Origin of the sequence: Streptomyces sp. NPDC057474 (assembly GCF_042802555.1) — a bacterium.
GTDB lineage: Bacteria > Actinomycetota > Actinomycetes > Streptomycetales > Streptomycetaceae > Streptomyces.
This window is the reverse complement of sequence record NZ_JBHVDX010000049.1, coordinates 1-47,929: the sequence shown is the minus strand read 5'-3', so window position 1 is coordinate 47,929 and position 47,929 is coordinate 1. Positions and strand designations below refer to the sequence as shown.

General features: G+C 70.1%; 43 protein-coding genes and 1 pseudogene. 24 read left to right on the top strand and 20 right to left on the bottom strand.

Going from position 1 to position 47,929, the window contains the following annotated elements; genetic code table 11:
• Positions 1–89: 89 nt before the first annotated feature.
• Together ACFU53_RS16945 and ACFU53_RS16940 are read right to left on the bottom strand one after the other, a co-directional pair.
• On the bottom strand, positions 90–491 hold the full coding sequence (locus ACFU53_RS16945; RefSeq protein ID WP_383992146.1) for a hypothetical protein: 402 nt from the start codon (positions 489–491) through the stop codon (positions 90–92).
• A gap of 138 nt (positions 492–629) precedes the next feature.
• Complete coding sequence (locus ACFU53_RS16940; RefSeq protein ID WP_383992143.1) at positions 630–1,841, bottom strand: pyridoxal phosphate-dependent aminotransferase; 1,212 nt, start codon at positions 1,839–1,841, stop codon at positions 630–632.
• 232 nt (positions 1,842–2,073) lie between these two features.
• Here ACFU53_RS16940 and ACFU53_RS16935 point away from each other — a divergent pair, with 232 nt between their 5' ends.
• Positions 2,074–2,982, top strand: coding sequence for a serine protease (locus ACFU53_RS16935; protein WP_383992140.1), 909 nt, complete (start codon positions 2,074–2,076; stop codon positions 2,980–2,982).
• 94 nt (positions 2,983–3,076) lie between these two features.
• On the opposite strand, the gene ACFU53_RS16930 is transcribed toward ACFU53_RS16935, so the two are convergent.
• Positions 3,077–4,702 carry an amidohydrolase family protein gene (locus ACFU53_RS16930; RefSeq protein ID WP_383992137.1) on the bottom strand — a complete coding sequence of 542 codons (1,626 nt, stop codon included), beginning with the start codon at positions 4,700–4,702 and terminating at the stop codon, positions 3,077–3,079.
• A gap of 77 nt (positions 4,703–4,779) precedes the next feature.
• Positions 4,780–6,069, bottom strand: a complete 1,290-nt coding sequence (locus ACFU53_RS16925) for an amino acid deaminase (protein ID WP_383992135.1) — start codon at positions 6,067–6,069, stop codon at positions 4,780–4,782.
• Positions 6,070–6,209: 140 nt separating this feature from the next.
• Here ACFU53_RS16925 and ACFU53_RS16920 point away from each other — a divergent pair, with 140 nt between their 5' ends.
• From ACFU53_RS16920 to ACFU53_RS16905, 4 genes are all read left to right on the top strand, one after another.
• Positions 6,210–7,310, top strand: coding sequence for a sugar kinase (locus ACFU53_RS16920; RefSeq protein ID WP_383992132.1), 1,101 nt, complete (start codon positions 6,210–6,212; stop codon positions 7,308–7,310).
• A complete protein-coding gene (locus ACFU53_RS16915; protein WP_383992129.1) occupies positions 7,307–8,068 on the top strand; it encodes an IclR family transcriptional regulator in 762 nt (253 codons plus the stop codon). Before ACFU53_RS16920 ends, ACFU53_RS16915 begins: the two co-directional genes overlap by 4 nt.
• Positions 8,065–8,484, top strand: a complete 420-nt coding sequence (locus ACFU53_RS16910) for a RidA family protein (protein WP_383992126.1) — start codon at positions 8,065–8,067, stop codon at positions 8,482–8,484. Before ACFU53_RS16915 ends, ACFU53_RS16910 begins: the two co-directional genes overlap by 4 nt.
• Positions 8,485–8,860: 376 nt before the next feature.
• Positions 8,861–9,556, top strand: a complete 696-nt coding sequence (locus tag ACFU53_RS16905) for a hypothetical protein (RefSeq protein WP_383992123.1) — start codon at positions 8,861–8,863, stop codon at positions 9,554–9,556.
• A gap of 69 nt (positions 9,557–9,625) precedes the next feature.
• Here ACFU53_RS16905 and ACFU53_RS16900 read toward each other — a convergent pair whose 3' ends face one another.
• A complete protein-coding gene (locus ACFU53_RS16900; RefSeq protein ID WP_383992120.1) occupies positions 9,626–10,999 on the bottom strand; it encodes a M14 family metallopeptidase in 1,374 nt (457 codons plus the stop codon).
• A 465-nt stretch (positions 11,000–11,464) separates the two neighbouring features.
• On the opposite strand from ACFU53_RS16900, the gene ACFU53_RS16895 reads away from it, so the two are divergent.
• Both ACFU53_RS16895 and ACFU53_RS16890 read left to right on the top strand, forming a co-directional pair.
• Positions 11,465–11,866 carry an ATP-binding protein gene (locus tag ACFU53_RS16895; RefSeq protein WP_383992161.1) on the top strand — a complete coding sequence of 134 codons (402 nt, stop codon included), beginning with the start codon at positions 11,465–11,467 and terminating at the stop codon, positions 11,864–11,866.
• Between the two features lie 182 nt (positions 11,867–12,048).
• Positions 12,049–13,371, top strand: a complete 1,323-nt coding sequence (locus ACFU53_RS16890; RefSeq protein WP_383992117.1) for an Nramp family divalent metal transporter — start codon at positions 12,049–12,051, stop codon at positions 13,369–13,371.
• Positions 13,372–13,396: 25 nt separating this feature from the next.
• On the opposite strand, the gene ACFU53_RS16885 is transcribed toward ACFU53_RS16890, so the two are convergent.
• Together ACFU53_RS16885 and ACFU53_RS16880 are read right to left on the bottom strand one after the other, a co-directional pair.
• A complete protein-coding gene (locus tag ACFU53_RS16885; RefSeq protein WP_383992158.1) occupies positions 13,397–14,734 on the bottom strand; it encodes a hypothetical protein in 1,338 nt (445 codons plus the stop codon).
• A 68-nt stretch (positions 14,735–14,802) separates the two neighbouring features.
• Complete coding sequence (locus tag ACFU53_RS16880; protein WP_383992114.1) at positions 14,803–15,312, bottom strand: SigE family RNA polymerase sigma factor; 510 nt, start codon at positions 15,310–15,312, stop codon at positions 14,803–14,805.
• Positions 15,313–15,472: 160 nt separating this feature from the next.
• Between ACFU53_RS16880 and ACFU53_RS16875 the strand changes: the two genes are divergently transcribed.
• Positions 15,473–15,985, top strand: coding sequence for a hypothetical protein (locus ACFU53_RS16875; protein WP_383992111.1), 513 nt, complete (start codon positions 15,473–15,475; stop codon positions 15,983–15,985).
• 116 nt (positions 15,986–16,101) lie between these two features.
• Here the strand turns inward: ACFU53_RS16875 and ACFU53_RS16870 are convergent, their stop codons facing one another.
• From ACFU53_RS16870 to ACFU53_RS16860, 3 genes are all read right to left on the bottom strand, one after another.
• A complete protein-coding gene (locus ACFU53_RS16870; protein ID WP_383992109.1) occupies positions 16,102–17,106 on the bottom strand; it encodes a CU044_5270 family protein in 1,005 nt (334 codons plus the stop codon).
• On the bottom strand, positions 17,103–17,819 hold the full coding sequence (locus tag ACFU53_RS16865; RefSeq protein WP_383992106.1) for an RNA polymerase sigma factor: 717 nt from the start codon (positions 17,817–17,819) through the stop codon (positions 17,103–17,105). Before ACFU53_RS16865 ends, ACFU53_RS16870 begins: the two co-directional genes overlap by 4 nt.
• A gap of 117 nt (positions 17,820–17,936) precedes the next feature.
• Positions 17,937–19,685, bottom strand: a complete 1,749-nt coding sequence (locus ACFU53_RS16860; protein ID WP_383992103.1) for a chitinase — start codon at positions 19,683–19,685, stop codon at positions 17,937–17,939.
• A gap of 264 nt (positions 19,686–19,949) precedes the next feature.
• Here ACFU53_RS16860 and ACFU53_RS16855 point away from each other — a divergent pair, with 264 nt between their 5' ends.
• From ACFU53_RS16855 to ACFU53_RS16795, 13 genes are all read left to right on the top strand, one after another.
• The gene (locus tag ACFU53_RS16855; RefSeq protein WP_383992100.1) at positions 19,950–20,861 is read left to right on the top strand and encodes a hypothetical protein; all 912 of its coding nucleotides are present in this window, start codon (positions 19,950–19,952) and stop codon (positions 20,859–20,861) included.
• 88 nt (positions 20,862–20,949) lie between these two features.
• Complete coding sequence (cpaB, locus tag ACFU53_RS16850; RefSeq protein WP_383992097.1) at positions 20,950–21,666, top strand: Flp pilus assembly protein CpaB; 717 nt, start codon at positions 20,950–20,952, stop codon at positions 21,664–21,666.
• Positions 21,667–21,889: 223 nt separating this feature from the next.
• On the top strand, positions 21,890–23,509 hold the full coding sequence (locus ACFU53_RS16845; RefSeq protein WP_383992094.1) for a CpaE family protein: 1,620 nt from the start codon (positions 21,890–21,892) through the stop codon (positions 23,507–23,509).
• Complete coding sequence (locus ACFU53_RS16840) at positions 23,506–24,069, top strand: TadE family protein (protein WP_383992091.1); 564 nt, start codon at positions 23,506–23,508, stop codon at positions 24,067–24,069. The genes ACFU53_RS16845 and ACFU53_RS16840 overlap by 4 nt, the downstream gene beginning before the upstream one ends.
• A 55-nt stretch (positions 24,070–24,124) precedes the next feature.
• On the top strand, positions 24,125–25,465 hold the full coding sequence (locus tag ACFU53_RS16835) for a CpaF family protein (RefSeq protein ID WP_383992088.1): 1,341 nt from the start codon (positions 24,125–24,127) through the stop codon (positions 25,463–25,465).
• 30 nt (positions 25,466–25,495) lie between these two features.
• On the top strand, positions 25,496–26,485 hold the full coding sequence (locus ACFU53_RS16830; protein ID WP_383992086.1) for a type II secretion system F family protein: 990 nt from the start codon (positions 25,496–25,498) through the stop codon (positions 26,483–26,485).
• 19 nt (positions 26,486–26,504) lie between these two features.
• Positions 26,505–27,407: a DUF5936 domain-containing protein gene (locus ACFU53_RS16825; protein WP_383992083.1), complete on the top strand. Its 903-nt coding sequence runs from the start codon at positions 26,505–26,507 to the stop codon at positions 27,405–27,407.
• Complete coding sequence (locus ACFU53_RS16820; protein WP_383992080.1) at positions 27,404–28,945, top strand: sensor histidine kinase; 1,542 nt, start codon at positions 27,404–27,406, stop codon at positions 28,943–28,945. The genes ACFU53_RS16825 and ACFU53_RS16820 overlap by 4 nt, the downstream gene beginning before the upstream one ends.
• Positions 28,938–29,720 carry a response regulator gene (locus ACFU53_RS16815; protein ID WP_383992078.1) on the top strand — a complete coding sequence of 261 codons (783 nt, stop codon included), beginning with the start codon at positions 28,938–28,940 and terminating at the stop codon, positions 29,718–29,720. Before ACFU53_RS16820 ends, ACFU53_RS16815 begins: the two co-directional genes overlap by 8 nt.
• A gap of 105 nt (positions 29,721–29,825) precedes the next feature.
• Positions 29,826–30,032, top strand: a complete 207-nt coding sequence (locus ACFU53_RS16810) for a hypothetical protein (protein WP_383992155.1) — start codon at positions 29,826–29,828, stop codon at positions 30,030–30,032.
• The gene (locus ACFU53_RS16805; protein ID WP_383992152.1) at positions 30,029–30,646 is read left to right on the top strand and encodes a pilus assembly protein TadG-related protein; all 618 of its coding nucleotides are present in this window, start codon (positions 30,029–30,031) and stop codon (positions 30,644–30,646) included. The genes ACFU53_RS16810 and ACFU53_RS16805 overlap by 4 nt, the downstream gene beginning before the upstream one ends.
• Before the next feature lie 15 nt (positions 30,647–30,661).
• Positions 30,662–31,261, top strand: a complete 600-nt coding sequence (locus ACFU53_RS16800; RefSeq protein ID WP_383992075.1) for a hypothetical protein — start codon at positions 30,662–30,664, stop codon at positions 31,259–31,261.
• 1 nt (position 31,262) lies between these two features.
• The gene (locus tag ACFU53_RS16795; protein ID WP_383992072.1) at positions 31,263–31,931 is read left to right on the top strand and encodes an OmpA family protein; all 669 of its coding nucleotides are present in this window, start codon (positions 31,263–31,265) and stop codon (positions 31,929–31,931) included.
• 37 nt (positions 31,932–31,968) lie between these two features.
• Here ACFU53_RS16795 and ACFU53_RS16790 read toward each other — a convergent pair whose 3' ends face one another.
• Complete coding sequence (locus ACFU53_RS16790) at positions 31,969–33,054, bottom strand: ankyrin repeat domain-containing protein (protein ID WP_383992070.1); 1,086 nt, start codon at positions 33,052–33,054, stop codon at positions 31,969–31,971.
• 174 nt (positions 33,055–33,228) lie between these two features.
• On the opposite strand from ACFU53_RS16790, the gene ACFU53_RS16785 reads away from it, so the two are divergent.
• Entirely contained in the window at positions 33,229–33,801 is a 573-nt protein-coding gene (locus tag ACFU53_RS16785) for a dihydrofolate reductase family protein (protein ID WP_383992067.1), read from the top strand.
• Here ACFU53_RS16785 and ACFU53_RS16780 read toward each other — a convergent pair.
• The 4 genes from ACFU53_RS16780 to ACFU53_RS16765 all read right to left on the bottom strand — a co-directional run bounded on the left by ACFU53_RS16780 (position 33,798) and on the right by ACFU53_RS16765 (position 38,946).
• On the bottom strand, positions 33,798–35,213 hold the full coding sequence (locus ACFU53_RS16780) for an AI-2E family transporter (protein WP_383992064.1): 1,416 nt from the start codon (positions 35,211–35,213) through the stop codon (positions 33,798–33,800). The genes ACFU53_RS16785 and ACFU53_RS16780 overlap by 4 nt on opposite strands.
• 166 nt (positions 35,214–35,379) lie before the next feature.
• Positions 35,380–36,105 carry a transglycosylase SLT domain-containing protein gene (locus ACFU53_RS16775; protein WP_383992061.1) on the bottom strand — a complete coding sequence of 242 codons (726 nt, stop codon included), beginning with the start codon at positions 36,103–36,105 and terminating at the stop codon, positions 35,380–35,382.
• Between the two features lie 426 nt (positions 36,106–36,531).
• On the bottom strand, positions 36,532–37,857 hold the full coding sequence (locus ACFU53_RS16770; protein ID WP_383992059.1) for a PhoH family protein: 1,326 nt from the start codon (positions 37,855–37,857) through the stop codon (positions 36,532–36,534).
• A gap of 315 nt (positions 37,858–38,172) precedes the next feature.
• Positions 38,173–38,946, bottom strand: a complete 774-nt coding sequence (locus tag ACFU53_RS16765; RefSeq protein ID WP_383992057.1) for an isoprenyl transferase — start codon at positions 38,944–38,946, stop codon at positions 38,173–38,175.
• An 832-nt stretch (positions 38,947–39,778) separates the two neighbouring features.
• Here ACFU53_RS16765 and ACFU53_RS16760 point away from each other — a divergent pair.
• A pseudogene (locus ACFU53_RS16760) lies at positions 39,779–39,930 on the top strand (winged helix DNA-binding domain-containing protein); the annotation flags it as partial.
• A gap of 9 nt (positions 39,931–39,939) precedes the next feature.
• On the opposite strand, the gene ACFU53_RS16755 reads toward ACFU53_RS16760, so the two are convergent.
• From ACFU53_RS16755 to ACFU53_RS16735, 5 genes are all read right to left on the bottom strand, one after another.
• Entirely contained in the window at positions 39,940–40,719 is a 780-nt protein-coding gene (locus tag ACFU53_RS16755) for a class I SAM-dependent methyltransferase (protein ID WP_383992054.1), read from the bottom strand.
• Positions 40,720–40,906: 187 nt separating this feature from the next.
• A complete protein-coding gene (locus ACFU53_RS16750) occupies positions 40,907–41,440 on the bottom strand; it encodes a carboxymuconolactone decarboxylase family protein (protein ID WP_383992051.1) in 534 nt (177 codons plus the stop codon).
• 103 nt (positions 41,441–41,543) lie between these two features.
• Positions 41,544–43,901, bottom strand: coding sequence for an FtsX-like permease family protein (locus ACFU53_RS16745; RefSeq protein ID WP_383992048.1), 2,358 nt, complete (start codon positions 43,899–43,901; stop codon positions 41,544–41,546).
• Complete coding sequence (locus ACFU53_RS16740) at positions 43,898–44,584, bottom strand: ABC transporter ATP-binding protein (RefSeq protein ID WP_383992045.1); 687 nt, start codon at positions 44,582–44,584, stop codon at positions 43,898–43,900. Before ACFU53_RS16740 ends, ACFU53_RS16745 begins: the two co-directional genes overlap by 4 nt.
• On the bottom strand, positions 44,584–45,108 hold the full coding sequence (locus ACFU53_RS16735; protein ID WP_383992042.1) for a PadR family transcriptional regulator: 525 nt from the start codon (positions 45,106–45,108) through the stop codon (positions 44,584–44,586). Before ACFU53_RS16735 ends, ACFU53_RS16740 begins: the two co-directional genes overlap by 1 nt.
• Positions 45,109–45,453: 345 nt before the next feature.
• Between ACFU53_RS16735 and ACFU53_RS16730 the strand changes: the two genes are divergently transcribed.
• On the top strand, positions 45,454–47,838 hold the full coding sequence (locus ACFU53_RS16730) for a transglycosylase domain-containing protein (RefSeq protein ID WP_383992149.1): 2,385 nt from the start codon (positions 45,454–45,456) through the stop codon (positions 47,836–47,838).
• Positions 47,839–47,929: the final 91 nt, after the last annotated feature.

Below are 47,929 nucleotides of genomic sequence, written 5' to 3'. Positions count from 1 at the left end.
CAACGGCCCCTGCTTTTCAGGGGCGCGGGGAACTGCGCGAGCAACCGCCAACCACCCGCAGTCGCCCGATCGCAGTCGCCCCCGAGCTATCAGGCGCTCAGCGGCACGCCGGCGTGCGCATCCATCCGCTCCGCCGCCAGGATCGCGGACGCCGTGTCCGCCCGGGACGCCGCGACGACGAGCGCCCGCCCCGCGAGCGCGTGGGCGCGAAGATGGAGCGCGGTGACGTCCCCCACGCCCCCGCCGGAGGCGGAGCGCACCGGCGGACGTCCACCCCGCAGCCGGGTGACCTGCGCGGCCAGCGCCTCCGCGGCCACGTCGAGGTCGTCGGAGGGGGCCAGTGCGCGGAGCTCGTCGGTCGCTGCCAGCAGTGCCGCCAGATGACCCGCGAGCTGGATGTCCAGCTCTTCCTCACGCGAACGGTGAGGGAAGTCGGAGGAGGTCGTGCCGGCCATCGTGTGGACCGACTTGGTGCGGATCGGCTCGTACATGGGATGGCCTCCAAGCTCTCGGACGACCACTCTACCTTAGATTTCGTCTAAAGTTGAGCGAGGTCCGAAAGTCCCGGTTCGCCACACTCGGCTCGCGCCGCCACGCCTGCCTGGCGCCGCCACCCCTGCCTGGCGCTGTTATGCCTGCCCGTACCCGTCCAGGAAGTTCCCGATCCGGGTGATCGCGGACCGCAGGTCACCCACCGTCGGCAGGGTGACCACCCGGAAGTGGTCGGGCTCGGCCCAGTTGAACCCGGTGCCCTGGACGACCATGATCTTCTCCTGCCGGAGCAGGTCGAGGACCATCCGGCGGTCGTCCTTGATCTTGAAGACGTTCGGGTCGAGGCGGGGGAAGAGATACAGCGCGCCCTTCGGCTTCACGCACGAGACGCCCGGGATCTGGGTGAGCAGCTCGTACGCGAGGTCCCGCTGCTCCTTGAGCCGCCCGCCCGGCAGCACCAGGTCGTTGATCGTCTGGCGCCCGCTGAGCGCGGCGACCACCCCGTGCTGCCCCGGCATGTTCGCGCACAGCCGCATGTTCGCGAGGATCGTCAGGCCCTCGATGTAGGAGTCGGCGTGCGCGCGCGGCCCGGAGATCGCCACCCAGCCCACCCGGTAGCCGGCCACCCGGTACGCCTTCGACATGCCGTTGAAGGTGAGGGTGAGCAGGTCCGGGGCGACCTTGGCGGTCGGCGTGTGCGTGGCGCCGTCGTAGAGGATCTTGTCGTAGATCTCGTCCGAGCAGACGAGGAGGTTGTGGCGGCGCGCGATGTCCGTCAGGCCGCGCAGCATCGCCTCGTCGTACACCGCGCCCGTCGGGTTGTTCGGGTTGATGATGACGATCGCCTTGGTGCGGTCGGTGACCTTCCGCTCGACGTCCGCGAGGTCCGGCATCCAGTCGGACTGCTCGTCGCAGCGGTAGTGCACGGCCGTGCCGCCGGACAGCGAGACGGCCGCCGTCCACAGCGGGTAGTCCGGGGACGGTACGAGGACCTCGTCGCCGTCGTCGAGCAGGCCCTGCATGGCCATCACGATCAGCTCGGAGACGCCGTTGCCGATGAAGACGTGCTCGACGTCCGTCTCGATGCCGAGGGTCTGGTTGTGCATGACTACCGCGCGGCGCGCCGCGAGCAGGCCCTTCGCGTCGCCGTAGCCATGGGCCGACGACACGTTGCGGAGGATGTCCTCCAGGATCTCGGGCGGGCACTCGAAGCCGAACGCCGCCGGATTGCCCGTGTTCAGCTTCAGGATGCGATGCCCGGCCGCCTCGAGCCGCATCGCCTCCTCGAGCACCGGGCCCCGGATCTCGTAACAGACGTTGGCGAGCTTCGTCGACTGGATCACCTGCATGTCCGTGAGCTTACGGCCCGGTAACGCGTTCCGGGTCGTGTTTTCCGCCACGTGGGGCGACCCCTATAACCCGAATTGCCCCTCCGTCCCCCGATCTCTAGCCCCCTGGCCGAAGATCGCGCGGCCGGAACCAACTCCTTGCTCGTCCTGCACATCGCCTTCACAATGCGCATGACAAACTGCGGTGGCCGGAAGATCTTCTGTCACCCACGTAGCAAGAGGGGACCCCCACATGAGAAAGCCTCTCGTTGCCTCGCTGTTCGCCCTGGTGATCACCGGGGCGGGCGCGGCACCGGCGGTCGCGGCGCCTGAGCCCGCGGCGGCGCCCGTGAAGACGGCGGTCGGGACGCTCGTCGAGACGGCGAACAAGACCGTGGCCGACCTCGCGGCCCCGGCCCCGGCGGTACAGGCCGTCAACTTCGCCGGCACCGTCTCGCTCAGCAACTGTTCCGGCTCCGTCGTCCGGATGCCCGACTCCGAGGACAACGACCCGGCGCTGGTGATGACCAACGGCCACTGTCTGGAGAGCGGCTTCCCGGACGCCGGTGAGGTCATCGTCGACCAGGCCTCCACCCGCACCTTCGGCCTGCTCAACTCCGCCGGCACCCGCGTCGGCACCCTGCGCGCCAACAAGATCGCGTACGGCACGATGACCGACACGGACATGGCGGTGTACCAGCTCACCACCACGTACGCGCAGATCAAGAGCACGTACGGCATCGACGCCCTCGTCTACGACACCGCCCGCCCGACCGTCGGCACCGCCATCACCGTCGTCTCCGGGTACTGGAAGCGGACCTACAGCTGCGCCGTCGACGGGTACGCGTACCGCCTGAAGGAGGGGAACTGGACCTGGAAGGACTCCATCCGTTACACCTCCGCCTGCCAGACCATCGGCGGCACCTCGGGCTCCCCGGTCCTCAACAACGCCACCGGCAAGGTCGTCGGCGTCAACAACACGGGCAACGAGGACGGCGGTCGCTGCACCGACAACAACCCCTGCGAGGTCGACGCGAACGGCACCGTGACCGTCCGCCAGGGCATCAACTACGCCCAGCAGACCTGGCATGTCCCCGCCTGCTTCGGCGTGGACAACAAGCTCGACCTCTCCGCAGGCGGCTGCATACTTCCCAAGCCGTAGCGCTCCGCTCGGGGGCGCCGAAACTGCCGGGGTGCCGATGGTGGTTCTTCGCCTGCGGGCCCGGTGGGGCTTCTCGCGCGGTTCCCCGCGCCCCTTACCGGGCCGCAGTCCTCCGGATCGCCCGGCCCGCCAGTACGTCCGTCCGCCGGCCGTCCTCGATGACGAAACGGCCGTCGACGAGGACGTACGGGATGCCGGTGGGCAGGGTGCGCGGTGCCTCGTACGTCGATCCGGCGGCCACGGTCGCCGGGTCGAAGAGGACGAGGTCGGCGCGGTACCCCTCGCGGACGAGTCCCCGGTCCGCGAGGCGGAGCCGCGCGGCGGGGCGTGAGGTGAGGTGGGCGACGCACTCCTCCAGGGAGAGCACGCCCAACTCCCTCACGTACCGGCCGAGATAGTGGGGGAACGTCCCGTACGCGCGCGGGTGCGGCTTGTCGCCGCGCAGGATGCCGTCGGAGCCGCCGGTGTGCACGCGGTGGCGCATGATCGTCCGCACGTTCTCCTCGTGGCCGACGTGCTGGAGGATCGTCGAACCGAGCCGGTCCTCGACGAGCAGCCGGCGGGCGGTCACCCAGGGCTCCTCGCCGAGCGCCTCGGCCGACCGCGCGATGGTCCGGCCCACGTACGACGACAGCGCCGGGCCGGTGACGCCCGAGATCTCGATGGTGTCCCACTCGATGGGCACGCCGTGACAGCCGTCGGCGCCGACGACCTCCATGTGATGCCGGACGCGTTCGGCAGTGTCGTCGTCCTCCAGCCGCGCGAGGATCGCCTCCGGACCGCCCTCGCTCGCCCAGCTCGGCAGCATCGCCACGAGGGTCGTGCAGCCGGGGGTGTACGGGTACGTGTCGAGCGTGATGTCCGCACCGGACGCGAGCGCGTCGTCCAGGAGGGTGAGCAGCTCCGGAGCCCGGCCCTTGTTCACCCCGAAGTTCATGGTGGCGTGGGCCAGATGGAGGGCGCAGCCGGCTTCCCGCGTCAGGGCGACCATCTCCGCGTACGCCTGGAGCGCGCCCGCCCCGTACGAGCGGTGGTGCGGGCAGTAGTAGCCGCCGTACTCCGCCACCACCCGGCACAGCTCGGTGAGTTCGGCGTCCTTGGCGTACATACCGGGGGTGTAGGTGAGCCCCGACGACATGCCGACCGCGCCCGCCCGCAGCCCGGCCGCCACCGACTCCCGCATACGGTCCAGCTCTTCGGGTGTCGCCTCCCGGTCCTCCCAGCCCACGGCGAGCATCCGCACCGTCCCCTGCGGGACGAGGTACGCCGCGTTCAGAGCGATGCCCTCGCCGTCGAAGCCGTGGTCGAGGCGGTCCAGGTACTCGCCGACCGAGCGCCAGGTGAAGTCGATGTCCTCGCCGTAGCCGTTCCAGCCGGTGATCGCGCGGCGGACCCCTTCGAGGGTGCGGTCGTCGACCGGCGCGTACGACAGCCCGTCCTGGCCGATGACCTCCAGGGTCACCCCCTGCGCCGCCTTCGCGATGTGCTCGGGGTCCCGCAGGAGCGCGAGGTCGCTGTGGGCGTGCATGTCGATGAAACCGGGGGCCAGGACCAGGCCCTCGGCGTCCAGCTCCCGCTGGGCCCTCGGTCGCTGGCAGCCCGCCGCGGCCGCCTCCTTGACGATCGACGTGATCCTGCCGTCCGCCACGACCACGTCGGCGCGGTAGGAGGGGCCGCCGGAACCGTCCACGACGTCGGCGTCACGGAAGACCAGGTCCATGTGCGTCACCTTTCGGGGCTGTACCGGGATCGGACGGTTTTCAGGACTGTGCCGGGACCGGACGGTCGCCGGCGTGCTCAGAAGAACGTCCGGACGTAGTCCGTCACCGTGCCGTCCGCCTCCACCACCGGAATCAGCTTCCACTTGTCGAACGACGTGCACGGATGCGACAGCCCCAGTCCCACCCAGTCGCCGACCTCCAGCGCGGCCTCCGCCTCCGTACGCAGCCACGCGTGCTGGTCGGACAGCCCTGTCACCGTGACCCCGGCGGCGTCGCGGACCGCACCCGTGCCTGCGTCCCGCACCACCTCCACCGACGGCAGATCCAGGTCGTACGCGGCGTCGCGCTTGCCCGCGTTGGCGAAGGCCTGGCCGGGGGAGGGGCGGGAGACGATCTGGGCCCAGAGCCGGAAGGCGGGCTCCAGGGTGCCCTCCTCGGGTACGCGGTTGAAGGGGGTCACCCGGCGGTAGTGGCCGACATCGTGCGAGACGTACGCGCCCGACCGCAGCAACTTCAGTACGGGCACGGACAGTTCGGGGAGCTCGGCGAACACCTCGGCCACCGCGTCGAACCACGCGCTGCCGCCCGCGCTGACCACGATCTCGTCCAGCCCGGCGAACCGCCCCGCCTTGTCGAAGTCGACGGCCAGCGCGGTGAGCCGGCGCAGCCACGCCCCCACCCGCTCCGGGTCGGCCCGCGGCACCTCGCCCTCGTACCCGGCGACCCCCACCAGCCGCAGCGTCCCGGTCCCGGCCACCGCGTCCGCGACCGCCGCGCACTCCGCCTCCGTACGGACCCCGGTACGCGCGCCCTCGCCCGCGCCCAGCTCCACGACGACGTCCACGCGGCGGGCAGGGCGCCCGGAATCCCGTAGCGCCGCGTCCATCAGTTCGACACCGCGCACGGAGTCGACGTAACAGACGAACCGGAAGGACGGGTCGGCCGCCAGCTCGGCGGCGATCCAGCGCAGGGCCGCCGGGTCGACGACCTCGTTGGCGAGGAAGATCCGCTCGATACCGAACTCCCTAGCCACCCGCACCTGATGGGGCACGGCGAGGGTGATGCCCCACGCGCCGCGCTCGATCTGCCGCCAGAACAGCTGCGGCGCCATGGACGTCTTGCCGTGCGGGGCGAAGACGAGGCCGTGGCGGGCGGAGTAGGTCTCCATCAGTGCCAGGTTGTGTTCCAGGCGCTCGGCGGACAGGGCGAGCACGGGGGTGGTGAAACCGCCGGTGAACAGGTTCAGGCGCCGGTCGGCCAGCTCGGCCACGGTGAGGCCGTCGGCGTCCGGAGGGAGGCCCTTGAAGCGGTGGTCGACGCGTTCCGCGGCCAGCCGGGCCAGCGCTTCGACACTCTCGACACCCATGGGATCCTCCCTGCGAGGTGCGTTGCAATCTGTGCAACGTTCATTGCGTATGTCGTTTACCGCTGTCTAACATCCCAGCCAGCGCCGGGTCAACGGTGCCGACCCCGCCCCAGCCGACGCGACGAGGAGCCTCCACCATCGTGACCGCCGACGGACTCCGTTCCCCCGACGCCGCTCCCGACATCGACGTCGTCGACGTAGTCGCGCTCGGAGAGTCCATGGTCACCTTCCTGCCCACCCGCCCCGGACGCCTCGCCGACGTCCCCTCCTTCGACCGGGCCATCGGCGGCGCGGAGTCCAACGTCGCGTGCGCGCTGGCGGCGGACGGGCACGCGGTCCGGTGGGTGAGCCGGGTGGGAGCCGACGGGTTCGGGGACCACCTGGTCGAGACGATCGGCGGACACGGCGTCGACGTGACGTCCGTCGGGCGGGATCCGGCGCGTCCGACGGGCGTCTACTTCCGTACGGCGGGGGACCGGGCCACGGACGCGCACGAGGTCGCCTACTACCGGGCCGGTTCGGCCGCCTCGGCGATGTCGGCGGAGACCGTGGACCTGGCGGCGGTGCGCGCCGGACGCGTACTGCACCTCTCCGGGATCACGGCGGCCCTGTCCGACGACTGCCTGGGGCTGCTCCGCGAGCTGACGGCCCCCCGCTCGGGCGGCCCCCTGGTCTCCTTCGACGTGAACCACCGGCCGGGCCTGTGGCGGGACACCGACGGCCCGCGTGTACTGCTCGAACTGGCGCGCGGTGCCGACATCGTGTTCGTCGGCGAGGACGAGGCGGAGGAGGCCTGGGGTGTCACGGGCGGACCGACGGCGATCAGCGAACTGCTGTCGGAGCCGGACGTGCTGGTGGTGAAGCAGGGGGCGCGCGGAGCGACGCTGTTCCGTCGGGCCGAGGACGGCTCCGTCGACCAGGAGGCCTTCGTCCCCGCCCTGGATGCCGAGGTCGTCGCGACCATAGGTGCCGGTGACGCCTTCGCCGCCGGCTTCCTCTCCGCCACCCTGCGCGGCCTGCCCGACCGTGCCGGGCTCCGGCACGGTCACCTCATGGCCGCCGCCGCCCTCACCGTCCCCGGCGACCTCGCCGCGCCGCCGCCGCGCGACCTCGCGGATCGTCTGGCGGCCTTGGACGACGACGCGTGGGGGAGACTGCGACTCGGCCCCGGCTGGACGACCCAGACCGCGCGGACGACGCAGACCGCGTCCCGGGCCGAGGAGGAGGTACGCACCCCATGAGCCAGACCGTCGACCGCGCGCTGAGCATCCTGCCGCTGCTCGCCGAGGGCCCCGCCGACCTCGGCCGGGTCGCCGACCGCCTGGGCGTCCACAAGTCCACGGCCCTGCGTCTGCTGCGGACCCTCCACGAACACGGCCTCGTCTACCGCCAGTCCGACCAGCGCTACCGCCTCGGCGCCCGCCTCTTCGCCCTCGCCCAGGAGGCCGTGGAGAACCTCGACATCCGCGAGATCGCCCACCCCCACCTCGTACGCCTCAACGAACACTGCGGCCACACCGTCCACCTCGCCGTCTACGAGGAGAACGAGGTCCTCTACATCGACAAGGTGGAGAGCCGCTACCCGGTCCGCATGTACTCCCGGATCGGCAAACCGGTCGCCATCACGGTCGCCGCCGTCGCCAAGCTGTGCCTCGCCGACCTTCCCGAAGCCGAGCGCCGCGTCCTCGCGGAGAAGCTCGACTACCCCCTGTACACGCCCCGTTCGACGCCCAACGCCCCCGCCTTCCTCAAGGAGTTGGCGCGGGTCCGCGAACAGGGCTGGGCCACCGACCTCGGCGGCCACGAGGAGTCCATCAACTGCGTCGCCGCGCCCATCCGCGGCACCGACGGCCGGGTCGTCGCCGCGATGTCGGTCTCCGCGCCCAACGTCGTCGTCACCGCCGACGAACTCCTCACCCTGCTCCCGCTGGTCCGCCGCACCGCGGACGCGATCAGCGGCGAATACTCCGGCAGAACCCCAGCGAAGGACACCGTATGACCGACAAGACCGACAAGATCGCCCTCACCCCCCCGACCCACACCGCCCCGCCCGCCAAGTTCTCCCACGGCGTCAGGAAGGGCAACATCCTCCAGGTCGCCGGCCAGGTCGGCTTCCTCCCCGCCGTCGAGGGCCGGCCCCCCACCCCCGCCGGCCCCACCCTCCGCGAACAGACCCTCCAGACCCTCGCCAACGTCAAGGCGATCCTGGAAGAGGGCGGCGCCACCTGGGACGACGCGATGATGATCCGCGTCTACCTGACCGACGTGGACCACTTCGCCGAGATGAACGCGATCTACAACGAGTACTTCGAACAGCACCTCACCGCAGCCCCGGCCGCCCGCACGACGGTCTACGTCGGCCTCCCGGCAGGCCTGCTGATCGAGATCGACGCGCTGGCGGTCCTGGACGCCTGACAACGCGACCCGCGCCGCCCCTGGTCCTTCAGGGGCGCGGGGAACTCCGCGCGCAACCACACGCGACCGGCGCTCGGCAGTCATCAACCCCCCCACAATCCCCGCACCCAGCACGGCGATCCCCCTGCCCGAAATCCCCGCACCCCCACCCAGAGGACCCTCATGTCCCAACAGCGAACATGACACTTTCAAGACCTGGACCTCCTGGAGACCGTCCTGTCCCTCGCGGGCTTCGCGATGGCGACCGTACTGAACCTGTTCGTATAGACGTGTCCGTATGGAGCAGGGCGCCAGGGGCACGGTCGTGAAACTCAGATACGGACATATGCCTGGCCCGACTGTCCCCGGCACAGGGTCGTCGACCATACTGCCCGCTGTGGAGCAGCGCATCGGTTCGAACAACCAGCCCCTGGCCGCCGCCGCGGTCGACCCGTCGCACATCCCCGGACTCACGGCACCGGTGTCCGTGAAGAAGGAGAAGCAGGAGGAGCCGGAGGACATCAAGCCGACGGAGCCCGTCGAGCCGGACGAGGCTGCCCCGGAGCGGGACGAGCCGGCTGCCGCCGAGAAGGCGTCGAAGCCGTCCCTCGACAAGGCGCCCGCCGAGGAGATCTCGGCCGACGACGAGACGGACTCCGAGGACGACGCCGAAGACGACGAAGACGACGACGCGGAAGCGGCCTCGGACTCGGCCTCGGACGCGGACCCGGGCACGGCCAAAGACGCAGACGCAGCCGAGGACCCGACAGACGGTCCCGTCTTCGAGGCCTCAGACCGCCGCGCGAAGATCACCGCCGACAGCCGTGGCGTGCGGCTACGCCTGGACGACCAGGAGTGCGAGTTCGGCTGGGACGAGATCGGCGCGATCGAGACGGAGTCCCCCCGCTTCGGCAAGCGTTTCACGGTCACGGTCCACACCCCCGACCGCCGCTGGTACCCCATCGAGATCGAGGCCAAGGCCAAGTCCGAGCACGCGGCCTGGGATAAGCAGATCGACGAGGTCCTGGACGCGTACTTCGACGACGGCTCCGACGACAAGAAGGACGAAGAGGCCGAGGAGAGCGCCCCGTAAGGGGCGTGGGGAACTGCGCGACCAGCCACGACCGGCCCGCAGTTCCCCACTCACAGAACTACCCCACGGCTAGCAGTACGTCGCTTCCTTGCCGATCGACCGATACATGCAGTCCGAGTTCTCCAGCAACTGCAACACCGCGTCCCGGTTCCGCGCGGTCTCCCGGGCGATGACCTCGTCGGGCGGGTAGAACCCGCCGCCCCCGGCCGACCCCGGATACATCTCGAACGTGTACCCGAAGATCTTCTGGTTGCCCCACAGCCAGTCGTCGATCGACCCGTCCGTGATGTAGAGGTCACTGGACTGCTCGGGCGTGTACCCGTTGCTCGCGGCCATCTTCCCGCCGACCGTCGCGAACGCGTTGCGGTCGTCCGCCGTCATCCCCGTCGTCGTGTCGGCGGTCGTGTACCCGAACGGCCACAGCACCAGCTCGCTGTACGTGTGGAAGTCGATACCGGTCCTGATCTGCTGGACCCCGCCGACGACCCGGCTGCGCACGAAGTTCGCGACGACCTTCACCTCGGGCGCCGACTCGGCGGCCGTACCCCGGTAGGTGTCCGAGGACGCCGACCCGGACGAGCCGCCGCAGCAGCCCCAGCGGTAGTTCCAGTTGCGGTTGAGGTCGGTGCCGACGGCCGACGAACCGCTGTTGGGCTGCCGGTTCTTGCGCCACGAGCGGTACGAGCCGGTGGCGACGTCGTACTCGCCGCCGTCCGGGTTGATGTCCGGGATGATCCAGATCTCGCGGTTGTTCACCATGTTCGTGACGCGGGAGTCGGTCCCGTAGTCGGAGGTCAGCTCGTTGAGCAGATAGAGCGCCATCTCCACGGTGAGGTGCTCACGGGCGTGCTGGTGGTGGGTGAACAGCACCTCGGGCTCGGCCTCGTCCGTGCCGACGTTGTCGCTGATCTTGATGGCGACGATGTTCCGGCCCTGGTACGTCGTGCCGATGACCCGCTGACTGGCGATCGAACTGTTCGCCGAGACCACGGAGTTGATCTCGTTCGTCATCTCCGCGTAGTTGTGATAGCGGGAGTCGGCGGACGGGAAGTCGAAGAGCCGTACGTCGTCCTCGCCGTTCGACCGGTCCGGCGCCGCACCGAGCGGCGTGACCTCGTAGCCCTGCTGCTTCAGCTTCTTGATCTGGTCCGCGCGCCCGGAGACGAACACCGAGTGGTCGTCGGCGTCGTCCACGGTCACGCCGGCCTGCTGCAGCGCCGTGCGGGACTTGCTGTCCGAGTGCATGTGGACCTCGTACTGGCGGATGTCGTCCGCCGAGGCCTTGGGCCGCTCGGCGCTGGTCGCGGTCGCGTCCGTGGTCGTCGCGGCGACCGGGGCGGCGAGGGCCAGCGCCAGCAGGGTGGCGAGGGCGGCGGTGCGGCGGCCTGATCTCCTGCCCGTGCCGCCGGGCGTCGCCGACCTGCCGCGTATGCGGAGTCGCATGAAGTCTCCTATTTTCTCCAGGAATTCCGGGGTCTCCGGAAGTGGGGAGTGGAGCGGGGGGTGGATCCTTGCGACGTGCCTCGGGCCTGGCCGATGACCGTGGGGTGCCCGGCAGGCCCTGGTGCGGGTGTGGCGCTCATGGTGCGGGTCTGGCATGACCAGGTCAAGAGTGGGGGTGGCGGGTGCGGGGCCCGCGTGGCCGGAACCGACGGGAACAGGCCGTGACGGGGCGGGAAACGGCCGGGAACGCGTAAGCCGCACACGACCGCGTACGGGTACATCAGACTCGTACGCCCCTAATTACGGACGTACTCGGGCGGGAAACAGGTATATGCACGACCGGAAACGGGTATTCCTCCCCGTGTGCCGCGTACGCGCGGCGGCAACCCTGGAAGCATGCTGCAACTCTCCGGGGGTCTCCTTCCGGATTCCGGCCCCCATTTCGCCTCGTACCCCCAACCACCCATGGGCGCGGGCCACTTGAGCGTCGAGTACGACCCTCGTCCCACCGCCGCCGCACAGGCCCGCGCGCAGGTGCGCAGGCAGTTGGAGGGATGGGGACTGCTCGAACAGACCGACACGGCGGAGCTGTTGGTGAGCGAGCTGGTCACCAACGCGCTGGTGCACGCGGAGAGCCGACTGAAGCTGACCCTGTCGGCCTCGCACGGCGTACTGCGCTGCGAGGTGTCGGACTCGGACGGCCGCCCGCCCCGGGTGCGCCGGGCGACGGGGATATCGGAAAGTGGCAGAGGGATGTTCCTGGTGGATGCACTGGCCGGGCGCTGGGGCTGCCACCAGGACGGGCCGGGCAAGACCGTGTGGTTCGAGCTCGGCACATGCGGGTCGGACGGCTGTGGTCGGCCGTAGCGCTCCGCCGGGTTGGGTGGCTTCGGCGGCACCGTCCGTCGAGGTCGCCGTCCGTCCGCGGCGCCGTCGTGGCTGGTCGCGCCCCGCGGCGGAGCCGCACGTCGATACAGCCCCGCGCCCCTTGACGGGGCGCCGGGCACGCCCTCTTGTCTGCTCGGAGCCTTTGGGGTTTCTTGACCCTCATGGCGGACACCACGGGAAACCCCACTGACACCCCGGCAACATCCGACAGCAACCCCCCACCCCGTAAATCCAGTTGGAAGTACATCGGCCCCGGCATCGTCGTCGCCGCGACCGGTGTCGGCGCCGGCGACCTCGTCGCGACCCTGATCGCGGGCAGCAACTTCGGCTACACCCTGCTGTGGGCGGCCGTCCTCGGCTGTCTCGTCAAGATCTCCCTCGCCGAGGCGGCCGGCCGCTGGCACCTGTCCACCGGCCGCACCCTCTTCGACGGCTGGGCGAGCCTCGGCCGCTGGACGACGTGGTTCTTCGTCGTGTACGTCGTGATCTGGGGCTTCGTGTACGGCGCGGCCGCGATGTCCTCCAGCGCCCTGCCCCTCCAGGCGCTGTTCCCGGACGTCATGGACCTGAAATGGTGGGCCGTCCTGTGCGGCCTGAGCGGTCTGGTCTTCGTCTGGTTCAACAAGTACGAGGTCTTCGAGAAGGTCATGACGGTCCTCGTGGGCGTCATGTTCGTCGTGACGGTCTACCTGGCGATCAGGGTCACCCCGAACCTCCCGGACGCCTTCGCCGGCCTCCTCCCCGTCCTGCCCGACGAGAAGGACTCGATCCTCAACACCCTCGGCCTGGTCGGCGGCGTCGGCGGCACGATCACGCTGGCCGCGTACGGCTACTGGGTCAACGCCAAGGGCTGGACGAACACCGGCTGGATGAAGATCATGCGCCTCGACAACCGGGTCGCGTACATCACGACCGGCATCTTCGTGATCGCGATGCTCTTCGTCGGCGCCGAACTGCTGCACAACGCGAACGTGGCCATCGCCAGCGGCGACAAGGGCCTGATCCAGCTCGGCGACATCCTGGCCGACGAGTACGGCACGGCCACCGCCAAGTTCTTCCTGATCGGCTTCTTCGCCACCTCGTACACGTCCCTCATCGGCGTCTGGCACGGCGTGAGCCTGATGTTCGCGGACTTCGTGGCGCGCTTCCGCCGGAAGGGCGAGGTGACGGGCGAGGAGGTCGCCTCCGGCCGCCACGAGAAGTCCTGGCCGTTCCGCGCGTACCTGCTCTGGCTGACCTTCCCGCCCATCGTCCTGCTCTTCCAGGGCCAGCCGTTCCGCCTGATCATCCTCTACGGCGTCCTCGGCGCGGCCTTTCTCCCCTTCCTCGCCGCCACCCTCCTCTGGCTCCTCAACTCCTCCCGCACACCCCGGGAATGGCGCAACGGCATCCTCAGCAACGGGATGCTGGTGATCGCCGGCCTGCTCTTCCTCGTCCTGGCCGTGAAACAGATCTGGGACCAGCCGTGGGCGGACTTCTTCTGACCCGGGCGGGGTGGGGCGGGCGCGGCTAGCCGAGCGTCTTCCACTTCTCGCTGGTGGCGATCTCCTTCAGCTGAGCCATGGTGAGCGCGGGGGTCTCGCGGGTCGCGGCCGTGTGCTGTGCGCCGGAGTTGAAGGCGCTGATCACGACCCGCAGCCCGTCGGTGCGGATCGTGTCCACGGTCCACATGACAACCCCCGCGCCGCCCTTCTCGCCGGGCCCCTGCCGCGTGGCGACCTTCGTGCCGTCGGGCAGGGTCTCGGCGTCGGCGCCGAACAACGAGTCCGCGACGTCCGCCATTCCCGGCTGCACATTGATCTGCACCAGGCTGTGCCCCTTGCCGTCGTCGAGGACGACGTACGCGAAGTCCGACTCCTGGCTGCCCTCGTCGACGCCGTGGGCGCCGTCGGGGAGGAGGCCGGCGAGGGTCTTCTGGATGGTGGCGCCGTCCACCACCGGGGGCTGGGCGGAGCCGGCCTCGGGCCGCTCCGTCGACGAGGCCTCCTTCTCTCCCTCGTCCCCCTCGTCCCCCTCGTCCCCCTCGTCCCCCTCGTCCCCCTCGTCCCCCTTGTCCTCCGGAATGGCGTCGATGGCCCCGCGCCAGCCCGAGTCCAGGGCGATGTCCTTCAACTGGGCGGTGGTCAGGGGAGGCTCCTCACGGCTGACGGGCGAGCCCTTCTGCGCCGGGGCGTTCCACTCCATGACGCTGATGTCGTACCCGTCGGCGGTGACCAGCTGCGCGTACCAGTGCCTGGTCTCCTCGCGGCGGTCCGGGTACTCGTACCCCTGGAAGAGCATCAGCCGCGAACCGTCCTGCAGGACGGTCTCCGCGCAGGCGTCGAACTCGACGAACGCCTTGTCCGGGCACTCGGTCAGCTGCCGGGCGTGCTCACTGCCCGCCTCGACCCGCCCCAGCCCGAGCTGTACGGCCGCCGCACCCTTGCCGTCGTCGTACACGACCTGCGCGTACGGTCCCAGGCTCGCGCCCGTGCCGCGCGCCGACTCCCCGCTGAACTTCCCCTTCGGCAGCATGTCCTTGAGTCGCTGGATGAGCTCGGCGCCGGTCATCTCGCCGTCGTCGTCCCTGACCGACGGCTCGCCGGACCGATCCGTCGCCACGGACTGCTTCCCGCTTCCGCCCCCGTCCCCGATCCCGGGCAGCAGGACCGCCCCGCCCACTCCGACGAGCGCGATCCCGGCGACCCCGCCCAGCATCGCCGCCCGCCGCCGGAACAGCAGCCGCCGGCCGCGGACGGCGCCGCCGCCGACCATGGCGTGCCCATCGGTCTCGAAGGCGTCGCCGGCCCGGCGCAGGGCGTCGCCGAGCCTGCCCTCGAAGGGGTCTTCGTGCTGGTCAAGGGGCATGACGAACCGCCGTTTCTGCGAGTGGGTGTGACTGTGCATGTGCGTTCTGTCAGGCGTCCTGCGGGCGCTCAGGGGGTGACGTACTCACCGATGGCGTCCCCGAGGAGGACACGCAGTCGGGCGAGGGCGCGGACGCATCGGGTGCGCACCGCCGCGGAACTGGCGTTCATCGCCGCGGCGGTCTCCTCGATGGACCGGTCCTCCCAGTAGCGCAGCACGACCACCGCCCGGTCCTTGGGCGGCAGTTGGGCCAGCGCCTCGACGAGGGTGAGCCGCAGGGAGGAGTCGGTGCCGGGTGCGGCGGGCACGTCCGGGATCACGTCCGTGGCCCGTTCCTTGCTGCTGCGCCGCCGCTGATGGGCGAGGAAGGTCCTGGTCAGCACGGTCTGCGCGTACCCGGCCGGGTTCTCCGCCCGCCGCACCCGCCCCCACTTCACGTACAACCGGCCCAGCGTCTCCTGCACGAGGTCCTCGGCGAGATGCGTGTCCCCGCCGGTGAGCAGACACGCGGACCGGTACAGATGCCCGGCGCGCGCCGCCGCGAACTCCTGGTATCCGTCCGCGCGGACTTGTCGCATCTCTGACTCCCCCTGAACGAGCTCGCGTGGGCCGTCGCCGCTTCTTCGCGTCATCGCCTCTCACTTCTTTGATGCGGTGGCCCCCGGGGAATGTTTCATCGGCGGGGGAGGGATACGGTGCGGTACGAGTCACACCCACGGGGCAGAGGGACGAACAGCCATGGACCAGCCGGAGCAGGGCCACCAGCCGCCACCACCGCCACAGCCGTGGACGCCGCCGGGCGGCCAGCCGGGCTTCGGTCCCCCGCCCCCGCCGTACGCGCCCCAGACCCCGCCTCCCGGCCAGCCGTACGCGCAACCGCCGCAGCCGCCGTACGGGCAGCCGGCACCGCCTCCCCACCCGTACGCCCAGCCGCAGGCGGCCCCGGGAGCGGTGGGCGCCGCTCCGGCCCAGGGCCCGGAGTTCCTGGCCGTCGACCGCCACAACTCCGTTGTCATCGACATCAACGGCGTCGCCTTCGAGGACCACGGCATCTCGGTCGACTTCCCCTGGCCGGAGATCCGCAGCGTCCACTACAAGGCGAGCGGAAACGGCAAGGCCCTCATGGTCGCCGTGATCCACCTCGACGGCAGCTTCTTCGAGTGCACGGTGGAGGCCAAGCCCCGGGAACGCCTCCACCAGTGGTTCGCGCACCTGGCTCAGGTGCTCGGCTACTACCGCCCGATGGGATGAGGGCGGACTGCGTGACGACGCCGTGACGGCCATCTTCTGAAGGCCGCAAGTCTCCCGAGGCTGCGGCGCCGCCCTGTCACCCCGCCCTCCCCGCGATCAGACATGCGTGCGCCGGTCTACGACACCGGCCGCTCGCGGTACTTGTCCACGACGGCTCGCTTCAGCACGGCGGTCTCGCCGAGGATCGTGCCCTTGGCGCCCATCGCGCCGTCCGCCGTCAGGTAGCTGCGTTCGCCGAGATACGTGAGGGTGTCCCGGTCGAAGACCCACTCGGTGGCCCACGAAGCGCGTTCGTCGACGCGGCGGATGCCGACGCCGTGCCGGCCGGCGGGATCGACCGCGTCGTCGATACGGGTCACCCCGGGGATCTTCGCGGCGGCTTCGTAGAGCGCGGCGGTGGTCTTCGGTGGCATGACCGTCTCGCCCAGCAGTTCGCCGATCTTGTCGAAGACGGCCTGGGCCTGCTCCTGGCCCTCCCACGTCCTGGTCAGACGGTAGAGCTCGGCGAGCAGTTCGTCGGGGTCGGTGGGCAGTGAGGCCAGCCACTTGTACGTGGGGCGGTCGATGCCGGCGGAGACGCCCGGCGAACCCGGCGGCAGCAGTTCCCTGAGCGGGGAGTAGTCGCCGTCCTCATAGTGCAGGGCCAACTGCTCGACCGGGCCGGGCTCCTGTGACACCCACACCTCTCGCTGGTGCAGTTCTCCGGGCTTGTACGGGCCGTCCTCCACGGCCTCCGCTCCGGCCGTCAGGCTCTTGACGTAGACCAACTGGTCGTCGCGGACCGGCTCGACCTCCGTCCTCGCGGCGACATCGGCGATGCGGTCGAGCAGGACGACGGCGCTCTCGCCGTCGGACTGCCGCCGGCCGTAGCCGGAGTCCGTGGTCGTGACGAGGCCGATGGTCAGTGCCCCGGCCAGCGTCAGCGCCGCGGCGGGCAGCCACAGCGCGGGGCGCGGCAGCCTGGGGCGCGGACGGGCGGCCGCGGGGGTGGGAGCAGCGGGAACCGTGGCTCGGTCGTCGTCGATGAGTCGCATCAAACGGTCCTTGTGGTGGGCGAGGCGACCAGGCGGAACGTCCCGTTCGGGCGGGGGCGGCAGCAGTCGGGCCAGCTCCTCGTTCATCGGGATCCCTCCTGAATCTCCTTGAGCGGAAGGGCCGCGAACGCGGCCTCGCTCTCTATCTCTCCGCGACGACGCCCCGGTTCCCTATGTTTTGCGCGGGTTTCCGCCCCACCGTTCGCACGGCTCTCTGCCCTGCCGTCTGTACGGCTCTCCGCCCGCCGCTCGCGCAGGCGCTCGTCCGTGAGGCGGCTGAGCCTCGCCCTCGCCCGCGAGAGCCGCGACCGTACGGTCCCCACCGGGACGCCCAGCGCCTCGGCCGCCTGCCCGTAGCCGAGGCCGGACCACACGCACAGTGCCAGCACCTCCCGCTCCCCGCGCCGCAGCCGGCCGTACACCTGGCGTACGGCGGCGAGCCGCCGCGCGTCGTCGAGGCGCCCGGCGGTCTCGTCGGCGAAGTCGGCCACCGGGTCCGGGGCGGGGCGGCGGGCCAGGAAAGCCAGGCGGCGGCCGAGCCCGCGGTTGACGTTGCGGGCCTTGTTGGTCGCCATGCCCAGCAGCCACGGCTTCAACGAGCCACCGTCCGGCTCCAGTTGCTCCCGGGTGCGCCACGCGTCGAGGAAGGTGTCCGCCATCACCTCCTCGGCCGTCGACCAGTCGCCGGTCAGCCGGTAGGCGTGGTTGTAGACGGCCCGCGCGTACGCGTCGTAGACCTCCGCGAAGGCCTCCCGGTCCCCGGCCCGTATCCGCGCCCGCGCCCTTTCGGGGTCACTCATCTCGTATGCACCTCTCCCACCTCACTCCCATGTCTCTCCGTGAGGTGGGAGAGGTTCCGGTGACCTGCGCCACAGCCGGGGGCTCGCGCCCGGCCGGGCGCAGTCACCCCTCGTCGCCTACGGCAACCCGTGCACGTGCGGCCCCACCGCGTTCGACCACGCGTTGCCCGCCGTGGCGTCCCAGTTGGTCGACCAGGTCATCGCGCCCCGCAGGTCGGGGTACGTCCGCGGCGGCTTGAAGGAACCGCAGTTCGTGGCGAGGGTCAGACAGTCGAGGGCGTTGTTCACGACGCTCGGCGAGACGTACCCGCTGCCCGCGCCCCGCGTCGAGGCCGGCAGACCCAGCCCCACCTGGGACGGGGCGAGGCCGCCCTCCAGCTGGATGCAGGCGAGGGCGGTGAGGAAGTCCACCGACCCCTGGCTGTAGACCTTGCCGTCGCAGCCCAGCATGGAACCGCTGTTGTAGTACTGCATGTTGACGACGGTCAGGATGTCCTTGATGTTCAGGGCGGTCCGGAAGTACGCGTTCGACGTCGACTGCATGTCGATGGTCTGCGGCGCCATCGTGATGATCAGCGACGAGCCCGCCTTCGACGACAACGACCGCAACGCCTGCGTCATGTACGTCGCGTCGAGCCCGTTCTCCAGGTCGATGTCGACGCCGTCGAAGCCGTACGTCTGCATCAGGGAGTACACCGAGTTCGCGAAGTTCGTCGCGGAGGCCGTGTCGTTCACCGCCACCGTGCCGCGCTCACCGCCGACCGACACGACGACCTTCTTGCCGGCCGCCTGCTTGGCCCGGACGTCCGCCTTGAACTGGTCGACGGTGTAGCCGCCGAGGCCCGCCGAGTCGAGGGTGAAGGTCACCGCGCCCGGTGTGGCGGTGGCGTCCGCGAAGGCGACGGCGATGATGTCGTACTGCGACTGGACGTCGGAGAGCTTCTGGACCGTCGCCCCGTTGTTGAAGTTCTGCCAGTAACCGGTCACCGCGTGCTTGGGGAGACCGGTGCCGCCGCCGGGCGTCGCCGTCGTCGTACCCGTCACCGTCGCCGAACGGGCCGACTCGCCCGCCGCGTTCGTCGCCGTGATCTGGAAGGTGTACGAGGTGGAGGCCGCGAGCCCCGTGACCGTCGCCGAAGTGCCGGTGACCGTCTGGACCCTCGTGCCGCCCCGGTAGACGTGGTAGCCCGTGGCGCCCGAGACCGGGTTCCAGGCCAGGGACACCGACGCGGAGGTCGAGCCCGACACCGTCACACCGGCCGGGGCGGACGGGATCGTGGGCGGCTGGTCGCCGCCACCACCGCCGTCGGGGCCGAAGAGGGTCACGTCGTCCGCGTAGTACGCGGCCTGCCCGTACCAGCCGTGCGTGTAGACGGTCACCGAGGTCGTCGAGGCGCCTGTGGTGAAGGTGGTCGACAGCTGCTTCCAGGCCGTCGAGTCCGGCGTCCACGTCGAAACGTCGGTCGTGCCGGTGCCGGTCGCGCCCAGGTACGCGTACCCGCCCCGCACCCAGGCGCTGAGCGTGTACGTCGAGTTGGGTCTGACCGCCACGGCCTGGGTGCAGCGGGCGTTGTCCTGCCCGGCCGGGGTCGCCCGCAGCGCGGCCGCGCCGCCGTGCACCGGGGAGGAGACGGTGGCGCCGCTGCCCGCCGAACAGTTCCAGTCGCTGAGCCCCGACTCGAATCCGGCGTTCTTGGCGTTGTTGATGTCCGCGGCGGACGCCTGTCCGGCGCCGGCGAGAGAGAGACCGAGGGCGAGGGCGGTGGCGACGGCGGTGGCGACGGCTCCCGACCGGAGCCGTGTCCGTCCCCGTATACGCCCTTGCGCTTTCGTCCGCGTTTGTATGCGTTTTCTGTGTCTGAGCATGCCCGGTACGCTGGTCCAGACCAATCAAGTTGTCAATACTCCCGCGCGAGACCCGTTCACCCGTACGGGTGTCCCAACACCCCTGCGCGCCTGTCGAGTTGAGGCATATGCGTCTCACTCTGTGTGGATACGGCCGCACCTTCCGTGAGTTGATCAAGGGGATTCGGTGTTGATCGGGGCATGCCGTGGATATGGTGCTGATGCAAGACGATGCAGGAGGGACGTCGAGGGAGACGTCACTCCTCACAGGGGCCGTCTGAGGCGGTGGTCGACCACTCCGCCGAAGTGAACGGGGTGGTGTGCAGCGTGCCGACCGCGATAGCCGTCACCAGTTCCGATCTGGTGCTCCCACCGCACGACCGGCAGACCCCGCCCGCAGTCGTACAGCCGCAGGAGACCCTCGAAGCCTCCCTGTTCGGCATGCACGCGCTCATCGAGCAGCACGGCTATGTCATCGTCCTCCACTCGGCCTCCGACGAGTCGGCCGCCACCCGGCGGCTGCACACCGTCCGTTCCGTACTGGAGAGCGACCGCATCGCCCTGCTCGGCGTGGACCTGCCACCGCTCGGCCTCGCCCTGCTCGCCCAGCAGCTGCGGCAGCTGTCCGTGTGCGACTTCAGCCCCGGCGTGCTCGCCTCCTCGGTCCGCCTCCTCGCCCACTACATCTACGCCGGCGCCCTCCTCGGCTCCGTCGCCAAGCTCGACCGGGTCCCGGTCACGCTGAAGTCGCACGCCAAGTCGTGGGTGCCGGGCGCCCAGTTCGCCGTACTGGCCAACCCGCGGCCCCAGCTCGTGCGCCTTCACGCCGCCGACCCGGAACCCCTCGCGGGGCCCGAGTTCGGTACCCGGCTGCTCGTCGCGCAGGGGCCGCAGCCGCCGTCCGACTGGGTCACCGCGACGCTCGCAACGGCCTGGCAGGTGCAGGGGTCCCTGCCGGTGCCGCTGCCCGAGGGGTCCACGCGCTGGTGGGGGACGGGCAAGCTCGTCGAGTTCGCCGCCGGCCTCTCCGACGTCTCCGTGCTCTACCAGCTCGTGTCGTCCGTACGCCGCGAGACGTGCCACTGGTGCGGCCTCGAACTCATCGGAGACCGCTGCGGGTTCTGCGCGGCCCCGTTACGGGAACCGGAACCCACCGCCGGCCCGGTCCGGGCGGCCCTTCCCCGAGGGGCCACATGACTGCCGTACGACAACTCCACAGCCCGCGCGGCAGCAGAAAGAGCAGGTCCGCTCAAGTGCCCGGCACGTCCCCACGAGGTGAGATGTAGTGAACTCGCGCCAGCGCCGCGGCGTCATCCTGCTGGTCCTCTCGGCCCTGTGCGCCCTGGCCGCCTTCGCCGGGGTGCTCTCGGTGATCCGTGACGTGAACGCGAAGGTCGGGCCCGAGGTGACGGCATATCGGCTGAAGGGCGACATCGCACCCTACAAGGAGCTGTCGGCGGGCCAGTTCGAGAGGATCACGATGCCGGAGCGGTGGCTGTCCGGCACAGCGGTCACCGATCTGTCGGAGATCCGCGGGAAGATCGCCGTCACCCAGCTGCGCAAGGGCTCCCTGCTCCAGTCCGACATGATCGTCGACCGGCCCGAACTCGAGTCCGGGCAGCAGGAGATCGCGATCCTGATCGACGCGTCCACCGGTGTGGCGGGGAAGATCAACCCGGGGTCGCTGGTCAACATCTACGCCACGTTCGAGGAGAAGGACAGCGACTCCGGCAAGGACACGTCCAAGCTGATGGTCGCCGACGCCCGCGTCATCGACGTCGGCAAGCTGACCCCCCTCGAATCCGGCCAGTCCAGCAGCGACCGCCGGCGCACGGCGACCGAGGCCGTCCCGATCACGTTCGCGCTCGACACCGCCGACGCCCAGCGCGTCGCGTTCGCCGAGTCGTTCGCCGAGCACGTCCGTCTCGCCCTCGTCGGGGGCGGCGAGGCCACCGTCGTCGTACCGGACGACCGTTCGTACACCCTCGACGAGGACAAGTAGGAGGCCCCGTGATGAGGTCGGTCCGGAACGTCCGTACGAGGATGCCTCGAACGGGAGTGCGTCGAATGCCGCTGCGGGTGGACGTGCCGAGGGTGGGCATGCTGAGGGGGGTACGGCGAATGAGGGTGCCGTGGGCGGCGAGTGGGCCGCGGGTGCCCAGTGAACCCTGCTGGTGTGAGGCGGCCGAGCCCCACACGTCCGCGACCGGAACGGGGATCCGCCGATGACCATCCGCATCCTCCCCGTCGCCGGGGACATCGACTCGGCCCGGGCCCTCACCACCCTGCTCAGCCAGCTGGCCGACACCGAACCGGCGCCGCACGTCTCCGACTCCACCGCCCTGCTCGACACCCTCGCGCGGCAGGCCGCCGAGTCGCTGGACGAGCTGCCGGAGGTGGTGCTCGTCCACGAACGGATCGGCCCGGTACCGGCGTTGGACCTGGTCCGCGATCTCGTCCTGCGCTTCCCGGCGGTCGGCGTCGTCCTTGTCACCTCCGACACGAGCACCGGCGTCCTCACCGCCGCCATGGACTCCGGCGCCCGCGGCATCGTCAACCTCCCCCTCTCCTACGAGGCCCTCGCCGAACGCGTCCAGGCCGCCGCCGCCTGGTCGGCCGGCATGCGCCGCCACCTCGGCAGCCCCACGCCGGAGCTGTACGTGGGCCCCGGCGGCACCGTCGTCACGGTCAGCGGAGCCAAGGGCGGAGTCGGCGCCACGGTGACCGCCGTCCAACTCGCCCTCGCGGCCCGCGCGTCCGGCCGTACGGTGGCCCTCCTCGACCTCGACCTGCAGTCGGGGGACGTGGCCTCGTACCTGGACGTGCAGTTCCGCCGCTCGGTCGCCGACCTGGCCGGCATCACGGACATCAACCCCCGCGTCCTGCAGGAGGCGGTCTACGCCCACGACACCGGCATCTCCCTCCTCCTCGCCCCCGCCGAGGGGGAGCGCGGCGAGGAGGTGACGGACCGGGTGGCCCGTCAGGTGGTGGCCACGCTCCGCTCACGGCACGACGTGGTGATCGTCGACTGTGGTTCGCAGATGAACGCGGCCACAGCGGCGGCCGTCGAGATGGCCGACCACGCCCTCCTCCTGGTCACCCCGGACGTGGTGGCGGTCCGCGCCGCCAAACGTATGGTCCGCCTCTGGGACCGCCTCCAGATCCGCAAGGCCGAGGAGACACTGACGGTCGTCAACCGGCTGTCGCGCGGTACGGAGATCCAGCCGTCGCTGGTCGAGAAGGTCACCGGCACGAAGGTGGCCCGCGCCGCCGTCCCCGCCGCCTTCAAGGAACTCCAGTCAGTCGTCGACGCGGGCCGCCTCCAGGACCTCGACGCCCGCTCGGTCGTCAAACAGGCGCTGTGGGCGCTGGCCGGGGAACTGGAACTCGTGGCCGCGCCGGAGAACGGGCACGGCGGCGGCCGACGCCGCAGGACGTCCGGCGACCGTGGCGCCCTCGCCCTCCGACGCAAGGGCGGCGACCGGGGTTCGGCGACCCTCGAATTCGCCGGAATGTTCCCCCTGATCCTGATCACCATGGCCATCCTCTGGCAGGCCGCCCTCTACGGCTACACCTACTCCCTCGCCGGCAACGCCGCCGATGAGGCCGCCCGCGCCGCCACCGCCGCCTACGCGGTCGACGGCGACGTCGCCGGCGCCTGCGAAGCCGCCGGCACCCAGAACCTCCCGAGCGCCTGGGACGACACCTCCATCGACTGCGCCCCCGCAGGCACCATCATGCGAGCCGAGGTCCAGGCCAACGTCCCCCTCTTCTTCCCGGGCTTCGACGCCGGCTGGACGGTCAACGGCGAGGCGGGGGCGGCGTTGGAGGGGGACCCGCAATGACCCCGCCCAGCCCTTCCCGCCCACGTCACGCCGAGACAGCCCTCACCACCCACAACGGCGACGCGCACCCCGTACGGTGGACCGGCCGACAGGTTCGACTTCTCAGGCGACCCATTCCGCGCCTGACCAGGGACGGATACCCCCCGGCGCGCCCCCGACCCACCCACCGGACCCAGGGCGCACCGACCCCCACGGCGGTAAAGCCACCCCGCCACCGCTGGAACGACCGAGGCGCCTCCATCCTGGAGTTCGCCGGCTTCCTCCCGATCCTTCTCCTCGTCGGCATGGCGGCGATCCAGCTGGGCCTCGTGGGCTACGGCATCAGCCAGGCGGGTTCGGCGGCGCGGGCCGCCGCGCGCGCCGAGTCGCTGGAGGCCGGCACGGGCCAGGCCGCAGGCGTGGCCGCGGCGAGCGCGTGGCTGGACCCGAGTCCCGAGGTGGTCCCGGGCACGGACACCACCACCGCCACGGTCGTCGTCACGGTCCCCTCGGTGCTCCCCCTCTTCGACCCGGTCGCCGTGGAACGCACCGCCACCATGCCCAACGACCTCGACCCCTGACCGACCCATCCACCGCCCCCCGACACCCCACCCCCCGAGAGGAGTTGACGGAAAGATGAGCCTGCGATCCCGTATCGCCGCCCCCGACGAAGGGGGAACCGGACGCGAGGACGGACACCTCGTGGCCGTCTACCGCGCCAAGCTCCTCGAAGAGATCGACCTGGCCGAGATGTCGGCGCTGACCGCAGCCGACCGCAGGGCCCGCCTGGAACGCGTACTCGGCCACATCATCAGCCGAGAGGGCCCGGTCCTCTCCTCGGCCGAACGCTCCCAACTGATCCGAAGGGTCGTCGACGAGGCCCTCGGTCTCGGCGTCCTCGAACCCCTCCTCGCCGACGCGTCGGTCACGGAAATCATGGTCAACGGCCCCGACTCGATCTTCGTGGAACGAGCCGGCCGCGTCGAGCAGCTGCCGTTGAGGTTCGCCTCCACCGACCAGCTCATGCAGACGATCGAACGCATCGTCTCGACCGTCAACCGCCGCGTGGACGAGTCGAACCCCATGGTCGACGCCCGTCTCCCCACCGGCGAGCGCGTCAACGTCATCATCCCCCCGCTCTCCCTCACCGGCCCGACCCTCACGATCCGCCGCTTCCCCCGCGCGTACACGCTCCCGGAGCTGATCGACCTCGGCTCCCTCGACGAGCAGATGCTGATGCTTCTCGCCGCCTTCGTCCGCGCCCGCTTCAACGTGATCGTCAGCGGCGGTACCGGCACCGGAAAGACGACCCTCCTCAACGCCCTCTCCGGCCTGATCCCGCCCCGCGAGCGCATCATCACCATCGAGGACTCCGCCGAACTCCAGCTCCAGCAGGAGCACGTCATCCGCCTGGAGTCCCGCCCCCCGAACATCGAGGGCAAGGGCCAGATCACCATCCGCGACCTGGTCCGCAACTCCCTCCGTATGCGCCCCGACCGCATCATCGTCGGTGAGGTCCGCGGCGGGGAGACCCTCGACATGCTCCAGGCCATGTCGACGGGCCACGACGGCTCCCTCGCCACGGTCCACGCCAACTCCGCCGAGGACGCGCTGATGCGCCTGCAGACCCTCGGCTCGATGTCCGAGGTCCTCATCCCCTTCGAGGCCCTCAAGGACCAGATCAACTCGGCGGTGGACGTGGTCGCCCAGCTCACCCGCTTCGCCGACGGCTCCCGCAAGATCACCGAGATCGCCCTGCTCGTCTCGCACGGCCGCGAACAGTTCCGTATCGCCACGGTCTCCCGTTACGCCCCGGACCCCCTCGGCGCCGACCGCGTCGTCCACGGCCGCTTCGAACACCTGCCGATACCCCGTTCCGTCGCGGAGAAGCTGTACGTGGCCAACGAGCCGCTGCCCCCCGCGTACGGCGTGGCCGAGGCCATCGACCCGCTCAACACCCGCCAGGCCATCGGATAGCCCGAGAGCCCCGAGGAGGTAGGACCGAACATGGCGACAGCCCTGGCCACCCTGGCCCAGGCACCCCTGGACCTGGACAACACCACCCTGCTGGCCCTCGGCGCCACCGTCCTCTGCGGCACCCTCGCCGTCGCGGGCGCGCACACGTACGCTTCCGGCCGCGCCCAGCGCCAGGCCCTGGTCGACCGTCTCGCGGGCAGCCACGGCGGTCCGCTCCGCACGGCGGCGGGGCGCGTACGACGCTTCACGGCCGTCGACCGGAGACTGCGCCGCACCCGCCTCGGCCGCGCGATCCACCTCCGCCTGACGACGACGGGACTCGACCTGACGGCGGGCGAGTTCGCCACGTACGTCGCCATGGTCGTCGTCGCCCTGTGGCTGATCGCCTCCGCCACCCTGGCGCCGTTCTTCGGCCCGATCGCGGGCGCCGTGGGCGTGTGGGCAGCCGCCATCTTCCTCAACTGGCAGCGCCAGAAACGCATCGAGGCCTTCATCAACCAACTCCCCGACGTGGCCCGCCTCCTCGCCAACGCCACGGCAGCGGGCCTCGCCCTGCGCACGGCCCTGGCGATGGCGGCGGAGGAACTGGAGGCCCCGGCGGGCGAGGAACTGGCCCGGGTGGCGGACCAGTTGGCGCTCGGCCGCTCCGTGGACGACGCCTTGGGCGAACTCGCCGAGCGCCTCCCTTCCCGCGAGCTGATCGTCCTCGTCACCACCCTCGTCCTGTCCAACAAGGCGGGCGGTTCGGTGGTCAGTTCCCTCCGCAACCTGACCCAGACGCTGGAGGACCGGAAGGAAACCCGCCGCGAGGTCCGCACGATGCTCTCCGAGGTCAACGCGACGGCCTTCACCGTCCCCCTCCTGGGCCTGGGCTCCCTCCTCCTGATCAACTCCTCGAACGACGGCGCCCTGGCCCGAGTGACCGGCTCCCCCCTCGGCCAGGCCCTGGTCCTGATCTCGATCGGCCTCTACACGGTCGGCTTCTTCGTCATCCGCCGCCTCGGCAAGATCGAAGTCTGAGAAGGGGCTGTGACCTGACATGACGACGTCGATGCTCCCCCTGCTCCTGGCCCTCCTGATGGCCGTCGCGGTCGCGGGCGCCCTCCTGGGCATCCGCATGATCCGCGCCGACGCGAAACTCCCCAGCGACCTGGCCCTCGCCCTGGAGGTGGGCGCCACCCGCGTCTCGAAGACCGGCTCGGCCGTCGACCGCCTGGGTATGCGCTTCGCCCCGCTCGTCCTGCGCCTCATGGGCCCCCGCCGGGTCGAGGCCAAGCGCCACCGCATCGACATGGCGGGCAACCCCGGCGGCCTCACCCTCAACCGTTACGCCGCCCGCCGAGCCGTCTACGGCTTCTTCGGCGCTTTCATGGGCCTCGTCTTCCTCACCAGCGGCCGCCCCCTCTTCGCCGCCTTCACTTTCGCCTTCGGCCTGCTCGCCGCCGACGCGGCGATCTGGCAGGCCATCCGCGACCGCAAGGACGTCATCGACCGCACGCTGCCCGACTTCCTCGACGTCCTCGCGGTCGTGGTCTCGGCGGGCCTGGGTTTCCGCCAGGCCCTGGACCGAGTAGCCGAGAAATACGAGGGACCCTGGGCGGACGAACTCCGCATCACCCTCCGCCAGATGGACATGGGCGTGAGCCGCCGCCAGGCCTTCGACGAACTCCGCAGACGCAACTCGTCCGAGCAGGTCGCCCAGTTCGTCTCGGCGCTCCAGCAGGGCGAGGAACTGGGTTCCCCCATCGCCGAAACCCTGATTCAACTGGCCGCGGACATGCGCCGCACCGACGCCCAGAACGCCCGCCGCCGAGCCGCCCGCACCATCCCCAAGGCCACCCTCGTCACCCTGGTCTTCATGCTCCCGGCCACGATGATCCTCATCGCCACCGGCATGTTCCTGGGCTCGGGAACCAACTTCGGCGAGATTCTGGGCCGATGACGAGGCCACGCCTGTCCACCCACCTGACCCGGCTACGGGCAGCCGTGCCGCCGGGTCTATTTCCCACCCCGTCCCAACTGCGGGCAATCGTGCCGCTGGGGCGATGGGGATCCCCCCGCTCGAGCGAAGTCGAGAGTGGGGGAGGGTGGGCGCAGCGGCACCCTGTCAGCGCCGGCAAGCGCCTCCCACCCCCGCCCAGCCCCAGGGAAAGCAAGCGCCCCCAACCCCCGCCCGGCGCCGGCACCGGGTACCTGGCGGACGACGCCGCACCCCCCGCCACCCTCCGCCTCCAACTCAACGCCCTCCAGGCCCTCTCCCGCCAGACCTTCGCCGTCCGCCTCGTCACCCTCACCATCGGCACCCCCTTCGCGATGGCCAACACCACGGACGGCCCCCCGGCCCACGCCGTACTCATCGCCGCCGTCCTCGGCATCACCGTCTCGTACGCCATGCTCAGGGACTGGGACCGCTTCGCCCCCCGCCTCCTCGCCCACCCCACCCTCATGGCCCTGGACCTCCTCTTCGGCGCGGTCCTCCTCCTCACCGCCTCCCCGGCCTCCCCCCTCGCCTACGCCACGGTCTGCACCCCCCTCCTCTCCGGCCTCCTCTACGGCTGGCGCGGCGCCGGCGTTCTCACCGGCCTGCAACTGGCCGTCCTCATCACGGTCCACCGCGCCTGGGAACACCGCCCCGGCGCAGGCGTCAGTACCCTCCTCATCGCAGGCTTCTGCGTCGCGGCCGGCATCATCGGCGTAACCCTCCGCAACCTGATGTTCCGCTTCGGTACGGCCACCCAGGCGCTCTCCGAAGCCACGTCCCGCCTGGCCGTCGCGGAGGCCGTGGAATCGGAACGCGCCCGCCTGGCCCGCGAACTCCACGACTCGGTGGCCAAGACCCTCCACGGCCTGGCCCTCGCCGCGGACGCCCTGGCGACATCGGCGGACCACCCGGCCCCCGACCCCACCCATCTGAAACGACAGGCCGCCCTCGTTGCATCGGCGGCCCGCCGAGCCGCCGCCGAGTCCCGCGACCTCCTCACGGACCTGCGCCGCCACACGGACCTGACGACGACCCCACCCGCGAACCTCAAGACCGAACTGACCACACGAACAGTGGACTTCGAGTCCCGCACCTCCCTCCCCACCCACCTCACCCACACGGGCGAGGCACCCCCACCGCTCCCACCCGAAACGACCCACCACCTCCTGGCGATCACGTCGGAGGCACTGGAGAACATCCACCGCCACGCGCGGGCGACAACGGCGGAGGTGTCCCTGAAGATCACCCCGGACACCCTCCAGCTCACGATCAAGGACGACGGCGTAGGCCTCCCGCCCACCCTCACCCTCGAAGAAGCGCAAGAATCCGGCCACTTCGGCCTCCTGGGCATGGCGGAACGCGCGGACCGGACAGGCGGGGCCCTGTACCTGGGATCGGACACCACCGGTACGGAAGTGACCCTGACCCTCCCCCTTCCCCTCCCCGTCTCCCCACCCACCACCCCCGAAGCCCCCCGACAGGAGGCCGCACATGCCTGACCAGCCCCAGGCACGCCCCGGCCCACCCCTCCGCGTACTCGTCGCGGACGACAACCCGGTGGTCCGCGCCGGCCTCACGGCCCTCCTGGACACGCACCCCGACATAGAGGTGGTCGCCCAGGCCACGAACGGCGAGGAGGCGGTGGACGAAGCGCGCCGGCACCACCCGGACGTCGCCCTCCTCGACGTCCGCATGCCCGGCACGGACGGCCTCACCGCACTTCCCGAACTGACGGCTCTCTGCCCGGTGATGATGCTGACGTACAGCACGGAACCCGAGGTCGTGGCCGAGGCACTGCGCCGGGGAGCGGTCGGCTACCTGGTCCACGGCGACTTCACGGCACCCGAACTGATCGCGGCGGTACGGAACATGAGGGAAGGCCACCGGACGATCTCCGCGACCGTCTCTCCGGTTGTCTCAAGTTCGCTCGGCGTTTCCTACAAACCTTCACACGAAAGTCACGACCACCCTTCGCAGCTGCAACCATTCATGGCACAGTCGTCAAAGGAGCGCCCCGCCCATGCGTCGGCACTTCACCGCCGCGTCCTCAATCGTTCCAGTCGACCGTCCTTCGGCCTGAGTTCAAGGGAGGTGGAGGTGATGGACCTCATCGCGTCCGGCATGAACAACCGCCAGATCGCCGCCACCTGCTTCATCAGCGAGAAGACAGTAAAGAACCACATCAACCGCATCTTCGCGAAACTGCACAGTTCAACCCGCAGCGAAGCCATAGCCCACTGGCTGGGCACGACGCCCGGGGGGTGGCCCCGATGACCCCATCCGGAAAGGGAAGTTGGGCCCCCGGACCCACCCCCCGTACGTGCTGTCTCACGTACGGTGATCCGGTTGGTGTCGGCATCGCGCGGGAAGGCAACCGCCATGAAGGTGAAGCACCGTTTCAAGGCCTGGAGGACAACCGTCGTCTCCCGCATGCGCGGGAAAGGGCGGGACTCGGGCGCGGGGTTCGTGGAGTACGCGGGCATCATGATCATCGTCGCGGGGATCTTCGTGATGATCGACGGACTGGGGCTCGACGGCTTGATCTCCCAGGCGATCCTGAACGCGGTGAAGAGCGTGATCGGCTGATCCGTGAGCGGCTGGTTGGCGACCGGGGATCGACCCTACCCATCTACATCTGGCTGACGACGATCCTGCTTTTCACAGCGTTGGCCTTCTTCGCCTTCGCCCAGGCGGCGTCCGCCCGTAGCGGTGCCCAGTCCGCGGCGGACGCTGCCGCGTTGGCGGCGGCACAGCAGGCGCGGGACGAACTGTTGCTGGAACTCGGGGATGTTATCGACGCGGCCAACGGCGACTGGCTGGACTGGATCGACCTGTCCGGGGGAGGGCTCCCCGATGAAGGGGTCGACGCCGCGGCTGCGGCATTGGCAGCCCAGAACAACTCGAGCCTCGAAGGCGGCGCCCAGCCCACCGAGGTGGACGGTGATCCAGGGTTCCAGGTCGACGTCGTGACGGACTACACCGTGGGCGATTCGATCATTCCCGGCACCGAGGACATGACAGCCAAGGCCCAGGCGGTCGCCGTCATCCAGCCACGCTGCGACTTCGACGTGAACGCCGACCCCACGAAGCCCGTCACCCTGGACTGCGACGGCGTGCCCGTGGTCATCGACCCCGGAAACTTCAATCCGGCCAACCTTCCCGACGCGTCCGTGATGTTCTCTGTGTATCTGGCCAAGTGAGAGGAAGCCGTACCGATGAACCTTCGGCACACCATGACGGGCCGCAGGACAGTGACCGCGGTGGCGATCGCGACCGGGCTGCTCCTCACGGTTGCCGGTTGCGGTGGGGGAGGGGATGACGACAAGTCGCCTGAGAAGGGCTCGTCGTCGACACCGTCCGCCAAGGAAGACGGCAGTGACGATGAGCAGGATGCGCAAGCGCCCACCGCCGGCTCGGTGTTGGCTGAGGTGAAGGGGGAGAACGGGCTGACGCTCACGGTGACGTCCGCTCAGAGGGACAAGGGAGGGTTCGTCACCGTCGAGGGAACCGTCGTGAACAACACCGGCGAGGCCTGGGTTCCGGCGAATTGGCTAGGCGATGAGAAGGAGCTGGCCAAGAACGGGGCGTCCATCGCCGGTGCCAACCTCGTCGACCAGACAGGCAAGAAGAAGTACCTCGTTCTGCGTGACACCTCGGGCCAATGCCTCTGCACACAGTTCACCGGCGGTGTCGACGAGGGCGCAACCGCCCAGTGGTACGCCCAGTTCCCCGCTCCCCCCGAAGCCACCACCTCCGTAGACTTCCAGGTCGGCTCCATGCCCCCCGCCACGATCGAACTCTCCGAGGACGAGTGACGTGACGATGACCGCCCCCACCCCACGTGCCACGACGACGGGCACCGCCGCGCTGGCCGCAGCCGTGGCGGTCCTGGCCGCCCTCACCCTCGCGACGCCCGCCCAGGCCGCGGACGACCCGAGCGAACCCCCGGGCACCGTCACCACCTCCCCTCCCCCGGAAGTGGACGCGAACAGCCCGGGCCTGAAGCTCGCCCAGGGGGCCACGCTCGCCCCCGCCAAGGTCCTGGACATCAAGTCGGTCGTGGAGGACCTGGGAGGCGAGGAGCGCAGGGAGGACACGAACGAGAACGTGACGTTCGCGCTCCAGGCGGAGGTCCTTTTCCCGAAGAACAGCGCGAAACTCAACCCGCAGGCCCGCTCCCGCATCCAGACGATCGCGGAGGAGATCAAGACGCAGAGCGCGGGCACCGTCCGCGTCTTCGGCTTCACGGACAACCTCGGCTCGTACGCCAGCGGACTGACCCTCTCCAAGGAGCGCGCGGAGGCCGTCCACGACCTCCTCGCCGCCGACCTGGGTGGCAACGTCACCTTCGAGGTACGCGGCTACAGCGAGGACTACCCCATCGCCGACAACGCCTCCGAGGAGGGCCGCAAGAAGAACCGCCGGGTCGAGGTCTCCTTCCCCCGCACCACGACGGACACGGAATCAGACAGCGAACAGAGCTGACGGCCACCCCGACACCTCGCCCGGCCACCCCTTCACCTCACTCCGGCAACGAATCCCGTACGTCCCAGAAGTGCTCCCGAGGCCACCGCTCGATGACGCGGTACGCACGCGCGTAGTACCGGGTGTCAGGTGGCTCGTCGAGGTAGTGCCGTACGAGGATCTGCTCAGCACGGAAGGGCAGTGGGCGCCCGGTCCCGAGCATCCCCAGCGCGCAGGCCGCGTCATGGACGACGGACGGGTCCGAGTCGTACAGGGCGCGGCGGAGGACGGTGTGAACGGCGGTGTGGACGGCGGGCGGCCGGCCGATGAGGTAGGACAGGTGGGCCACGGCGTAGCGGCGTACCTCGGCGTACGGGTCGCGGGCCATGGTGAGCACGGCCTGGAGCGCGTCATGGTCCTCCGGGTCCGTGGAGGCCTCGACGGCGTAGGCGACCGCCCCGCGGACCTCCGGATGCGGGTGGCCGGCGTGCCGCAGGATCTCCCGGACGTCGTCGGCGAGCCCGGACTGCATCGACAGGCCCCGGATGAGGAGGTCGAGGACGGCCGGATGCTTCTCCACGGCCAACCGCGCCCGCAGCAGCGCCGCCGCCTGCCGCGTCCGGTGCGGGCCGTTGCGCAGGGAGGCGTTGTAGAGGCAGAAGAAGCCCATCAGCTGCGCCGCGAAGTAGCGCTCGGGCGCCCGGGGGCTGTGCAGCGCCACCTCGGCCCCGGCCACGGTCTCGTCGTCCGCCCAGCCGTCCAGCGTCCAGGTCATCCTGAACCAGATGTCGCTGTCGGGGTCCCCGAACCGGACCGCCCGCTCCATCGTCGTCGCGAAGTCGGCCCGCTTGCCGAAGAACTTCTCCAGATCCGTGACGATCACCAGATATCCCGGCTCGTCCGGGTGCCGCTCGGCGCCCTCCTCCGCGAAGTCCAGCGCGCTGCGGCCCCGTTCGTCCCGCAGGGCCACATGCGCCCCGTTCTCCCGCAACGCTTGCGCCGCGTGCTGGGCGCCCGCCCCCGCCGCCAACATCAACGCGGTCAGCCCGCCGGGCGACCGCCCGTTGACATCGGCACCGTCGTCGAGAAGGGCCCTCACGGTCTCCTCGTCGTCGTTCCCCGCGGCCAGTCCCAGTGGCTCCAAGCCCGATCTCCCTCGATCCCCTCGAACGCCCATCCGGGGCACCCTAGGCCGGTACGCCGACACGGGCGACCGATTTCCCGCCGAGCCCCATGTCCGTGCGACCGGCCCTCACCCGCGCGATCCTCTTCCTGAGAAGCCGACAAGCCGACGCCCCAAGGACCAGGAGCCGCCCCCATGCGAAAGATCGTCCTGATGATGTCCGTGTCCCTCGACGGCTACATGGAGGGCCCGAACCGCGAAATCGACTGGCACCTGGTCGACGACGAACTGCACACGCACTTCAACGACGTACTCAGGGACATGGGCGCCTTCCTCGAAGGCCGCGTCACCTACGAGCTGATGTCCGCCTACTGGCCCACGGCCGACCGGGACCCCGCGGCCCCGCGCCCCGTCGCCGACTTCGCCGCAATCTGGCGGAACATGCCGAAGCTGGTCTTCTCCCGGACCCTCCAGCACGCGGAGGGGCACACGACGATCGTCCGGGACGTCGTCGTGAAGGACATCGAGGCCCTCAAGGCACAGGACGGCGGCGACCTCGTCGTGGGCGGCGCCGAACTGGCGGCCGAGTTCATGCGGCACGACCTGGTCGACGAGTACCGGATCTACGTCCACCCCGTGCTTCTGGGAGCCGGCAAGCGGCTCTTCCCGGCAGCCGACACCGCGACCCCGACCGGCCTAAGCCTGATCGAAACCCGCACCTTCGGCAACGGAGTCGTGCTCCTCCGCCACGAACGCCCCGTCGACTAACCCGCGCGCCCGTGCTCGTCCGCGTACGCCCGCAACGACCCCACCACCGTGTTCGTGACCGCGACCAACGGCACGGCCACCACCGCGCCCCCGATGCCCGCGATCATGCCACCGGCGGCGACCGCGAGGACGACGGCCAGGGGGTGCACCCGTACGGCCCGCCCGAGGATGAACGGCTGGAGGATGTGCCCCTCGATCTGCTGGACGGCGAGCACGACGACCAGCGTCATGACGGCCGTGAAGACGCCCTGCGTCACCAGCGCCACGACCACGGCCAGCGCACCCGAGACAACCGCACCCACCAGCGGGATGAAGGAGAACAGGAAGATGAACACGGCCAGCGGGACCGCCATCGGCACGTCCAGGAAGTAGATTCCCAGGCCGATGAAGATCGCGTCGATCAGCGCCACCACCACCGTGCCGCGCACATACGCGGTCAACGTCCGCCAGGCCCGCGGCCCGGCGTCGGCGACACCCGGCCGGGCCGCCGTCGGCACCAGCTTGAGCGTCCACTGCCAGATCCGCTTGCCGTCGTAGAGGAGGAAGAGCGTCGAGAACATCGTCAGGAGGATGCCGGTGAGCGCCTCGACGATGACCGTCACGCCCTCCAGGCCCGCCGAGGTGATGGTGTCCGTGTTGTCGCTGACGGCCTCGCGGAGGTTCTTGGCGATGTCGTTGATCTGGTTCTCGGTGACGTGGAACGGGCTGTCGAGCAGCCAGCGCTGCAACTCGTCGATGCCGTCCTGGATCTGGTCGGAGAGGTCGTCGATGTTCTCCATGACCTGCCAGGTGACGAACCAGCCGATCAGTCCCATGACGACGAAGCCGAGGACGGCGGTCAGGGCGGTGGCGAGGCCGCGCGGTACACCGTGCCGGGTCAGCCGTGCCACGGCCGGCTGGAGCACGGCGGTGACGAGCAGCGCGGCGGTGAACGACAGCACCAGCAGCTGTACGGAGCTGATGATCCGCATCAACACCCAGACGGTGCCCGCGAGCACGAGCAGCCGCCATCCGGCCTCGGCCGCGACCCGCATACCCCAGGGCACCGCCGACGCGGGGTCGGGACGGGTGTAGAGGACAGGGGCGGCCGTCTGGCCCCGAGCATCGGCGGGGGAGCCCGCAGAGCCGCCCGCACCGCCTCCGACGCCCCCGGCCCCCTTGCTCCCGGACTCCTTCGCGGTCCCGGCGCCGGTAGCCCCCTCGGAGTCGCCGGAGTCAGAGCCTGTGCCGGATTCGCGGCCGTTGTCGTCGCCGTCCGTGCCGCCGTCGTGCCGTCGCCCCGCCGCGGCATCCCTGCCGTAGTCCGAGCCGTCCGCCTCCGACTCGAACTCCGCCCGGCGTCGCTCCAACCGCTCGCCCCACCCGCTCAGTCCGGCGCCGAGCCGGCCGAGCCACTTAGGAACTCGCGACATCATCCGTCCTCTTCCCCCGTCGCCCCTGTTGGTCACCCATTCCTCCCGGAGGCCGCGATTCCTCTCGGGGCTTCGACCGTACATGGCGGAAGCCCCCCACCAAAGGACGGTGGAGGGCTTCGGAAGGTTGAGCGGCCGGACGGTGGGCACCCGGCTGTCGGCGGGCCTAGTACCAGTGGTTGGCCTGCCAGAACGACCAGGCCTCGCACGGGCTGCCGTAGCGCGATTCCATGTAGTTGAGGCCCCACTTGATCTGCGTGGCCGGGTTGGTCCGCCAGTCGGCACCGGCGGAGGAGTACTTGCCGGCGGGCAGCGCCTGGAAGAGACCGTAGGCACCCGAGGAGGGGTTGACGGCCTTGTAGTTCCAGGTGGACTCGTGGTTCACGATGTTGCTGAAGCACGTCCACTGGTCGCTGGCCACGACCGCCTTCGCCATCGCCTGGATCTCGGCGACGGTGTACGAACTCTGAGTGGGGATGTCACCGAGCGAACCGGCGGCCTCGGACTTCGCCTCGGCATCGGCCTGCGCCGCTTCCTTCGCCTTACGCTCCTGCTCGGCCTTCTCCGCAGCCTTCTGCTTGCCGATCGCGTCCTGGGCCGCCTTCTTACGGGCGGTCTCCTCGGCGTCCTTGCGGGCGCTCGCGTCGGCGGCGATGGCCTGGGCGTCGGCCTGAGCTGTCAGGGACGCGGTCTGTACCTGGGCCTGCTGGCCCACGGGTATGTCGGCGAGCAACGTGGTGTCGTTCGCGACCGCCTCGGCGTCGTCAGTGGTCGTCTGGGCGGTGCTGCCCGAGGCAACTCCGACGACACTGCCGACTGCGGTGACCGCGGTGGCCGAGGCCACTGCGAATCCCCGGACCGAAATCCGGCTCACACGGTTTCCTTCCAGCATCGCCCGCCTCGGTGACCCTGGCGGACGCAATCGTGCCCCTGACGCTGGCCTCCCAACTGCGGGGTCACGGAGGCGCGGGCCCGGTGGGCAACTCCCTTGCGGGAGCGCCACGTGGTGCTCGGGCGGCATACGACGACGTTATGGAGTTGACCTGGTGCTGCTGTTGTGCCGTACCGCTGGGGGTACAGGTGTGTCGTATGCGGGGCCTGACAGGAATGAGACTCTGCCGTAACCCGACACCATGAGGCAATTCAGTGGTGAGTGTGAAAGCTCACACCTCGTTTGACGCAGGAGATTCAAGGAAAGCCGCACACGCCGAGGCGCCGCCCGGCTAGGCTCATCGCCTTTGCCGGACGGCGCCCATGGGATCCAAGGGATCGGTGGCCTACCGAAGTTGGCCGAACCGGTCGAGACCGGTCGAGTCCGTCAGATCTGCCCGTCCTCCAGCATTTCGGTCACAAGGGCCGCGATCTGGGACCGTTCGGACCTCGTCAACGTGACGTGGGCGAAGAGCGGATGGCCCTTCAGCTTCTCGACCACGGCGACGACTCCGTCGTAGCGACCGACGCGCAGATTGTCGCGCTGGGCCACGTCATGCGTCAGAACGACGCGCGAATTCGCGCCGATCCGGGACAGAACGGTCAGCAGGACGTTCCGCTCCAGCGACTGCGCCTCGTCCACGATCACGAACGCGTCGTGCAGGGAACGGCCGCGGATGTGCGTGAGCGGCAGGACCTCCAGCATCCCGCGTGCGGTGATCTCCTCGATGACCTCGCGGCTGGTGACCGCGGAGAGCGTGTCGAAGACCGCCTGCGCCCAGGGGCTCATCTTCTCGGACTCGGAGCCGGGCAGATAGCCGAGCTCCTGCCCGCCCACCGCGTACAGCGGCCGGAAGACCATCACCTTCTGGTGCTGCCGCCGTTCGAGCACGGCCTCCAGGCCCGCGCACAGCGCGAGCGCCGACTTGCCGGTGCCGGCCCGGCCGCCCATCGACAGGATGCCCACGTCCGGGTCGAGCAGCAGATCCAGCGCGATGCGCTGTTCCGCGCTGCGGCCCTTGATGCCGAACGCCTCCCGGTCGCCCCGCACGAGCCGGATGTTGCCGTCGGGCGTCACCCGGCCCAGTGCCTTGCCGCGCTCCGACTGGATCGTCAGGCCGGTGTGCACGGGCAGCGTGCTCGCCTCCCAGACGTAGATCGACCCTTCCTCGAAGAGGATGTCGACCTGCTCGCCAGGCAGGGTCAGCTCGGACATCCCGGTCCACCCGGAGGCGCCCGTGATGGCCAGCTCCGCGCGGTACTCCTCGGCGAGGAGGCCCACGGAGGACGCCTTGATCCTCAGGGGGAGGTCCTTCGACACCACTGTGACGTCGAAGCCCTCGGCCTGCAGGTTGCGGGCCACCGCGAGGATGCGGGAGTCGTTGTCCCCCAGGCGGTAGCCGCTGGGCAGCACGCTGGGATCCGAGTGGTTGAGCTCGACCCTCACGGTCCCGCCGAGTTCCCCGATCGGGATGGGGGCGTCAAGACGGCCGTGCCGGACCCGGAACTCGTCGAGCAGGCGCAGGGCCTGCCGGGCGAAGTAGCCGAGTTCGGGATGGTGCCTCTTCGCCTCCAACTCCGTCACCACGACGATCGGAAGCACGACTTCGTGCTCGTCGAAGCGGCTCAAAGCATTCGGGTCGGCCAGCAGGACGCTGGTGTCGAGGACGTAGGTGCGCCGGTCTGGCATACGGCGCTTTGTGCTGGTCACCACGGAAGGACGTACCCCCTCGGATGAGGTCGGGGAGCGACGAGAACGAACTGGACCGGTCGTTGGCCCCGTTGCACGGGCCGGTGACCGGCCCTCCGCTGCTTCGTCCGTGCTGTGACCGCACGTTCGGGCTGGTGCAAAGGGCCTCCCGGGCGGACGGCCCCGAGCCGCCCGCTGAGATCCGACACCCGTGGTTCGGGTGTCGACCTGACTGGCTTATGCCCTCGAACATGCGCCGCCATGCCAAGCGGTACGACGGCGTCCCGGTGAACTCCTCGTTACTTCCGTCCCGGTGGGATACCGCGGGGTTACGGAATTTCAGCTTCCGTAGCGGCGGCCTCGCGCCGCGTAGTCACGCAGGGCGCGCAGGAAGTCGACCTTCCGGAACGCCGGCCAGAAGACGTCGCAGAAGTAGTACTCGGAGTGCGCGGTCTGCCAGAGCATGAAACCGGACAGCCGCTGCTCGCCGCTCGTACGGATCACCAGATCCGGATCGGGCTGGTCGCCGGTGTAGAGGTGGCTGCCGATCAGGTCGACGGAGACCTTCTCGGCGAGCTCCTCCATCGAGGTGCCCTTCTCGTGCGCGTCCTGGACCATCGACCGTACGGCGTCGGCGATCTCCTGGCGGCCGCCGTACCCGATGGCGACGTTGACCAGTATTCCGTCGACGTCCGCGGTGGACGCCTCGGACTCCTTGAGGGCGGTCTGCAGCTGGCCGGGCAGCTGGTCCAGCGTGCCCACGTGGTGCACCCGCCAGCGGCCGTCGGCGGCGAGGGTGCGGACGACGTCCTCGATGATCCCGAAGAGGGGGACCAGTTCCTCCTGGGGGCGGCCGAAGTTGTCCGTGGAGAACAGCCAGAGGGTGACGACCTTCACGTCCGTCTCGGTGCACCAGCCGAGGAACTCCTCGATCTTGTGCGCCCCGGCCCGGTGTCCCTGCGCGGTCGTGGAGCCCGCGGCCTTCGCCCAGCGCCGGTTGCCGTCCATGATGACGCCGATGTGCTTGGGCACCTGGGCGTGGTCGAGGTGGCCCTCGACCCTGCGTGCGTAGACCTTGACCAACAGGCCGCGCAGTGTGTCGCGCAGGTTCACGTGTTCCAGCCCCTCCGGTGCGGTGACGGTCCCCTCGGTAGGCAGAGCCTACCGGGGCTGGAGGCCAACTCCGGCAAGGGGTGTGCGGGGTTGGGGGTGGGTCCCGGGTTCGACGGATCGTGGGTCGCTGCGGGTCCGTGGGGGCCGGTCGCGTAGTTCCCCGCGCCCCTGACGGGCGAGGGCGTCCCCCTGTGTCCCCTTGGAAGGCGCCGCGTCCGCGCAGAAAAAAACGGGCCGGTCCGTGGGGGGGATACGGACCGGCCCGAGGGGGGGTTTCCACCATAACCCTTCGTGAGTGATGCTGCGTACATCGGCGTGCCACAACTACTCTCCGGAGTCGGACGACAGCGTGGCGGTGAGTGCGGAAGCGTTCATTCAGGGCGTGATCGAGGGGTGATCATGGCTGAATCCCGGTGGATTCGAAGGGGGAATGGAGGAATCCCGGCAGGAATGTGGGGTTCGCGCATCGTTGTGCGACTTCCGAGGAGAAGCGGCCCGGCGCCCCCGTACGGGTGAAGCACGGGCGGAACGCGCGCTTGACGCCCGGTGGCGGGGCGCACGGCTTCGCGCAGCCCCCTCCGCCGCGCGATGCCGTGCCGCGCAGCTTTGCTCACGCGAATTACCTTGGTCTGAACCTACGCGAGTAGACCCGGAGAAGCCAAGCCGCGGGCGATAACGATGTGGACACCGGGCCCAGAGGTCAGACTCTGACTTCTGTCGGGCCTGGCGTCGCCCCATGACGTCGACGAGCGTGAGGGCCGCCAAGGCCATGAAGGCCATGACGCGCACCTGGGAGCAGACGAGTGCACGGCGGACCGAGCGGCTGTTCCCGGGGCGGCGTACGACGGTCACGGTGGAGCCGCTCGGGCGGCTGACCGCGCGGCAGGAGCGGGAGCCGGCGGAGCGGCGGGAACGGGTGGGCGAAGTGCTCCAGGCGCGGGCCGAGTTGGCGATCGGGAAATCACGGTCGGCCCACACGCATGAGCGCGTGTCTCACCTGGCTGCCGGCTTGCGGGCCTCGAAGAGGTGGCGGGCGCTGTGCGCGACGAAGGGACCCTCGCTCTGGATCCGCTCGTACAGGGAACGGAGCTGGGGGAGGTACGCCTCGACGGTGAAGCCGGGCACCATCCAGACGACCTTCTTCAGGAAGTGCACGACCGCGCCGATGTCGTAGAACTCCATCCGCAGCCGCTCGGCCCGCAGATCCACGATCTCCAGCCCGGCGGCCTCGGCGCCGGCGCGCTCGCCGTCCGGATGGCGGCCGCTGCGGGTCTCCTCCGGCAGCGGCCCGGTGAAGTGCTCGACCAGCTCGAAGACACTGCTCGGCCCCACATGCTGCGCGAAGTACGTGCCGCCGGGCTGCAGCACCCGGGCGATCTCCGCCCAGTGGGCCTGCACCGGATGCCGGCTGGTGACCAGGTCGAACGCCCCGTCCGCGAACGGCAGCGGCGCGTCCTGCGGGCTGGCCACCACCACGGCGCCCCGCGGATGCAGCAGCGCGGTGGCCTTGGCGACGTTCGGCGGCCACCCCTCCGTGGCCACGGTCACCACCGGAAAGCGAGGAGCGGAGGCGAGCACCTCCCCGCCACCGGTCTGGATGTCCAACGCCGCCGAGGCCCGCCCCAGCCGCTCACCCATCGATCGCGCATACCCCCACGAGGGCCGCGCCTCCGTCGCCCGCCCCTCGAACCACGAGAAGTCCCACCCCTCGGTGGGCACGGCATCGGCTTCGGCGACGAGATCTTCGAAGGTGCGGGAGCGGAGGGAGGGCATGGGAGCAAATCTTTCCAAGGTGGAGAAGGAGCCCGCGACTGATTTTCCGGTCCCTGCGAGGAAGGGGCGAAGCCCGTGATCTTTCAGGGGCGCCGGGAACTGCGCGACAGCCACAACAGACCCCCGCCGCCCCACCACCCCAACCTCCCGAGCTCTCAGGCGATTCCAGGCCACCCCCTACGAAGACCTACTCGGAGAGAATCGCCTCCGCGTCCAAGGTGACCCCGACCGCTTGGATCACCGACGCGATCCGGAACGCCTCCTGCACGCTCTCTCGGTCCACCCCCGCCTTGCGGAGCGCCTGCTCATGGGAGTCCAGACACAACCCGCACGCGTTGATCGCGGACACGGCCAACGACCACAGCTCGAAGTCGGCCTTGTCGACCCCGGGATTCTCGAGGAGGTTCATCCGCAGCCCGGCCCGCAGATGGCCGTACTCGGGGTTGGACAGCAGATGCCGCGTGCGGTGGAAGACGTTGCTCATCGCCATGACCGCGGCCGCGGACTTCGCCGCGCTGTACGCCTCGGCCGACAGATTCGCCCTGGCCTCCGGCGCCAGCTCGCGCAGCACCATCGCCGAGCGCGAGGCGATCGCCGTGGCCAGCACGGTTCCCCACAGCTGCTGCGCCGACAGGCCGGAGTCGCCGATGACGGAGCCGAGGTTGCGGCGGAGGTCCTTGGCGTAGTCCGGTATCGCGGACTTGAGTGCGTCGAGCGACATGGCGGTTCACTCCCCGGCGAGAGGTTTGACGGGGTCCAGTGTCCATGAGGAGCGGCCGCAGCACTTCGGGAAGCGCTGCGGCCGCTCCGCCCGCAGAACAGGCCTACTCCGTGCGGAGCCCCTCCGGCCGCATCAACCGCATCAGCGGCGGCATGCTCAGCGCCGTGACCAGGACGACGATGCCCGCGCCGATGCCGGTCATCGACAGCACGCTCGGCCAGTCCACGGCCACTGGCATGTCCGTCATCTTCAGCAGGACCGCGCCCAGGGTCAGACCGACCGTCGAGGCGAGGACGAGGCCCAGCGTGATCGGGATCGCCGTCTGCCACAGCACGGACAGACCGAGCGTACGGCGCCGGGTGCCGAAGGCGACCAGCGCCGACAGCAGCTTCCTGCGTTCGCGGAGCTGTTCCAGCTGGGAGACGAGGAGGCTCGCGCCGATGAGGACGAGCACGGCGGCCGCGCCGACCAGCAGACCGGTGCGGATGGCCGTGAACTCGTCGGCCCGCGTGGTCGACTCCCACTCCCAGGTCCTGATGAGCGGGTCGATCGCCACGGCCGCGTTGCGCACCTCGTCGAGCGCGTTCGGCACCGCGGGGTCGGTCCGTACGTAGACGGTGCCGAAGAGCGCGGCCTCCGCCTTCGCGGGCAGGGCGCCCGGGGTGGCCATCAGCCCCGCCATCCCGGTCCGCAGCGCGTCGGCGCGCTCGGACACCTTCTTCACCTCGGCCGGCAGCTTCCAGGCGATCTCGGCGCCCGGCTCCTCCCCGCTGAAGGACGCGTCGAAGTACATCGTGTTCCCGGCGGTGGCGAGCTTCGTCACGGTCGGGTCCGCCGGGGCATCCGACATGAAGACGTCGCCGTCGCGGCACGAGGAGATCGTCGCGAGTTCGCGCAACGCGGCGCAGTCGCCGACCACCACCTCCGTCATCTCCTCGGGGTCCTTGGCAGTGGCGGAGACCGTCGCGGTGGACAGCGCCGCGGTGGCCTCCGCGCCCCTGGCCCGCTTCAGCTCCTTGCCGGCGGCGCTCACCGAGAGATCCTTCGGCAGCGTGAGCTCCAGCTGGGCACGCGTGGTGTCCTGCCCGGTCGACTGGGTGAACCTGCTCTCGACTCCGGCGAACAGCATCTGCAGGGCGATCGCGCCGGCCACCGCCACCGCGATGCCGTTGACCATGCGGGCCGCCGAACCGCTGCTCAACTGGAGCCTGCGGACGGCAAGTTGCCAGGAGACGGCGCCGGAGCCCAGCCGGGCGACGAACGCCTCGACGAACCAAGGCAGCAGCGCGGTGATGCCGAAGAGCAGCAGGACGACACCGCCGGTCACCATGTACTCGTTGAACTCCCCGTTCTCCGACCCCTGGCCGACCATCGGGTAGAGCATGGCGAGACCGCCGAGCGGCGGCAGCAGCCGCCACCAGAGCCTGCGGCGCGCGGGCTTGGCCGTGCGGACCACGCCGAGCGGTTCGATGACGACGCCGCGCAGCGCGAACAGGGTGACGAGGACGGCGGCCGACGGCACCGCGAGGGCCACCAGCAGGGCGAGACCGGGGGAGGGGTTGAGGTAGCTCGGGAACACACTGACGTCGAGCACCTCGACCGAACCGGCGATCTCCCTGCCCAGCAGGAAGAAACCGGTGCCGAAGAGCAGCCCCAGCACGGCGCCCGCCAGCGCCTCGCCCGCCGCGATCCGGCGCGTCATCCGCCCGTCCGAGCCGACCAGCCGCAGCGCCGCCAGCCTGCGGTCACGCCGCTCGCCGCCGAACCGTACGGCCGTGGCGATGAAGACGGCGACCGGCATCAGCAGCACCACGAAGACGACCAGCGTGAGCAGCAGCAGGACCGGGTCCATCTCCTCCTCGGGCTGCTCGACGGTGGACATCCCGAACCGGTCGATCCGGGCCACCGTCGAGTCGTCGAGCCGCTGGGCGAGTCCGTCGGCGCCGGCGTAGTAGGCGAGTTCGCCCGAGCCGATCAGCCCGACCTCGCCGATGGTGCCCACCGTCTCGTACGGCAGCCGGCCGCGCAGCAGTTCCCCGCTGTCCGACTTCAGCAGTTCGGAGAGGGCGGGGGAGACGACCATCTCGCCGGGCGCGGGGAACTTCCCGAGCCCCGGCGGCAGCGGCGCGTCCACGCCCTCGGGTTCGAGGAGCCGTCCCCTTATCTCCTGCTGCTGGAACTCGGTGTCGGTGTCGGCGACGATCAGGCTCTTGTCGGTCGGCTTGGACCTGATGTTGTCCTCGAAGTAGCCGATCCCCCGGTCCTCCCGGGCCTCCTCCCGGGCCCCCCGCGTCGCCAACGCGTTCGGTATCGCCGCGGTGAGCAGCAGCAGCGCCACCCCGAGGCCGACGCCGACCGCGGTGAGCACGGCGCGCACCCAGCCCTCACGGCCCCCGGTGAAGGTGAACCGGACCCCCATCGCCAGGTCCCGGTACCACTGGCGCACGACAGGAGAGCTCATACGACGCGCTCCATGTCCCGCGACTTCCCGTCCCGTACGACGATCTCCCGGTCGGAGTACGCGGCCACCCGCGCCTCGTGCGTGACGAGGACGACGGCGGCGTTGGTGGACCGGGCGGCCTCGGTGAGCAGCTCCATCACCCGCTCGCCGTTGAGCGAGTCGAGCGCGCCGGTGGGCTCGTCAGCGAACAGCACCCGGGGGTTGGTGACCAGCGCCCGGGCCACGGCGACCCGCTGGCCCTGACCGCCGGAGACCTCACCGGGGCGCTTGCGGGCGAGGTCGTCGACCTCCAGGCGCTCCATCCAGCCGAGGGCGGTCCGCTCGGACTCCTTGCGGGAGCCGCCGTTCAGCCGCAGCGGCAGCGCCACGTTCTCCACACACGTCAGCTCCGGCACGAGCTGGCCGAACTGGAAGACGAACCCGAACTCGCTGCGCCGCAGCGCGCTGCGCTGGGCGTCGTTCATGGTGGCCATCTCGCGGCCGTTGTACGTGATCGAGCCCGAGTCGGGCGGCACGATCCCGGCGAGGCAGTGCAGCAGCGTCGACTTGCCGGAGCCGGAGGGGCCCATCACCGCGACGACCTCGCCGGGGTGGATGGAGAACTCGGCGCCGTCCAGCGCGGTGGTCGGACCGTACGCCTTGCGCAGATCGGTCGCGACGAGCAGGGAGCCGGCGGGGGTCATCACCGGATCACCGCCTCGGCCAGCTTGCCCAGTCGGGCGGCGGTCAGCTCCAGCCATCGCAGGTCGGCCTCCAGATGGAACAGGGCGTGGTCGCAGATCAGCTGATCGGCCAGGTCGCCCTTGCGCTTGCGGTCGGTGAGGATGCGCATCATGCGCAGGTGCTCGGAACGCTGGGTGTCGAGGATGTCGGCCGCGTTCCGGTCGGTGAGCAGGGCGAGGACGACCTTCGTGTAGAGGGTCGACTGCAGATACGGCTCGGGCTTCTCGGGCGTCGCGAGCCACCGCTGGACATCCGTGATGCCCGCCTCGGTGATCGCGTACCGCTTGCGCTCGGGGCCGCCGCCGGGCTCGATGCCGTCGACCTCGACGAGGCCGTTCTTCAGCAGCCGCGACATCGTCGAGTAGACCTGGCCGTAGTGCAGCGGCCGGTCGTGACCGAACTTCTCGTCGAAGGCCCGCTTCAGGTCGTAACCGTGTCGGGGCCCGGACTCCAGGAGTCCCAGGAGGGTGTGACCGATGGACATGAGCACGACTGTACACAGGGGGTATACACCGCACGTATACATGCCGCGTATAGGTCCCCACCGGGTGTGGAGGGGGTGCAGGTCAGAGCCGATTGTCACGGTTCTGTCACTGAGATCGGCGACTGGTCGGCGACAACTCGTGGGTCTGGTGGGGCAACCATCGGCCCTGTTGGAACGTCCGTTCCGGTGGGATGAGGTCTATGGACACGCGTGGCGCGTGCGCATTGTCACGCCGCCACAGGGCGGACCGACTCCCTCTTGTCATAGTCCTCGGTGTTAGCTTGCTGAGCTGACAAGACCCGAGTGACGTATGAGACCGAGCAGAAGGCGGAGCGGACCGGAGCCATGGGACGAGCGGAAGAAAGACGAGCGCGGCAGCGCGGCGGTCGCCGCGCGGCGCCCCAGCGCTCGTCCGGGGGCGAAGCGGCAGGGGCGACGACCGTCATAGGCGCGCCCGATACGGGCGGCCAGGGCGGCGGCCGGGCGGCGGCCAGGGCCGCGGCCAAGGGCGGCGGCAAGAAGCAACAGAAGAGCTTCCTGCGCCGCCTCTTCACCTGGAAGAAGATCCTCGGCACGTTCTTCGGTGTCTGCCTGCTCGGCATGGGCGCTTTCATCGTGCTCTACCTGATGATCGACATTCCCAAGGGGAACCCCGAGGCGACCCAGGAAAGCAACGTCTACAAGTACTCGAACGACAAGATCTTCGCCCGGACGGGCAACACCAACCGCGAGATCGTCGAACTCGACAAGGTCCCCAAGGCCGTCCAGCAGACCTTCGTGGCCGCCGAGAACAAGACCTTCTACTCGGACCCCGGCGTCGACTTCAAGGGCATGACCCGCGGTCTGCTCAACACCCTGTCCGGCAAGGGCAAGCAGGGCGGCTCGACGATCACCCAGCAGTACGTCAAGAACTACTACCTGACGTCGGACCAGACGGTGACCCGCAAGCTCAACGAGCTGGTCATCTCCCTGAAGCTGGAGCGCAACGAGTCCAAGGAGACCATCCTCGCGGGCTACATCAACACCAGCTACTACGGCCGCGGCGCCTGGGGCATCCAGGCCGCCGCCCAGGCGTACTACCGCGTCGACGCCGAGGACCTCAATGTCCGGCAGGGCGCCTACCTCGCCGCGCTGCTCCAGGCCCCCAGCCAGTACGACCTGGCCACCGCCACCCCCACGGGCAAGAAGCTGGTCACGAACCGCTGGAACTACGTGCTGGACAACATGGTCGAGATGAAGTGGCTGGACGCCTCGGAGCGGGAGGGCATGAAGCTCCCCACGCCGAAGCCGCCCCAGTCCTCCCCCGACATGGAGGGCCAGAACGGCTACCTGGTCGACGCCGCGAACAATCAGCTGGCCAAGCAGCTCGTGCTCAAGGGCGACGCGTCCGACTTCGAGGACGCCAAGACGCTGATCGACGCGGGTGGCTGGACCGTCACGCTGAACATCGACCCGAAGAAGCAGGCCGCGCTGGAGAAGGCCGTCAAGGAACGCCTCACCAGCAAGCTCGACACGAAGAAGCGCAAGGTCGACAAGTACATCCAGGCCGGCGCGGTCTCGGTCGACCCGAAGACCGGCAAGGTCCTCGCCATGTACGGCGGCGTCGACTACGTGAAGCACTTCACGAACAACGCCATGCGCCGGGACTACCAGCCCGCCTCGACCTTCAAGCCGGTCATCCTCGCCGCGGCCATCGACGAGGCGGCCGAGACGCAGGACGGCGACCCGATCACCGCCAGCACGGTCTACGACGGTGACAGCGGGCACAAGGTCATGGACAACGGCACCGCGGTCGGCTTCAACCCGCCGAACGAGGACAACGTCGACTACGGCGACGTCACCGTGCAGACCGCCATGAACAAGTCCATCAACTCCGTCTTCGCGCAGATGGGCGTCGACGTGGGCATGGAGAAGGTCATGGAGGTCGCCGGGAAGCTCGGCATGGACACCGAGGACATGGAGGCCGTGCCCGCCCAGACCCTGGGCTCCATGGGGGCCAGCCCGCTGGAGATGGCCGGCATCTACGCCACCCTCGACAACCACGGCAAGAAGGTCACCCCGACCATCGTCGCCTCGGCCGAGCACCGGGACGGCGAGGTCACGTTCCCCGAGCCGATCGGCGAACAGGTCATCAGCAAAGAGGCCGCCGACACGGTCACCTCGGTCCTCACCGGCGTGGTCGACGACGGTACGGCCAAGACGTCCGTCCGCGACAACCCGTCCCGCGACGGGCAGCAGGTCGCCGGCAAGACGGGTACCTCCGACGAGAACCGTTCCGCCTGGTTCACGGGCTACACGCCGAACCTCGTGACCTCCGTCGGCCTCTTCGGCGAGGACATGAGCAAGAACGGCAAGCACGTCTCGATGTACAACGCCGTCGGCGTCCCCCGGGTCAACGGCGGTGGCTTCCCCGCCCAGATCTGGGCCACCTACACCTTCGGCGTCATGGGCAAGACCACCGAGTTCGACCTGGACACCAAGCAGGGCGCCGCGGTCGCGCCGACGGAGTCCCCGACTCCCTCCATCACCACGAGCCCGACCCCGTCGGAGACCCCCACCACAGAGGAACCGACCACCGAGCCCCCGACGACCCCGGAGACCACCCCGGAGACCACCCCGGAGACGACGCCGGAGACCACCCCGGAGACGACCCCCGAGGAAACCCCGTCGGACGACGACGGCGGCATCGAGTTCCCGACGGATCCCAACGATCCACAGGTGGACGACTAGTGCGCTGCGCCTGAAATCCGTCGGTAGATCTGCCTCGTCTCGGCGCTCGAACTCCCGCCGCCGACCAGGCGCGTTGACCGTCCGCAGCTCA

Bases quoted from the DNA above. Each gene is read 5' to 3' on its own strand.
- ACFU53_RS16945 (WP_383992146.1), bottom strand. From the start codon at position 491: ATGTACGAGCCGATCCGCACCAAGTCGGTCCACACGATGGCCGGCACG.
- ACFU53_RS16940 (WP_383992143.1), bottom strand. From the start codon at position 1,841: ATGCAGGTGATCCAGTCGACGAAGCTCGCCAACGTCTGTTACGAGATC.
- ACFU53_RS16935 (WP_383992140.1), top strand. From the start codon at position 2,074: ATGAGAAAGCCTCTCGTTGCCTCGCTGTTCGCCCTGGTGATCACCGGG.
- ACFU53_RS16930 (WP_383992137.1), bottom strand. From the start codon at position 4,702: ATGGACCTGGTCTTCCGTGACGCCGACGTCGTGGACGGTTCCGGCGGC.
- ACFU53_RS16925 (WP_383992135.1), bottom strand. From the start codon at position 6,069: ATGGGTGTCGAGAGTGTCGAAGCGCTGGCCCGGCTGGCCGCGGAACGC.
- ACFU53_RS16915 (WP_383992129.1), top strand. From the start codon at position 7,307: ATGAGCCAGACCGTCGACCGCGCGCTGAGCATCCTGCCGCTGCTCGCC.
- ACFU53_RS16910 (WP_383992126.1), top strand. From the start codon at position 8,065: ATGACCGACAAGACCGACAAGATCGCCCTCACCCCCCCGACCCACACC.
- ACFU53_RS16900 (WP_383992120.1), bottom strand. From the start codon at position 10,999: ATGCGACTCCGCATACGCGGCAGGTCGGCGACGCCCGGCGGCACGGGC.
- ACFU53_RS16895 (WP_383992161.1), top strand. From the start codon at position 11,465: ATGGGCGCGGGCCACTTGAGCGTCGAGTACGACCCTCGTCCCACCGCC.
- ACFU53_RS16890 (WP_383992117.1), top strand. From the start codon at position 12,049: ATGGCGGACACCACGGGAAACCCCACTGACACCCCGGCAACATCCGAC.
- ACFU53_RS16885 (WP_383992158.1), bottom strand. From the start codon at position 14,734: ATGCCCCTTGACCAGCACGAAGACCCCTTCGAGGGCAGGCTCGGCGAC.
- ACFU53_RS16880 (WP_383992114.1), bottom strand. From the start codon at position 15,312: ATGCGACAAGTCCGCGCGGACGGATACCAGGAGTTCGCGGCGGCGCGC.
- ACFU53_RS16875 (WP_383992111.1), top strand. From the start codon at position 15,473: ATGGACCAGCCGGAGCAGGGCCACCAGCCGCCACCACCGCCACAGCCG.
- ACFU53_RS16870 (WP_383992109.1), bottom strand. From the start codon at position 17,106: ATGAACGAGGAGCTGGCCCGACTGCTGCCGCCCCCGCCCGAACGGGAC.
- ACFU53_RS16865 (WP_383992106.1), bottom strand. From the start codon at position 17,819: ATGAGTGACCCCGAAAGGGCGCGGGCGCGGATACGGGCCGGGGACCGG.
- ACFU53_RS16860 (WP_383992103.1), bottom strand. From the start codon at position 19,685: ATGCTCAGACACAGAAAACGCATACAAACGCGGACGAAAGCGCAAGGG.
- ACFU53_RS16845 (WP_383992094.1), top strand. From the start codon at position 21,890: ATGACCATCCGCATCCTCCCCGTCGCCGGGGACATCGACTCGGCCCGG.
- ACFU53_RS16840 (WP_383992091.1), top strand. From the start codon at position 23,506: ATGACCCCGCCCAGCCCTTCCCGCCCACGTCACGCCGAGACAGCCCTC.
- ACFU53_RS16835 (WP_383992088.1), top strand. From the start codon at position 24,125: ATGAGCCTGCGATCCCGTATCGCCGCCCCCGACGAAGGGGGAACCGGA.
- ACFU53_RS16830 (WP_383992086.1), top strand. From the start codon at position 25,496: ATGGCGACAGCCCTGGCCACCCTGGCCCAGGCACCCCTGGACCTGGAC.
- ACFU53_RS16825 (WP_383992083.1), top strand. From the start codon at position 26,505: ATGACGACGTCGATGCTCCCCCTGCTCCTGGCCCTCCTGATGGCCGTC.
- ACFU53_RS16820 (WP_383992080.1), top strand. From the start codon at position 27,404: ATGACGAGGCCACGCCTGTCCACCCACCTGACCCGGCTACGGGCAGCC.
- ACFU53_RS16815 (WP_383992078.1), top strand. From the start codon at position 28,938: ATGCCTGACCAGCCCCAGGCACGCCCCGGCCCACCCCTCCGCGTACTC.
- ACFU53_RS16810 (WP_383992155.1), top strand. From the start codon at position 29,826: ATGAAGGTGAAGCACCGTTTCAAGGCCTGGAGGACAACCGTCGTCTCC.
- ACFU53_RS16800 (WP_383992075.1), top strand. From the start codon at position 30,662: ATGAACCTTCGGCACACCATGACGGGCCGCAGGACAGTGACCGCGGTG.
- ACFU53_RS16785 (WP_383992067.1), top strand. From the start codon at position 33,229: ATGCGAAAGATCGTCCTGATGATGTCCGTGTCCCTCGACGGCTACATG.
- ACFU53_RS16780 (WP_383992064.1), bottom strand. From the start codon at position 35,213: ATGTCGCGAGTTCCTAAGTGGCTCGGCCGGCTCGGCGCCGGACTGAGC.
- ACFU53_RS16775 (WP_383992061.1), bottom strand. From the start codon at position 36,105: ATGCTGGAAGGAAACCGTGTGAGCCGGATTTCGGTCCGGGGATTCGCA.
- ACFU53_RS16755 (WP_383992054.1), bottom strand. From the start codon at position 40,719: ATGCCCTCCCTCCGCTCCCGCACCTTCGAAGATCTCGTCGCCGAAGCC.
- ACFU53_RS16750 (WP_383992051.1), bottom strand. From the start codon at position 41,440: ATGTCGCTCGACGCACTCAAGTCCGCGATACCGGACTACGCCAAGGAC.
- ACFU53_RS16745 (WP_383992048.1), bottom strand. From the start codon at position 43,901: ATGAGCTCTCCTGTCGTGCGCCAGTGGTACCGGGACCTGGCGATGGGG.
- ACFU53_RS16740 (WP_383992045.1), bottom strand. From the start codon at position 44,584: ATGACCCCCGCCGGCTCCCTGCTCGTCGCGACCGATCTGCGCAAGGCG.
- ACFU53_RS16735 (WP_383992042.1), bottom strand. From the start codon at position 45,108: ATGTCCATCGGTCACACCCTCCTGGGACTCCTGGAGTCCGGGCCCCGA.
- ACFU53_RS16730 (WP_383992149.1), top strand. From the start codon at position 45,454: ATGGGACGAGCGGAAGAAAGACGAGCGCGGCAGCGCGGCGGTCGCCGC.